This is a genomic window from Nonomuraea sp. NPDC002799, assembly GCF_053592075.1.
Map to the genome: position 1 here is coordinate 1 of NZ_JBSFVA010000036.1, position 55,682 is coordinate 55,682.

The 55,682-nt window shown below is 68.7% G+C and carries 56 protein-coding genes (1 of these 56 running past the window's edge); 29 read left to right on the top strand and 27 right to left on the bottom strand.

The annotated features are described in order from the left end of the window. From ACWD0F_RS41435 to ACWD0F_RS41460, 6 genes are all read right to left on the bottom strand, one after another. The coding region (locus tag ACWD0F_RS41435; protein WP_449886823.1) for a helix-turn-helix domain-containing protein at positions 1 to 436 on the bottom strand (436 nt) is incomplete at its 3' end. Positions 437 to 674: 238 nt separating this feature from the next. Next, positions 675 to 1,199, bottom strand: coding sequence for a hypothetical protein (locus tag ACWD0F_RS41440; RefSeq protein ID WP_449886826.1), 525 nt, complete (start codon positions 1,197 to 1,199; stop codon positions 675 to 677). A gap of 266 nt (positions 1,200 to 1,465) precedes the next feature. Continuing rightward, positions 1,466 to 2,023 (bottom strand): DUF559 domain-containing protein, encoded by a 558-nt coding sequence (locus ACWD0F_RS41445; RefSeq protein WP_449886828.1) that lies wholly within the window; start codon positions 2,021 to 2,023, stop codon positions 1,466 to 1,468. Between the two features lie 481 nt (positions 2,024 to 2,504). Continuing rightward, complete coding sequence (locus tag ACWD0F_RS41450; protein WP_449886831.1) at positions 2,505 to 2,915, bottom strand: DUF2000 family protein; 411 nt, start codon at positions 2,913 to 2,915, stop codon at positions 2,505 to 2,507. A gap of 176 nt (positions 2,916 to 3,091) precedes the next feature. Then, the gene (locus ACWD0F_RS41455; protein WP_449886834.1) at positions 3,092 to 3,931 is read right to left on the bottom strand and encodes an SRPBCC domain-containing protein; all 840 of its coding nucleotides are present in this window, start codon (positions 3,929 to 3,931) and stop codon (positions 3,092 to 3,094) included. Positions 3,932 to 3,950: 19 nt separating this feature from the next. Continuing rightward, the gene (locus ACWD0F_RS41460) at positions 3,951 to 4,556 is read right to left on the bottom strand and encodes a helix-turn-helix domain-containing protein (protein WP_449886837.1); all 606 of its coding nucleotides are present in this window, start codon (positions 4,554 to 4,556) and stop codon (positions 3,951 to 3,953) included. Between the two features lie 51 nt (positions 4,557 to 4,607). On the opposite strand from ACWD0F_RS41460, the gene ACWD0F_RS41465 reads away from it, so the two are divergent. Further along, complete coding sequence (locus ACWD0F_RS41465; RefSeq protein WP_449886839.1) at positions 4,608 to 5,432, top strand: AraC family transcriptional regulator; 825 nt, start codon at positions 4,608 to 4,610, stop codon at positions 5,430 to 5,432. A gap of 201 nt (positions 5,433 to 5,633) precedes the next feature. On the opposite strand, the gene ACWD0F_RS41470 is transcribed toward ACWD0F_RS41465, so the two are convergent. After that, positions 5,634 to 6,677, bottom strand: coding sequence for a GDP-mannose 4,6-dehydratase (locus tag ACWD0F_RS41470; RefSeq protein WP_449886842.1), 1,044 nt, complete (start codon positions 6,675 to 6,677; stop codon positions 5,634 to 5,636). Between the two features lie 300 nt (positions 6,678 to 6,977). Between ACWD0F_RS41470 and ACWD0F_RS41475 the strand changes: the two genes are divergently transcribed. From ACWD0F_RS41475 to ACWD0F_RS41490, 4 genes are read left to right on the top strand one after another with little or no spacing between them, the layout of a single operon-like run. Continuing rightward, on the top strand, positions 6,978 to 8,219 hold the full coding sequence (locus ACWD0F_RS41475; protein WP_449886844.1) for a glycosyltransferase family 4 protein: 1,242 nt from the start codon (positions 6,978 to 6,980) through the stop codon (positions 8,217 to 8,219). A 19-nt stretch (positions 8,220 to 8,238) separates the two neighbouring features. Next, a complete protein-coding gene (locus ACWD0F_RS41480; protein WP_449886846.1) occupies positions 8,239 to 8,949 on the top strand; it encodes a class I SAM-dependent methyltransferase in 711 nt (236 codons plus the stop codon). Continuing rightward, a complete protein-coding gene (locus tag ACWD0F_RS41485; RefSeq protein ID WP_449886849.1) occupies positions 8,946 to 10,034 on the top strand; it encodes a prenyltransferase in 1,089 nt (362 codons plus the stop codon). The genes ACWD0F_RS41480 and ACWD0F_RS41485 overlap by 4 nt, the downstream gene beginning before the upstream one ends. Positions 10,035 to 10,090: 56 nt before the next feature. After that, positions 10,091 to 11,149: a DUF1702 family protein gene (locus ACWD0F_RS41490; RefSeq protein WP_449886852.1), complete on the top strand. Its 1,059-nt coding sequence runs from the start codon at positions 10,091 to 10,093 to the stop codon at positions 11,147 to 11,149. Positions 11,150 to 11,193: 44 nt separating this feature from the next. Here ACWD0F_RS41490 and ACWD0F_RS41495 read toward each other — a convergent pair whose 3' ends face one another. Then, positions 11,194 to 11,823 carry a class I SAM-dependent methyltransferase gene (locus tag ACWD0F_RS41495; RefSeq protein WP_449887077.1) on the bottom strand — a complete coding sequence of 210 codons (630 nt, stop codon included), beginning with the start codon at positions 11,821 to 11,823 and terminating at the stop codon, positions 11,194 to 11,196. Between the two features lie 86 nt (positions 11,824 to 11,909). Here ACWD0F_RS41495 and ACWD0F_RS41500 point away from each other — a divergent pair, with 86 nt between their 5' ends. The 4 genes from ACWD0F_RS41500 to ACWD0F_RS41515 all read left to right on the top strand — a co-directional run bounded on the left by ACWD0F_RS41500 (position 11,910) and on the right by ACWD0F_RS41515 (position 14,063). After that, positions 11,910 to 12,362 (top strand): pyridoxamine 5'-phosphate oxidase family protein, encoded by a 453-nt coding sequence (locus ACWD0F_RS41500; RefSeq protein ID WP_449886854.1) that lies wholly within the window; start codon positions 11,910 to 11,912, stop codon positions 12,360 to 12,362. Beyond that, the gene (locus ACWD0F_RS41505) at positions 12,359 to 12,550 is read left to right on the top strand and encodes a ferredoxin (RefSeq protein ID WP_449886858.1); all 192 of its coding nucleotides are present in this window, start codon (positions 12,359 to 12,361) and stop codon (positions 12,548 to 12,550) included. Before ACWD0F_RS41500 ends, ACWD0F_RS41505 begins: the two co-directional genes overlap by 4 nt. Before the next feature lie 23 nt (positions 12,551 to 12,573). Continuing rightward, positions 12,574 to 13,662: a Zn-dependent alcohol dehydrogenase gene (locus tag ACWD0F_RS41510; RefSeq protein WP_449886861.1), complete on the top strand. Its 1,089-nt coding sequence runs from the start codon at positions 12,574 to 12,576 to the stop codon at positions 13,660 to 13,662. Between the two features lie 167 nt (positions 13,663 to 13,829). Next, positions 13,830 to 14,063 carry a hypothetical protein gene (locus ACWD0F_RS41515; protein WP_449886863.1) on the top strand — a complete coding sequence of 78 codons (234 nt, stop codon included), beginning with the start codon at positions 13,830 to 13,832 and terminating at the stop codon, positions 14,061 to 14,063. 48 nt (positions 14,064 to 14,111) lie between these two features. On the opposite strand, the gene ACWD0F_RS41520 is transcribed toward ACWD0F_RS41515, so the two are convergent. The 8 genes from ACWD0F_RS41520 to ACWD0F_RS41555 all read right to left on the bottom strand — a co-directional run bounded on the left by ACWD0F_RS41520 (position 14,112) and on the right by ACWD0F_RS41555 (position 23,215). After that, on the bottom strand, positions 14,112 to 15,113 hold the full coding sequence (locus ACWD0F_RS41520) for a sugar phosphate isomerase/epimerase family protein (RefSeq protein ID WP_449886866.1): 1,002 nt from the start codon (positions 15,111 to 15,113) through the stop codon (positions 14,112 to 14,114). A 3-nt stretch (positions 15,114 to 15,116) separates the two neighbouring features. Beyond that, the gene (locus ACWD0F_RS41525; protein WP_449886869.1) at positions 15,117 to 16,268 is read right to left on the bottom strand and encodes a Gfo/Idh/MocA family protein; all 1,152 of its coding nucleotides are present in this window, start codon (positions 16,266 to 16,268) and stop codon (positions 15,117 to 15,119) included. Positions 16,269 to 16,279: 11 nt separating this feature from the next. Next, positions 16,280 to 17,326 (bottom strand): substrate-binding domain-containing protein, encoded by a 1,047-nt coding sequence (locus tag ACWD0F_RS41530; RefSeq protein ID WP_449886871.1) that lies wholly within the window; start codon positions 17,324 to 17,326, stop codon positions 16,280 to 16,282. Continuing rightward, positions 17,323 to 18,282, bottom strand: a complete 960-nt coding sequence (locus ACWD0F_RS41535) for an ABC transporter permease (RefSeq protein ID WP_449886874.1) — start codon at positions 18,280 to 18,282, stop codon at positions 17,323 to 17,325. The genes ACWD0F_RS41530 and ACWD0F_RS41535 overlap by 4 nt, the downstream gene beginning before the upstream one ends. 65 nt (positions 18,283 to 18,347) lie before the next feature. Next, positions 18,348 to 19,832 (bottom strand): sugar ABC transporter ATP-binding protein, encoded by a 1,485-nt coding sequence (locus tag ACWD0F_RS41540; RefSeq protein WP_449886878.1) that lies wholly within the window; start codon positions 19,830 to 19,832, stop codon positions 18,348 to 18,350. A 12-nt stretch (positions 19,833 to 19,844) separates the two neighbouring features. After that, a complete protein-coding gene (locus ACWD0F_RS41545) occupies positions 19,845 to 21,002 on the bottom strand; it encodes an ROK family transcriptional regulator (protein ID WP_449886881.1) in 1,158 nt (385 codons plus the stop codon). 187 nt (positions 21,003 to 21,189) lie between these two features. Continuing rightward, positions 21,190 to 22,062 carry an SDR family oxidoreductase gene (locus ACWD0F_RS41550; protein WP_449886884.1) on the bottom strand — a complete coding sequence of 291 codons (873 nt, stop codon included), beginning with the start codon at positions 22,060 to 22,062 and terminating at the stop codon, positions 21,190 to 21,192. A 94-nt stretch (positions 22,063 to 22,156) separates the two neighbouring features. Continuing rightward, the gene (locus tag ACWD0F_RS41555) at positions 22,157 to 23,215 is read right to left on the bottom strand and encodes an MBL fold metallo-hydrolase (protein WP_449886887.1); all 1,059 of its coding nucleotides are present in this window, start codon (positions 23,213 to 23,215) and stop codon (positions 22,157 to 22,159) included. Positions 23,216 to 23,270: 55 nt separating this feature from the next. Between ACWD0F_RS41555 and ACWD0F_RS41560 the strand changes: the two genes are divergently transcribed. Then, positions 23,271 to 24,116, top strand: a complete 846-nt coding sequence (locus ACWD0F_RS41560; protein ID WP_449886890.1) for a glutathione S-transferase family protein — start codon at positions 23,271 to 23,273, stop codon at positions 24,114 to 24,116. Here ACWD0F_RS41560 and ACWD0F_RS41565 read toward each other — a convergent pair. Further along, entirely contained in the window at positions 24,064 to 25,347 is a 1,284-nt protein-coding gene (locus ACWD0F_RS41565) for an MFS transporter (RefSeq protein ID WP_449886894.1), read from the bottom strand. The genes ACWD0F_RS41560 and ACWD0F_RS41565 overlap by 53 nt on opposite strands. Further along, a complete protein-coding gene (locus ACWD0F_RS41570) occupies positions 25,344 to 25,910 on the bottom strand; it encodes a helix-turn-helix domain-containing protein (RefSeq protein ID WP_449886897.1) in 567 nt (188 codons plus the stop codon). The genes ACWD0F_RS41565 and ACWD0F_RS41570 overlap by 4 nt, the downstream gene beginning before the upstream one ends. A 74-nt stretch (positions 25,911 to 25,984) precedes the next feature. Between ACWD0F_RS41570 and ACWD0F_RS41575 the strand changes: the two genes are divergently transcribed. From ACWD0F_RS41575 to ACWD0F_RS41595, 5 genes are all read left to right on the top strand, one after another. Beyond that, on the top strand, positions 25,985 to 26,635 hold the full coding sequence (locus ACWD0F_RS41575; protein WP_449886899.1) for a B3/B4 domain-containing protein: 651 nt from the start codon (positions 25,985 to 25,987) through the stop codon (positions 26,633 to 26,635). A 204-nt stretch (positions 26,636 to 26,839) separates the two neighbouring features. Next, entirely contained in the window at positions 26,840 to 30,478 is a 3,639-nt protein-coding gene (locus tag ACWD0F_RS41580; RefSeq protein WP_449886902.1) for a multifunctional oxoglutarate decarboxylase/oxoglutarate dehydrogenase thiamine pyrophosphate-binding subunit/dihydrolipoyllysine-residue succinyltransferase subunit, read from the top strand. A 111-nt stretch (positions 30,479 to 30,589) separates the two neighbouring features. After that, on the top strand, positions 30,590 to 30,769 hold the full coding sequence (locus tag ACWD0F_RS41585) for a DUF6104 family protein (RefSeq protein ID WP_449886904.1): 180 nt from the start codon (positions 30,590 to 30,592) through the stop codon (positions 30,767 to 30,769). A gap of 211 nt (positions 30,770 to 30,980) precedes the next feature. Then, complete coding sequence (locus ACWD0F_RS41590) at positions 30,981 to 31,781, top strand: DUF4097 family beta strand repeat-containing protein (RefSeq protein WP_449886907.1); 801 nt, start codon at positions 30,981 to 30,983, stop codon at positions 31,779 to 31,781. Beyond that, on the top strand, positions 31,781 to 32,521 hold the full coding sequence (locus ACWD0F_RS41595; protein ID WP_449886909.1) for a helix-turn-helix transcriptional regulator: 741 nt from the start codon (positions 31,781 to 31,783) through the stop codon (positions 32,519 to 32,521). The genes ACWD0F_RS41590 and ACWD0F_RS41595 overlap by 1 nt, the downstream gene beginning before the upstream one ends. A gap of 112 nt (positions 32,522 to 32,633) precedes the next feature. Here the strand turns inward: ACWD0F_RS41595 and ACWD0F_RS41600 are convergent, their stop codons facing one another. The 6 genes from ACWD0F_RS41600 to ACWD0F_RS41625 all read right to left on the bottom strand — a co-directional run bounded on the left by ACWD0F_RS41600 (position 32,634) and on the right by ACWD0F_RS41625 (position 37,758). Then, positions 32,634 to 33,488, bottom strand: a complete 855-nt coding sequence (locus ACWD0F_RS41600) for an oxygenase MpaB family protein (protein WP_449886912.1) — start codon at positions 33,486 to 33,488, stop codon at positions 32,634 to 32,636. 72 nt (positions 33,489 to 33,560) lie between these two features. Then, positions 33,561 to 34,520 (bottom strand): zinc-binding dehydrogenase, encoded by a 960-nt coding sequence (locus ACWD0F_RS41605; protein WP_449886915.1) that lies wholly within the window; start codon positions 34,518 to 34,520, stop codon positions 33,561 to 33,563. Between the two features lie 102 nt (positions 34,521 to 34,622). Then, entirely contained in the window at positions 34,623 to 35,486 is an 864-nt protein-coding gene (locus ACWD0F_RS41610; protein WP_449886917.1) for a hypothetical protein, read from the bottom strand. Between the two features lie 46 nt (positions 35,487 to 35,532). Further along, positions 35,533 to 35,961, bottom strand: coding sequence for a TA system VapC family ribonuclease toxin (locus tag ACWD0F_RS41615; RefSeq protein ID WP_449886920.1), 429 nt, complete (start codon positions 35,959 to 35,961; stop codon positions 35,533 to 35,535). Further along, the gene (locus ACWD0F_RS41620; RefSeq protein ID WP_449886923.1) at positions 35,948 to 36,226 is read right to left on the bottom strand and encodes a hypothetical protein; all 279 of its coding nucleotides are present in this window, start codon (positions 36,224 to 36,226) and stop codon (positions 35,948 to 35,950) included. Before ACWD0F_RS41620 ends, ACWD0F_RS41615 begins: the two co-directional genes overlap by 14 nt. A 92-nt stretch (positions 36,227 to 36,318) precedes the next feature. Further along, entirely contained in the window at positions 36,319 to 37,758 is a 1,440-nt protein-coding gene (locus ACWD0F_RS41625; protein WP_449886926.1) for an acetyl-CoA synthetase, read from the bottom strand. A 292-nt stretch (positions 37,759 to 38,050) separates the two neighbouring features. Here ACWD0F_RS41625 and ACWD0F_RS41630 point away from each other — a divergent pair, with 292 nt between their 5' ends. The 7 genes from ACWD0F_RS41630 to ACWD0F_RS41660 all read left to right on the top strand — a co-directional run bounded on the left by ACWD0F_RS41630 (position 38,051) and on the right by ACWD0F_RS41660 (position 48,145). Continuing rightward, positions 38,051 to 39,172 (top strand): trypsin-like serine peptidase, encoded by a 1,122-nt coding sequence (locus tag ACWD0F_RS41630; protein WP_449886928.1) that lies wholly within the window; start codon positions 38,051 to 38,053, stop codon positions 39,170 to 39,172. Between the two features lie 338 nt (positions 39,173 to 39,510). After that, positions 39,511 to 40,668, top strand: coding sequence for a trypsin-like serine peptidase (locus ACWD0F_RS41635; protein WP_449886931.1), 1,158 nt, complete (start codon positions 39,511 to 39,513; stop codon positions 40,666 to 40,668). Positions 40,669 to 40,864: 196 nt separating this feature from the next. Beyond that, complete coding sequence (locus ACWD0F_RS41640) at positions 40,865 to 42,028, top strand: trypsin-like serine peptidase (RefSeq protein ID WP_449886933.1); 1,164 nt, start codon at positions 40,865 to 40,867, stop codon at positions 42,026 to 42,028. A 128-nt stretch (positions 42,029 to 42,156) separates the two neighbouring features. Next, a complete protein-coding gene (locus tag ACWD0F_RS41645) occupies positions 42,157 to 42,513 on the top strand; it encodes a transposase (RefSeq protein WP_449886935.1) in 357 nt (118 codons plus the stop codon). Positions 42,514 to 42,945: 432 nt separating this feature from the next. After that, positions 42,946 to 44,475 (top strand): trypsin-like serine peptidase, encoded by a 1,530-nt coding sequence (locus tag ACWD0F_RS41650; RefSeq protein ID WP_449886938.1) that lies wholly within the window; start codon positions 42,946 to 42,948, stop codon positions 44,473 to 44,475. A gap of 433 nt (positions 44,476 to 44,908) precedes the next feature. Then, on the top strand, positions 44,909 to 46,477 hold the full coding sequence (locus ACWD0F_RS41655) for a trypsin-like serine peptidase (protein WP_449886941.1): 1,569 nt from the start codon (positions 44,909 to 44,911) through the stop codon (positions 46,475 to 46,477). 171 nt (positions 46,478 to 46,648) lie between these two features. Then, positions 46,649 to 48,145: a hypothetical protein gene (locus tag ACWD0F_RS41660; protein WP_449886944.1), complete on the top strand. Its 1,497-nt coding sequence runs from the start codon at positions 46,649 to 46,651 to the stop codon at positions 48,143 to 48,145. 47 nt (positions 48,146 to 48,192) lie between these two features. Here the strand turns inward: ACWD0F_RS41660 and ACWD0F_RS41665 are convergent, their stop codons facing one another. Then, positions 48,193 to 49,551, bottom strand: coding sequence for a hypothetical protein (locus ACWD0F_RS41665; RefSeq protein WP_449886946.1), 1,359 nt, complete (start codon positions 49,549 to 49,551; stop codon positions 48,193 to 48,195). A 283-nt stretch (positions 49,552 to 49,834) separates the two neighbouring features. Then, on the bottom strand, positions 49,835 to 51,040 hold the full coding sequence (locus ACWD0F_RS41670) for an NAD(P)-dependent malic enzyme (protein WP_449886948.1): 1,206 nt from the start codon (positions 51,038 to 51,040) through the stop codon (positions 49,835 to 49,837). Positions 51,041 to 51,306: 266 nt separating this feature from the next. On the opposite strand from ACWD0F_RS41670, the gene ACWD0F_RS41675 reads away from it, so the two are divergent. From ACWD0F_RS41675 to ACWD0F_RS41690, 4 genes are read left to right on the top strand one after another with little or no spacing between them, the layout of a single operon-like run. Beyond that, a complete protein-coding gene (locus ACWD0F_RS41675) occupies positions 51,307 to 52,167 on the top strand; it encodes an ABC transporter substrate-binding protein (protein WP_449886951.1) in 861 nt (286 codons plus the stop codon). Between the two features lie 3 nt (positions 52,168 to 52,170). Next, positions 52,171 to 52,998, top strand: a complete 828-nt coding sequence (locus tag ACWD0F_RS41680) for an amino acid ABC transporter permease (protein WP_449886954.1) — start codon at positions 52,171 to 52,173, stop codon at positions 52,996 to 52,998. Beyond that, positions 52,995 to 53,738: an amino acid ABC transporter ATP-binding protein gene (locus ACWD0F_RS41685; RefSeq protein WP_449886956.1), complete on the top strand. Its 744-nt coding sequence runs from the start codon at positions 52,995 to 52,997 to the stop codon at positions 53,736 to 53,738. The genes ACWD0F_RS41680 and ACWD0F_RS41685 overlap by 4 nt, the downstream gene beginning before the upstream one ends. A 57-nt stretch (positions 53,739 to 53,795) precedes the next feature. After that, on the top strand, positions 53,796 to 54,224 hold the full coding sequence (locus tag ACWD0F_RS41690) for a CGNR zinc finger domain-containing protein (protein ID WP_449886959.1): 429 nt from the start codon (positions 53,796 to 53,798) through the stop codon (positions 54,222 to 54,224). A 25-nt stretch (positions 54,225 to 54,249) separates the two neighbouring features. On the opposite strand, the gene ACWD0F_RS41695 is transcribed toward ACWD0F_RS41690, so the two are convergent. Continuing rightward, entirely contained in the window at positions 54,250 to 54,615 is a 366-nt protein-coding gene (locus ACWD0F_RS41695) for a S24 family peptidase (RefSeq protein ID WP_449886962.1), read from the bottom strand. Positions 54,616 to 54,632: 17 nt separating this feature from the next. Between ACWD0F_RS41695 and sodN the strand changes: the two genes are divergently transcribed. From sodN to ACWD0F_RS41710, 3 genes are all read left to right on the top strand, one after another. After that, complete coding sequence (sodN, locus tag ACWD0F_RS41700) at positions 54,633 to 55,034, top strand: superoxide dismutase, Ni (protein ID WP_449886964.1); 402 nt, start codon at positions 54,633 to 54,635, stop codon at positions 55,032 to 55,034. Between the two features lie 176 nt (positions 55,035 to 55,210). Further along, positions 55,211 to 55,636, top strand: coding sequence for an anti-sigma factor (locus ACWD0F_RS41705; protein ID WP_449886966.1), 426 nt, complete (start codon positions 55,211 to 55,213; stop codon positions 55,634 to 55,636). Positions 55,637 to 55,653: 17 nt separating this feature from the next. Then, positions 55,654 to 55,682: the beginning of an RNA polymerase sigma factor SigF gene (locus ACWD0F_RS41710; RefSeq protein WP_186404427.1), read on the top strand. 751 nt of this gene lie beyond the right edge of the window; 29 of the gene's 780 nt are visible here — the first part of the coding sequence; the start codon lies at positions 55,654 to 55,656; its stop codon lies beyond the right edge, outside the window.

The window sequence follows — 55,682 nt, forward strand, 5'->3', positions numbered from 1 at the left end:
GCAGCAACTCGGCCGCCCGCACCGCGCACGCCGTCTTGCCCAGCCCCGCCTGCCCGTGCACCACCACCACCGGCGTAGGACCGTCTGCGGACGCCGCCCGTCCCAAACGGCACAGCAACTCCAGCTCCGCCGCCCGACCGACGAAGTCGCCGAGCCCGCGCGGCAGCTCATACAACCGCAGCGGCTCCGGCACCGGACCGCCCGGCCGCGGCCGGCCCGCCTTGGCGGCCTCGGCCAGCTCTGCCCCCTGCTCGTCATCGAGCCGCAACGCTTCGGCCAGCGCCTGGACCGTGCGCCGTTGCGGGCCACGGCTGACGCCGCGTTCCATGTCCCCGATGGCCCGCACACTCACCCCGGAGGCGTGCGACAACTCCTCGATCGTCAGCCCCACGGCCTGCCGCAAACTCCGCAGCAACGCGCCGAACGAGCTGACCATCCATCCTCCTCAACACCGCCGCACTCCGGCCCATCGGCGGCTCGATCCAAGATAGCGACAGGTCTGAGATCGGCGGCTGGGGGCTATCCGAGCTGTCCCCGGCACCGACTGAAGGATTGCGGCGGAGCCCGCTGGGAGCTATCCGGGCAGTCCCCGGCGCCGGCCATGATGGGTTGCGGCGGGGCCCGTCCGAAGATCCTTCATCGGGTGGGGTCGGCTCTCCCCTGCGGAAATGGGGCTAGCGACCGATCATGGTCGCGTCGGAGAGCGACTGCTTGAGCGCCTCCGGCGTGCCTATGACGACCGTCAGCCTCCCCTTGGTCATTTTGGCCGCCGCGTTCCCGTTAACGCGCGCCTTTCCCAGGTCCTTGGCCTCAACGGTGACGAACATCCTGGTGGGCGTGCACCACAGCGTCACCGTGCTCTCCGAGCTGACTCCGGCCATGGGTTCCTTTGGCCCGGCGAAACCCTCTTCTGCGGTGGTGACGTTTCCCTCGGACTTCGTCAGGTCTTCGCTCAGGTTGAAGGTGACGCTGGAGGAACCCTGATCGGCGAGCCCGCACACGCCCTTGCTGTGGATCCAGGCGGCCATGTCATACTTCGCGACCTGGATCCGCGCCAGCACCTTGTCCGCCCCGTCCGGCATCTCCGATCTGGATGCTGACTCCGGCAACGCCGCCAGTGGCCAGCGGCTCGGATCCTTGAGCAGCCAGTCCTTCGGCTCCTCCTTCGGCCCCTCCGCCGAACACGCCGCCAGCAGCATGGCCGCAAATATCGCGACTATTCCCCTCATCAGTAGATGATCATAGTGCGGAAAGCGTCTTCACGGACGGCACTCCCCCGCTGACGTTTCAGGGCGAAGCCCCACGGATCGATAACCCAGTGATCGATCACGCCCAGGCGCTTTCCTGACTCGAACCCCGGCCAGGCACGACTCGCCGAACCCGGCTCCAGGCTCGGCTCGCGGGGTCGGGTGCCGGGTGCCTATCTGTAGCGGGTGCGGCGGCGGGCTGCGCGGATGCGGCCTGCCTATCTGTAGCGGGTGCGGCGGCGGGCTGCGCGGATGCGGCGCAGGATGCGCATGGGCTCCTCCGGGCAGGGTCGCCAGCCGCGTTCGATCAAGGCGCTGGCCGCGTGGTGGAGAAGGTCGGCGATCTGGCCCGGGATGACGTCTCTGCGGACGGCGATCACCCGCCAGCCCCGTCGCCGGAGCTCTTCCCTGCGGTCGGTGTCGTGTTGCCGGTCGGTGGGTGAGGTGTGATGCTCCTGGCCGTCGTACTCGACTGCGACCTTGAACTCCTCCCAGCCCAGGTCCAGATAGACGGACCGGTCGCCGCCCAGCTCCACCTTGATCTGGGTGGCCGGCCTGGGGAGACCGCCCTCCACGAGGATGACCCGGAGCCGGCTCTCTCCTGGGGAGGCGGCTCCCCGGTCGGCCAGGCTGAGGGTGTCGCGCAGGCGCCAGGAATGGAGACGGCGGTGCCACAGGGCGTCCAGATCGACGCCTCTGCGGGCGAACTGGTCGAGGAGCGCCACGGCCTCCACCCGTGGGAGCCAGCGGGCGCAGTCGAGGGCTGTGCGTTCCATGGTGGTGATCCGGACGCCTCGGTGCTCAGTGACGTCTGCGCCGGGAAGAGGCGCGATGTAGGTGACGCAACCGGAGATCACCGAATAGCCGGGGGTTGTCAGCTCGACGGGCCAATCAGAGTCTCGGGGTGAGGGGACATCGAGACCCCAGATATGAGCTGCTGTCTGGCGGCAGACGACCGCCTGCGGGATCGCCCGGGTTATGCGGGCAGCACGATCGGCCAAGGATGAGGACAGGGTGGGTGGACGTCGTGCGGCCACCCAGGCCGCAGCATCGGCACCGTGCGGGGCGAGGGCTCGGTCAGGGCTCGGGAGGGGTTGGTTCATGGCCGTAAGGATGCTTCGGCGAGGCAGGGCGGGGGCGGGCCGAACGGGGTTCTGTGGATAGGGGCGGGATATCCACAGGGGAGTGCGTCCCCCTTTTCCAAGAGGTGCGCCATATGCGGCTTCTCCAAGAGGTGCGCCATATGCGATGCCGGGATCAGGGGTGCAGGGTGAGGCCCTTCAGGACCTTGTCGACGCCGTTCTTCGGCCCGTGCACCGCGACGCCCACCAATACCATCTCATCGGCTTCCACAGCCCGTACGGCCGCCCGGTTGTCCGCGTCGTGCCCCGTCTTGAACATCTCCTCGATGTAGACGGCGACGTCCATCTCCCGCCCCACCGCCTTCTCCCGGACGGTCCGCAACGCCTCCACGTCGCCCACGTAAACCAGCACAGGCTGACGGAACGTGGGCAGATACGTATTGCCGGACCCGTCCTCGTACGGCTCCCCGATGGTCTCGGGCACACCGCCCGCCACGGCGCCGGCCAGGAAGGCGGTGACGTTGAGCTGCTGCCATGCGACCAGATCGCCGCGCACGACGATGCCGATCTTAGTGTCGAAACGCATGGTCCCAGTCTCACCGGCCCGCCCCCGCCCGGTCTTGAACGCTCGTGCGCCGAATCAGCTCACCGGGGGTGCGCGGACCCCCGGATCCTGCACCGCCGGGTCAGCGCAGAAGGATTGGACCCGGATCGCGCACCGCCGGTCAGCGCAGAAAGATCGGACCCGGACCGCCCCGACGGTCAGGCCAGGAACATCGGACGCCAGTCCGGCACCTCGTGGTATCGCCGCAGCTCCGCCACCCCCGACAGGAACCCGCCCCACGCCGCGTAAGGAGGCCGCTCGGCGTCGAACCCGCTCTGCACCATCGTCAGCCGCGTCTTCCCGCCGGACCCCTCCAGCTCCCACGTGGCCACCCCCGGACCACCCCAGTCCAAGGTCAGCTTGGAGTCGGGCTCGAGTTCGAGCACCTTGGCAGGGCTGGGGTCGTTCGCGAGGCCGCCCATGGCGTAGCGCCCGCCGACGTACGGCTCGATCTCGATCGGGAAGCCGAACCACCGGGTCACCGCCTCCGATTCGATCAGCGAGCCGAACACCTCCGACGGCGGCGCGTCGATCGTGAACCGCGCCCGCAGCTCCGACGACGTGAAGTCGACCTTCTGCGTGAGCTCGCGGCCCTCGAAGTGCTCCGCCAGGTTGGCCAGTGCCGTGCACCAGTACGTCTGCAGCACCCCCCGGATGCTCTTGCCCGTGATGACGTCCTGGAAGTCGAAGTGCGTCTGGGAGAGCGTCACGATCGTCACCCCGTCCGCGTCCCCCGGCTCCAGCGCGAACTCGGTCGTCGTCTCCTCCCCGTCCAGCAGCCACGAGAACCGGACCGTCCGCTCATCGGCGTGCAGCAGCCGCTGATGCGGCGCGTCGCCCTCAGGGGTGGTGCTCCCCCAGAATCCGAACCGGTCGGGCAGCTCGACCTCAGCGTGGTCGGCGAGCCAGATCCGCAGCGTGGCGGGGTCGGTGAGGGCGTGACGCACCTCCTTCAACGGGGCCAGGACACGGGCTCGAATGATCATGGGCTCAGTCATGCTCTGGTTCTCCTTCGAATCACGAATCATTCTCGGAATCGCCTAAGGGGCCGGTCGGGGAGTCGTGAGAGGGGGCGTCGGAAGCCTTGGGGTAGCAGGCGACGGTCAGTTTGAACGCGTCGCCCTCCGCCCCGCCATACCGTGTGAAAAGACCCTGCAGCATGGTCTGCAGCTCGTTCAGGAACTCCTGCCGGTTCTCGGGACGCACGTGGATCTCCCCGGACAGACCGATCGACGGCAGCTCCGGCGCGGTCCTGTCGAGCGCCGCGATGTCGGCCTGCACGTCCTCCATGAGGTCCAGCAGGTAGCCCAGGCTGAACTCGTCGCGAGCCTTACGCAGCCCGATGCGGCCGACCAGCCGGGGCGACAACCAGTACGAGCGCGCTCCGGCCTGGTAGATGCCCTCGTGGATCCCGCGCACCTTGCGCTCGGCCACCAGGTCGACCAGCCCGGCCTCGACCAGCCGCTTGACGTGGTAGTAGACCCGTTGCGGCGTCTGCCCGAGCCGCTCGGCGACCTCGGAGCACGTGCGGGGCTCGGCCAGGTGCCGCAGCACCTCCACGCGCTGCGGCTTGAGCAGCGCCTCGGCCTGCTCGATCTCTTCCAGATACAGAACGTCTCTCATCGCAAAAACGATGCTTTACGTAAAATTCATTTTTGTCAATAGAATAGGTGGATGCAACAGGACTGGTCCCGCTACTGGCGGTCGCCCGACCGGCCGATCGAGGCCATGTACGCCCACTTCGAGCGGCACGTCTACCACCGCCACAGCCACGAGACCTACTCCTTCGGCGTGACGGAGACGGGCGCCCAGTCGTTCACGTGCCGCGGCTCGGCCCACACGAGCGCGGCGGGCATGGTCATGGCCTTCAACCCCGAGGACCCGCACGACGGCCATGCCACCGACGCGCTCGGCTTCACGTACCGGATGGTGCACATCGGTCAGGACCTGGTGTCCGACGCCCTGGCGGACGCGACGGGCCGCCACACGGGCCTGCCTCTCTTCGCGACCCCGGTCGTGCAAGATCGAGCCCTGGCCGACTCCCTCCAGGCCCTGCACGCCGCCCTCCTGGGCAACGCCACCGCCCTCCACCGCGACGAGCTCCTCACGGCCACGATCGCGGCGATAGCCGGCCGCGCGGGCACGACGCACCTCCGCGCACGCGGCGGCACGGGCAGGTCGAAAACGCTGGCCGACAGGGCCAGGCAGCTTCTCAACGACCGCCTGACGGACAACCTCACCATGGACGATCTGGCCGCCGCCACGGGCGCCAGCCGCTACACCGTCTACCGCGCCTTCCACACCGAGTACGGCCTGGCCCCCAGCGACTACCAGCGCCAGCTACGCCTCAGAACGGCCCGCACCCTGATCACCGCGGGCACCCCGATCGCCGAGGCGGCGACCACGTCGGGCTTCGCCGACCAAAGCCACCTGACCCGCTGGTTCACCCGCTATTTCGGCCTGACCCCAGCCGCCTACCGCAGCTCCGCACCGGCCTAGCTCCGCACCGGGCCAGGCCACACAGGAACAACTCGCGCGGAGCCGGCTCCGCACAGGGCTGACGAAGAAAACCACGGAGCAGGCCCAGAAGACGCTCCGTAACGGCGGCGCGCCACTGACCGGTCAGCGGCCGTTCCCCTGGACAGACGCGAGCCAGAGACGGCGCCTGGCCGTCCTTGGCACCGCGTAAAAGAGAAAAGGTTATGACCAGGTGTCGGGGTCGGGGTCGGGGCCGTCGGAGAGGAGGCGCAGGTCGGCGTCGACCATCATCGAGACGAGTTCGTCGAAGGAGACCTTCGGCTCCCACGCGAGCTGCGTACGCGCCTTCTTCGGATCCGCGCACAGCAGATCCACCTCGGCCGGCCGGTGCAACGCCTGGTCGGTCACCACGTACTGCTCCCAGTCCAGCCCCGCCGCCGTGAACGCCGCCTCCACCAGGTCCCGGACCGACTTCATCCGCCCCGTCCCGATCACGTAGTCCTCGGGGTTGCCGGCCCGCAACATGAGGTGCATCGCCTTGACGTAGTCCCCCGCGAACCCCCAGTCGCGGCGCGCCTCCATGTTGCCCAGCCGCAGCTCGGTGGCCAGCCCCAGCTTGATCCGCGCCACCCCGAGCGTGACCTTCCTGGTGACGAACTCGGTGCCGCGCCGCGGCGACTCGTGGTTGAACAGGATCCCCGACACCGCGAACATCCCGTACGACTCCCGGTAGTTCTGCGTGAGGAAGTGCCCGTACGCCTTGGCCACCCCGTACGGCGATCGCGGATGGAAGGCGGTGCTCTCGTTCTGCGGCGTCTCGCTGACCTGACCGAACATCTCGGAGGACGAAGCCTGATAAAAGCGGATCTGTCCGGAGGCGCCCAGCCCTCGCGACGTGCCCGCGCCCCCGCCCCGCGACGCGCCCGAGCACACCCGGATCGCTTCGAGCATGCGCAGCACGCCCATCCCGGTCACCTCGGCCGTGAGCTCGGCCTGCTCCCACGACATGGGCACGAACGAGATCGCCCCCAGGTTGTACACCTCGTCCGGCTGCACCCGCTCCACCGCGGAGATGAGCGACCCCTGGTCCAGCAGGTCGCCCCGCACGACCTGCACGTCGGACAGCAGCCGGCGCATCCGGGAGACCCGCGGGTTCGCCTGGCCGCGGACCAGGCCCCACACCTCATACCCTTCGCCGAGCAGATGCTCCGCCAAGTAGGAACCGTCCTGGCCGGTGATGCCGGTGATCAGAGCGCGCCTGGCCAAGGGTCCTCCAACTATCACGTATGTGCAGATTTCCGCTCCGTGCGGTGGTCCGCTGAACGCGACCTACCGCGCCGCATCCCTTTGGGACGGGAATGTACAGGTAAGCACCCCGATAGAGCAGCAGGACCCCTAGAACACGTTCCACCGAACCACGCTCGGTTACAGCAACGTCGCAGTTCGCACGGCCTGTGTTAGCCATTGTGAACCATTCCAGCCGACCTACCGAATGGTAGCCTTCACGGACTAAGGTCATCTTTCACGGTACATGCTCACCTCAGGGCCATACCGGCGGAGAAAGGGGTGTCCGTGCGGGAAACGCTGCGGATCGCGCTGCTGTCCTACCGCAGCAAACCCACGTGCGGTGGCCAGGGTGTCTACCTCCGCCATCTGAGCCGCGAGCTGGTCGCGCTCGGCCACCACGTCGAGGTGTTCTCCGGCCAGCCGTACCCCGAGCTGGACGAGGGCGTCATCCTCCGCGAGGTGCCCAGCCTCGACCTCTACCGCGACGAGGACCCGTTCAGAACCCCCAAGCTGCATGAATACCGCGACTGGATCGACTGGCTCGAAGTCGGGACGATGTGGACGGCCGGGTTCCCCGAGCCGCTGACGTTCACGCTGCGGGCCCACCGCGAGCTCAAGAAGCGGCTCGGCGACTTCGACGTCGTCCAGGACAACCAGACCCTCGGGTACGGCCTGCTCGGCATCCAGAAGCTCTTCCCCGTGGTCGGCACCATCCACCACCCCATCAGCGTGGACCGCCGCATCGAGCTCGAAGCCGCCAAGGGCGTCAAGAAGCTCACCATGCGCCGCTGGTACGGGTTCGTGAAGATGCAGTCCCGCGTCGCGCCCCGGCTGAACCCGATCCTGACCGTCAGCGAGTCGTCGCTGGGCGACATCCACCGTGACTTCAACGTCCCCCAGGCGAACATGCGGCTGATCCCGCTCGGGGTCGACACCCGTTACTTCCACCCGCGCCCGGACAAGCCCCGGCGCAAGGGCTCGATCGTGGCGGTGGCCAGCGCCGACTCCCCCATGAAGGGCGTCGCTACGCTGCTGCGCGCCGTGGCCAAGCTGGCCACCGAGCGCGACGTGCACCTCACCGTCGTGAGCAAGCCCACCCCTGGCGGCCCCACCGAGCAGCTCGTCCAGGAGTTGTCCCTCCAGGATCGGGTGCGTTTCGTGCACGGCATCTCCGACGACGAGCTCGGCGAGCTGATCGCCACCTCGGAGATCTCGGTCGTCCCCTCGCTCTACGAGGGCTTCTCACTGCCCGCCGTCGAGCACATGGCCTGCGGCACGCCCCTGGTGGCCAGCCGGACGGGCGCCCTGCCCGAGGTCGTCGGGGACGCCGCCGTCCAGGTGCCGCCCGGCGACGCCGAGGAGCTGGCCGCCGCGCTGCGCCGCCTGCAGGACTCCCCCGAGGAGCGCGAGCGGGTGGGCAAGGCCGGATACGACCGGGTCATGGAGCGCTACACCTGGAACGTCGTGGCCAAGAAGACCGTCGAGGCATACCGCGAGGCCATCGCGGCCCACAAGAGCTGATCATGAGGAGAAGCGACAAGTGCTGACCGTGGACTTCGCCCGGCTGCCCGTCGGCCCTGGCGTGCGCGTGCTCGATCTGGGCTGCGGCGGCGGCAGGCACGCCTTCGAGGTGCTGCGCCGGGGGGCGGAGGTGACCGCGTTCGACATGGACCAGTCGGAGCTGGACAGCGTGGCGGCCATGTTCGCGGCGATGGACAAGGGCGGCGAGGTGCCGCCGGGCGGCAGGGGCGAGACGGTCCAGGGTACGGCGCTCGGCATGCCGTTCGAGGACGGTCACTTCGACCGGGTCATCGCGGCCGAGGTGCTGGAGCACATCCCCGACGACATGGCGGCCATGCGGGAGATCTTCCGCGTGCTCAAGCCGGGCGGCACGGCCGCGATCACGGTGCCGAGCTTCTTCCCGGAGCGGATCTGCTGGGCGCTGGACGAGGACTACCACACCGCACCCGGCGGACATGTCCGGATTTATACGTTGGCTGAGCTGTCGGCGAAGCTGAAGTTCACCGGGTTCGAGATCGGCCCGCACCACCACGCCCACGGGCTGCACGCGCCCTACTGGTGGATCAAGTGCGCGGTGGGCGTCAACAACGACGACCATCCGGTCGCCAAGGCGTACCACGAGCTGCTGGTCTGGGACATCATGAAGCGTCCCGCCGCGACCAGGATCGCCGAAGCCGTGCTCAACCCGCTGATCGGCAAGAGCGTGGTCCTCTACGTCAGGAAGCCATGATCTCCCGCGAGGAGGTCGTACGCACGGCCGGGAGCATCGCGGCGATACAGCAGGACGACGGCGGGGTGCCGTGGCCGGAAGGGCACGTCGACGCCTGGAACCACATCGAGTGCCTGATGGCCATGACGGTCGCCGACCTGGCCGAGCCCGTCCGCCGCGGCTACGCGTGGCTGGCCCGCCACCAGCGCGCCGACGGCTCCTGGCCGATGAAGCTCGTCGACGGCGTGCCCACCGAGCCGGGCGGCGAGACGAACCACGCCGCCTACGTCGCCGCCGGAGTCTGGCACCACCATCTCGTCACCGGCGACCAGCGGTTCACCGAGGAGCGCTGGCCGATGGTCAAGGCCGCGCTCGACTACGTGGTGGGCCTCCAGACCGAGCGGGGCGAGATCGTCTGGGAGCGTGACGCGCAGGGCAGGCCGTCGGCGTACGCGCTGCTCACCGGCTGCTCCTCCATTCACCAGGGGCTGCGCTGCGGCGTGCTGCTCGCCGACCATCTGGGTGATCCGCAGCCGCACTGGGAGCTGGCCGCCGACCGGCTGGCGCACGTGCTGGCGGCGCATCCCGAGGCGTTCGCCGACAAGAGCCGCTTCTCGATGGACTGGTACTACCCGGTGCTCGGCGGGGCGGTGCGCGGGCGGCAGGCGTTCGAGCTGCTGGAACGCGAGTGGGCCACGTTCGTGGTGCCGGGGCTCGGCATCAGGTGCGTGTCCGACCAGCCCTGGGTGACCGGGGCCGAGACGTGCGAGCTGGTGCTGGCGCTCGACGCGCTCGGTGATCGGGCACGGGCCCTGACGCTCTTCGCCGACATGCAGCATCTGCGGCATGAGGACGGCTCGTACTGGACGGGCTGGCAGTTCGCCAACCGCAAGCACTTCCCGCACGAGCGCTCCGGCTACACCGCCGCCGCCGTCGTGCTGGCGGCCGACGCGCTGCTCGGGCTCTCGCCGGGCGGCGGGTTGTTCCGCGACCTGGCCGGGACGTCCGTGTCCGACCCGGAGAGCTGCGGGTGCGAGCAGGCGCAGTCCTTCACGGCGGGCGCCGGACCGCACGCGGCCGACGGCCGCCGTGACGACGGCATCTGACCGCACCCGCAAGGGCTTTTGCGGGTTCTTTGCCGGGGACATCCGGTGTGCCGCCGATGAATGGCGCATTGGGGTTACTAGCTTCGTGTCTGGCCGTACGAGGCGTCTTCGGGGGAAGCGTGGGCGACACGGGCACAACAACGTTCTTGGATCAGGTCAGGATCGAGCCGGCACTGTCCCGGGCCCGCGGACTGCGGAGGTTCCTGGTCAGGAATCCTCTGGAGTCCGATCTGGGGCGGCGGAGGTTCCGGCTGCGTGGCGGGCCATCTCGGACAGTATTCGCGGATGCTGAAAACTCGTATGTTTTCGGCTTCAACGCGGTGATGTCGCGAGAAGTTGAGAAAATTGAGGAAATTTCGCTAGAGCAGCGGCCTTACGGCTACGAGGGCGCGGCGTCCGCCGCCACCGTCCTCGACCTGCTCACCTTGACCCGGGGCCGGCGCCTTCATGAGCTACTGGCCGGCCCCGCCCAGCATCACCGGCACGCCGCCTACCTCGGAGCCGGCCGCGCGTACGCGCTGCTGCGCCTGCGGCCGCTCTGGGGGGCGCGGCGGGCGCATCCGCTGCTGCGGTGGCTGGCCGTGGACGGGTTCGGCTTCCAGTGGAGCCTGGCGCGGGCCGACCGCATGGTCGGCGAGCGCACCATGCCTGACCTGCTGACCAGGGCCCACTGCGCGGTCTTCGACCAGGGGCTCGGGCGGCTGCTGTGGTATCACGACTGCGCGTCTCCCGACGTCGGCGCCCGGATCGGCGGCTACCCGGCGACGCGGCGGGCCGACCTGTGGAGCGGCGTCGGGTTCGCGGCGACCTACACGGGCGGAGCCGAGAGCGACGAGTTGTGGTGGCTGACCGAGCGGGCCGGCGCCGACGGGTTCCGGGCCCACCTCGCCCAGGGGTGCGCGTTCGCGGTCGCCGCCCGGCTGCGGTCGGGGTGCCTGCCGGACCACGCGGCGCAGGCCGTACCGATCCTGGCGGGCGCCGAACCGGAGGACGCGGCCTCGTGGACGGACCGGGCGCTCATCGCGCTCGGGCACGAGGCGCACACGCACGAGGACTTCCAGCGCTGGCAGGCCCAGACCCGCCGCTCCTGGATCCGCCGCAACCGCGAACCCTGACCCGCCCGCACCCCGGCCCAGGCCGGGGTACGCCGCCAAAAACGTCAGATGCCCTGGCCGACGCGTTGGAGCACGCGGAGCGAGCCCTCGACCGACACCTCGCTGAACGCCCCCGACCGCAGCGCCCGCTGGTAGACCCGGTAGGGAGCCTGCCCGCCGTCGGCCGGATCGGGATAGATGTCGTGAAAGACCAGCGCCCCGCCCTCCATGACGTGCGGCGCCCACCCCTCGTAGTCGCGCGTCACCGGCTCCTCGGAGTGGCCGCCGTCGATGAACACCATCGCCAGCGGCGTGTGCCAGAGCCGGGCGACCCGCTCCGACCTGCCGACGATCGCGATGACCTCGTCCTCCAGCCCGGCGGCCGCGATCGTGGCGCGGAACGTCGGCAGCGAGTCCATCTTCCCGAACCGGTGGTCCACCAGCGACGGGTCATGATGGGCCCAGCCCGGCTGGATCTCCTCGGAGCCCCGGTGGTGATCCACGGTGATCACCACGGACCCGGCCTGCCTGGCCGCCGCGCCGAGGTAGATGGCGGACTTGCCGCAGTAGGTCCCGATCTCGCAGACGGGCCCCAGCTTGCCGTACTGACAGGCTGCTTCGAAGAGGGCCAGGCCCTCGTTGGGCGGCATGAATCCCTTGGCGTGCTTGGCCGCGTAAAGCAGCTCTGACGGCATCGTCATAGGGATGCACCCTAGCCGAACCGAATAACATTCCAGGGACCCCTTGCAGCGCTCTTCTGGAACCTGTTCTACTTGGCAGCGTGAATCAGCGCGCTCGCATCGCCATGTCGGACGAGGACGTCACCGCCTTCCTGGAGGACGCGCGCAAGCTGCAGCTGGCCACGATCAACGCCGACGGCACCCCCCACCTGGTGACGATGTTCTACGGGATGGACGCGGGACGGATCGCCTTCTGGACCTACGCCAAGGCGCAGAAGACCCGCAACCTGGCCCGCGATCCCCGGGTGAGCTGCCTCATCGAGACCGGCGACGACTACGGCGAGCTGCGCGGCGTCCTGCTGTACGGAACGGCCGAACGGGTGGACGAGCGCGATCGGGTCATGGCCATCGGCATGATGATCGCCCGCCGGATGACTCCTGGCGTGCCCGACGACCTGCTGCGCCCGTACGTGGAGAAGACCGGGCTGAAGCGGGTGGCGTACGTCGTGGAGCGCACCAAAGTGGTCTCATGGGATCACAGGAGGCTCTCATGAAGGTCAAGGTAGACGAGCTGGTCTGCGAGGCCAACGCCGTGTGCATGGGGCTCGCCCCCGAAGTGTTCGACGTGGACGACGACGACCAGCTCCACGTCCTGCTTCCCGAACCACCCCCCGAACTGCAGGACCGCGTCCGCCACGCCGTCCGGTCCTGCCCCAAAGCCGCCCTTTCCCTCGACGATTAGCCCCAGGCACGAGGAGGAACCCCATGCGCGCCGCGATCCTGCACGCCGTAGGCAACGACAAGCTCGACATCCGCGACGACGTCACCCTGGCCCCGGTCGGGCCGGGCGACGTCCGTGTGCGGATCAAAGCGACGGGCGTCTGCCACTCGGACCTGTCGGCCATGTCCGGCGTGCTGCCGCAACCCGTGCCGCTCGTCCCCGGCCACGAAGGCTCGGGCGAGGTGGTCGAGGTGGGCGAGCACGTCAGCTCCGTCAAACCCGGCGACCACGTGGTGATCAGCTGGCGCCCGGCCTGCCAGGAGTGCGACCTGTGCGTGGGCGGCCAGCCGTTCCTGTGCATGAAGTACGTGATCGAGGGCTTCACCAAGGGCAACTTCCGGTTCGGCGGCGACGGCGCGACGGCGTTCGGGATGGCGGGCTGCGGCACCTGGGCCGAGGAGGTCATCGTGCCCTGGCAGGGCGCGATCAAGATCGACGACGACGTGTCGTGGGAGGCGGCGGCCCTGATCGGCTGCGGCATCACCACCGGCGTCGGCGCCGCGATCAACACCGCGAAGGTACGCCCGGGCTCCACGGTCGCGGTGATCGGCTGCGGCGGCGTCGGCCTGTCGGTCATCCAGGGCGCCCGCGTCTCCGGCGCCAGGACGATCCTCGCGATCGACCCGCTGGAGTCCAAGCACGAGCTGGCCAGGAAGGTCGGGGCCACCCACGCGGTCACCCCCGAGCAGGTCCCCGACGCGCTGAACGAGATCACCGGCGGCGCCGGCTTCGACTACGGCTTCGAGGTGGTCGGCAAGGGCGCCACGATCCAGAGCGCCTGGGCGGTCACCCGGCAGGGCGGCGACGTCATCGTGGTCGGCGCGGGCGCGATGGACGACATGGTGTCGATCTCGGCGTTCAGCCTGCTGTTCGAGGGCAAGAACCTGCTCTCCAGCCTGTACGGCGAAGCCGACGTGCGCCACGACTTCCCCTACTTCGCCAAACTCCACAAGTCCGGCCAGCTCGACCTCGAATCGATGATCAGCTCCCGCATCCGCCTCGGCGATCTGAACGACGCCGTGGCGGCCCTGCGCGGCGGCGAGGTGCTGCGCCAGATCGTCCTCATGGACTGACGGCACGGGCGAAAGCATCCGGAAGAGCTCCTGGCGACGTCCCGCCAGGAGCTCTTCCTATGGCCCAGTCCTGGGAAAGGCACGCCCCGGCACCGGCGAGGTAACGCACCCGCACCTCTCTGCTCTGCTACAGCTAGTAGCAGTTTCAATACAGAAAGGAATCTACGGTGCGCCGATTCGGACCCATCCTCGCCGCCACCGCGATCGGAGCCACGGCCCTGTTCGCCGTTCCGGCTCTCGCGGAGACGAGCTCCTCGACCGCCGCCCAGCAGCAGGCCGTCGCCGTCAACGATCACGACCACTGGAAGCCGTTCAACATCCTCGAGTGGGCGCTCACCCACGAGGACCGCTACTACTGGGACCTGAGGGACGAGCGGGCACACGACCGCGACGACTACTGACGTGCGGCCCAGGCGCCGGGACACTCACCCGGCGCCTGGAGCGCCCTCCTAGGTGGTGGAGAAGGCCGCGTCGAAGGCCGTCGCCGGCGGGGTGATGGAGTTGAGCCGCCGGATGTAGCCCAGCGCCTCTTTGGCCCCGTCCAGCCGGTCCATCCCCGCGTCCTCCCACTCGATCGAGATCGGCCCTTCGTAGCCGATCGAGTTGAGCGCCCTGAAGCAGTCCTCCCACGGCACGTCGCCCCGGCCCGTCGAGACGAAGTCCCAGCCGCGCCGCATGTCGGCCCACGGCAGGTGCGACGACAGGCGGCCCTTGCGGCCGTCGCCGACGCGCATGCGCGTGTCCTTGCAGTCGACGTGGTAGATCCGGTCCTTGAAGTCGAGGATGAAGCCCACCGGGTCGAGGTCCTGCCAGACCATGTGCGAGGGGTCCCAGTTGAGGCCGAACGCGGGACGGTGGCCGATCGCCTCCAGCGTCCTGACCGTCGTGTAGTAGTCGTAGGCGATCTCGCTCGGATGGACCTCGTGGGCGAAGCGGACCCCGGCCTCGTCGAAGACGTCGAGGATGGGGTTCCAGCGGTCGGCGAAGTCCTGGTAGCCGGCCTCCACCATGGCGGCGGGCACCGGCGGGAACATCGCGACCGTGTGCCAGATGGAGGAGCCGGTGAAGCCCACCACCGTGTCCACGCCCAGCAGCGCGGCGGCCCGCGCGGTGTCCTTCATGTCCTCGGCGGCGGCCCGGCGCACCGACTCGGGGTCGCCCGAGCCCCAGACGCGGGCCGGCAGGATGGCCTTGTGGCGCTCGTCGATGAGGTCGCAGACCGCCTGGCCGACGAGGTGGTTGGAGATGGTCCACACCTTCAGGCCGTGCTTGTCGAGCTGCTCGCGCTTCTGCTCGACGTATGACGGGTCGGCCACCGCCTGGGCCACGTCGAAGTGGTCACCGGAGCAGGCGATCTCCAGGCCGTCGTAGCCCCACTCGGCCGCCAGCCGGCACACCTCCTCGAACGGCAGGTCCGCCCACTGTCCCGTGAACAGCGTGACTGGTCGCATGCGTCAATCCTCCACGTTCGTGTAGCGGCTGCCCTCAGCCGCGCTGCGCTCGACCGCCTCCAGCACCCGCTGCACCCGCAGCCCGTCGGCGAACGACGGCGACGGGTCGGCCCCGGTGGCGACCGCCTCCAGGAAGTCCTTGATCTCGTGGGTGAAGGTGTGCTCGTAGCCGAGCCCGTGCCCCGGCGGCCACCAGGCGCCCACGTAGGGGTGGTCGGGCTCGGTGACCAGGATCCGCTCGAAGCCGCCCCCGTGGACGCTGAGCCACAACTCGTTCATGGCCTCGAAGTCGAAGGAGAGGCTGCCGAGCGAGCCGTTGATCTCGATGCGCATCGCGTTCTTGCGCCCGCTGGCGAAGCGGGTGGCCTCGAAGGAGGCCACCCCGCCGCCGGACAGCCGGCCGATGAACAGCGCGGCGTCGTCCACGGTGACCGTGCCCCTGGCCGCCGAGCCGGTCGCGCCCAGCCCGGCCGACTCGGTCGCCAGCGGGCGCTCCTTGATGAACGTCTCCGTCAGCGCCGAGACCCCGACCACCTTCTCGCCGGTGATGAACTGCGCCGCGTCCACGATGTGCGAGCCGATGTCACCGAGCGCGCCGGCCCCCGCCTTGTCCTTCTGCAACCGCCAGACCAGCGGGAACTCCGGGTCGACGATCCAGTCCTGCAAGTAGGCGGCGCGCACGTGCCTGATCTCGCCGAGCCGGCCCTCCTCGACGTAGCGGCGGGCGAGCGCGATCGCGGGCACCCGCCGGTAGTTGAAGGCGACCATGCTCTTGCCCGGCGCCGCGGCGGCCGCCGCCACCATGGCCTCGGCCTCGGCGACGGTGTTGGCCAGCGGCTTCTCACAGAGCACGTGCTTGCCGGCCTCCAGCGCGGCGATGGCGATCTCGGCATGGGAGTCGCCCGGCGTGCAGATGTCCACGATCTGCACGTCGTCACGCTTGATCAGCTCACGCCAGTCCGTCTCGACGCCCGCCCAGCCGAGCTGCGCGGCGGCGGCCTCGGTGCGCTCCTTCGACCGGCCGGCGAGCACCGCCATGCGCGGCGCCAGCGGCAGGTCGAAGAAGGCCCCCACGCTGCGCCAGGCCTGGGAGTGGACACGGCCCATGAAGGCGTAGCCGACCATGCCCACGCCGATGCTCGTGATGTCTGACATGCAACCCCCGATCAGGATTCGAAGCCGAGCGCCAGGTACTTCTCGACGTTCTCCTTGGTAATGGTCTCGGACGCGAGCGTGATGGACTGGGGAACCTGGTTTTCCACCAGATCACTCATGCCCTTCCCCTGGGCTATCAGACGCGCGAGCTTGATGGCGGAGGAGGCCATCGTGGGGCTGTAGGTGACCGTGGCCTGCAGCACCGAAGTGCCCGACTGGATCTCCTTCATCGCGTTCAGCGACCCGGCCCCGCCGACCATGATGAACTCGTTGCGGTTCGCCTCCTTGATCGCGGCGAGCACGCCCACGCCCTGGTCGTCGTCGTGGTTCCAGAGCGCGTCGATCTTCTTGTGCGCCTGGAGCAGCGACGTGGCCACCTGGTTGCCGGTCTCGACGGTGAACTTGGCGTCCTGCTTGGCCGTGACGCTGAACCCGTAGGTCTTCAGCGCGTCCGCGAACCCCTTGCTGCGGTCCTGCGTCAGCGGCAGCGTGGCGATGCCCTGGATCTCGACGATCACGGGGCTGGCGACGCCCTTGTCCTTGAGCTGCTTGCCGATGAAGTGACCGGCCGCGACGCCCATGCCGTAGTTGTCGCCGCCGATCCAGGTCCGGTAGGCCAGCTTGTCGGGGAAGACGCGGTCGAGGTTGATGACCGGGATGCCGGCGGCGGTGGCCTGCAACGCGATCTGGTTGAGCTGCTGGCCGTCGTTCGGCAGGATCACCAGGGCGCTCACCTTGGCCGCGATGAGTGACTCGACCGCCGAGATCTGCTGGTTGATGTCGTTCGTCGGCTCGACGGACCTGAACTCGACGTCGGCGAACTGCTTGGCGGCGGCCTCGGCGTTCTTGGCGATGGCCGCGATCCACCCGTGGTCGGCGGCCGGCGCCGAGAAGCCGATCACGACCTTCTGGCCGGCCTGGTCGTTGCCGCTCGCCGCCGGGGCGGGGGCGGCCGCCGCGCTGGTGGGCGCGGCAGCGGGCTCGTTGCTGGTGCAGCCGGCCGCTAAGAGGACGGCTCCGCCGACGAGGAATCCCCTGCGCGCGACGTTCTCGCTCATGGTGCTCTCTCCTTCAAGTTCCGCCGCTGGAGAAGGACCGCGACGACGATGATCAGACCCTTGGCGATCAACTGATCGCTGGTGTTCAGCCCGTTGAGAATGAACAGGTTGGTGATGAGCGTGAAGATCAGCAGACCCAGGATCGAGCCCACGATCGTGCCCCGGCCCCCGGTGAGCAGCGTGCCGCCGATGATGACGGCGGCGATGGCGTCGAGTTCGTACAGGTCGCCGTGGGTGGACGAGCCCGTGGTCGTGCGCGCCATGATCAGCACGGCCGCGATGCCGCAGCAGAGCCCGGACAGGGCGTAGAGCAACATCGTGTGCCTGCGCACGTCGATTCCGGCGAGCCTGGCCGCCTCGGGGTTGCCCCCGACCGCGTACGTCCGCCGCCCGAACGTCGTGCGGTTGAGCAGGATCCACCCCAGCACCACGACCAGGGCGAAGATGTAGACCAGCAGCGGGATGCCGAGCAGCCGGGTGGTCGACAGGTCGACGATGGTGGCGTTCTCGGCCTGGATGAGCTGCGTCTTGCGGTCGGACATGCGCTGCGCCAGCCCGCGGGCGGCGACGAGCATGGCCAGCGTGGCGATGAACGGCACCAGCCGCCCGTAGGAGATGAGCAGCCCGTTGACCAGCCCGGCCCCGGCGCCGACGAGGACCGCGCAGATCACCATCACCACCGGCCCGTACGACTGCGTGGCCAGCGTCGTCGCCCAGACCGAGGCCAGCGCCATGACCGCGCCCACCGACAGGTCGATGCCACCGCCGATGATCACGAACGTGGCCCCGACCGTGATCACGCCGATCGTGGCCGCCAGCGACAGGATGCTGACCAGGTTGGAGGTGGTGAGGAAGTTGTCCGGCCTGGTGAACATGCCGACGAGCACCAGGATCGCGAGCGCCCCCAGCAGGCCGAGATGGCGCATCTCGGAGATGCCCGAACCGAGGCCGCGCATCGGCCCCGGCCCTCTCGCGGCCGCATCCCCGGTGGGCGGATCCGCGTGTCTTGTGGGCTCGCTCATCACGCCGCCCTCCCATTCATGATCATGTCCAGTACGCGATGTTCGTCCAGCTCCGTGGCCGCGCCCTCGTGAATGACGGCCCCCTCGCGCAGCACCAGCACCCGGTCGGCCAGCCCGAGCACCTCCGGCACCTCGCTGGAGACCAGCAGCACGCCGATGCCCCGCTCGGCCAGGTCGTGGATCACCGCGTACAGCTCGGCCCTGGCGCCCACGTCCACGCCCCTGGTCGGCTCGTCGAGCAGGAGCAGCTTGCGCCCGCCGAGCAGCCAGCGGGCCAGCACGGCCTTCTGCTGGTTGCCGCCCGACAACGTCCTGATCGGGCGCTCGGTGTCGGGCGGGCGGATGTCGAGCAGCTCCGACAACCGCCTGGCCTCCTCCCGCTCCCGCTTGCGGTCGATCCAGCCGAACCTGGCGAACTCCGTCAGGGTCCCCAGCGTGATGTTCGCGGTGACGCTCTGGTCGAGGAGCAGCGCCTGGGCCTTGCGCTCCTCGGGGGCCAGGCCCATGCCCTGCCGGACGGTGCCGACGACGCCCCTGCGGACGGGCCGGCCGTCGAGCAGGACGCGGCCGGTGGCGGGGCGCGCTCCGTAGACCGCCTCCAGGATCTCCGAGCGCCCCGAGCCGACGAGGCCGGCCAGCCCGACGATCTCGCCCTCCCGCACGGAGAACGAGACGCCGGCGAAGACCCCCGGCGCGGTCAGGCCCTCGACGCGGAGCACCTCCTGGCCCGGCACGCGTTCGCCTCGGGGCGGGAAGACGTACTCGACGTTGCGGCCCGTCATGAGGGAGACGATCTGCGTCGTCGGCGTGTCTCGCGCCGGCAGACCCACGGCGACGGTACGTCCGTCCTTCAGCACGGTCACCCGGTCGCCGATCTCGCGGATCTCCTCCAGGCGGTGGGAGATGTAGACGACGGCCACACCCTGGGAGGTCAGCTCGCGGATGATCCGGAACAGGTTCGCGACCTCGTCGTGGGCGAGGGCGGCGGACGGCTCGTCCATGATGATCAGGCGGGCGTCGTGGGAGAGCGCGCGGGCCATCGAGACGACCTGCTTGGCCGCCGGCGACAACCGCCCGACCTCCGACGACGGGCGGATCTCCGGATGGCCCAGCCGCGTCAGCACCTCGCGGGCGGCGCGCCTGGCGGCGGCCCTGTTGACGAAGCCGAAGCGGGAGTGCTCGTGGCCGAGGAAGATGTTCTCGGCCACGCTGAGCCCGTCGACCAGGTCCAGCTCCTGGTAGATGGTGGCGAAGCCGAGCCTGATGGCGTCGATCGGGCTGCTGGGCCGCACCTGCGCGTCGTTGAAGACGATCGTGCCCTCGTCCGGCTGGTGGACCCCGGCCAGCACTTTGATCAGGGTCGACTTGCCGGCGCCGTTCTGGCCGAGCAGGCAGTGCACCTCCCCCGCCCGCACGTCGAGATCGACTCCGTCCAGCGCGCGCACGCCGGGGAACTGCTTGACGATGCCCTTCATGACCAGCATCGGAGATCCCTTTCAGGCGTTGACGATCCGGTTGATGTTGTCGGGTGAGAGGTAGTGCTCGATGGCGAGGATCCCCGCGCCCAGGGCGGCGGCGTTGATCCCCGTACGGCTCGGCGTGATCGACAGATGGTGCGTGGCCAGCGGGAGCGACCTGCGGTAGACCGTCTCCCTGATGCCGGCGAGCAGATGCTCGTGCACCCGCGACAGCGCGCCGCCGATGACGATGACCTCGGGGTTGAAGAAGTTGACCAGGCCGGCCAGCACCTCGCCGATGAGCCGACCCGCCTCTCTGACCAGCCGCAGCGCCTGGGTGTTGCCGGCCTGGACGAGCGCCACCACGTCGCCCCCCGACTCGGCCGCCAGGCCCAGCTCGGTCAGCCGCCGCGCGATGGCCGCCCCGCCGGCCACGGCCTCCAGACACGCGCTGTTGCCGCACCGGCAGCCGGCGTCCTCGTGGCCGCTGACCCTGATGTGCCCGATGTCGCCCGCCGAGCCCTGGGCGCCCCGGTGCAGCGTGCCTTCGGCCATGATGCCGCAGCCGATGCCCGTGCCGACCTTGACGAACAGCAGGTGCCTGATGCCGGGGAAGGCGTTGCGGTGCTCGCCGAGCGCCATCACGTTGACGTCGTTGTCGACCAGCACCGCCACGCCGCCGAAGTATTCGGGGATGGGGTAGTCGTTCCAGCCCGGCATGATCGGCGGGTTGTTCGGCCGTCCCGTGGCGAACTCCACCGGCCCCGGCACCCCGATGCCCAGCGCGCGCAGCGCCGCCCTGGGCCGCCCCGCCTCGCTGAGCAGCCGGTCGAGCCGCTCGTCCACGTGGGCCAGCACTTTGTCCGGCCCGTCGCCGATGAGCAGCTTGTCCTCGCACTCGGCCAGCACGTCGCCCGAGATGTCCATCAGCGCGACCCGGCAGTGCGTGGCGCCCAGGTCGACGCCCGCGAAGGCGTGCTCCTCGGTGTGCAGGCGCAACTGCCGGGGCGGCCGGCCGCCGGTGGACTCGCCGCTCTCGGTCTCCTCCACCAGGCCGCGCTCTATCAGCGCGTCCACGCGCTGGGAGATCGTGGACCTGGCCAGGCCCGTGAGCCTCGCGAGATCGGAACGGGTCGTCGCCGAGCCGGCGCTGATGAGCGTCAGCACGTCGCCGGCGGAGCCCGGCTGGGAGGTCATGCCGAGACAATAAGATCACCGATGCGGCAAATCAAGAGTGAGAATCGACCAAACTCCGCCAACTTCCGCCGAAGATCGAACAAAGCTAGCCTTCGTACGCACATTTCCGACATTTCGGTCTTTGTGGGGAAAGCAAAGAGCCGGCCTCCGCCATCGGCGGGGACCGGCTCCGGCCGGGACTACGGGATCAGAGCATGGCCTTCATCGAGTCGGCCGCCGTGAGCACGTACGGCTGCTCGGCCATGATGCTGTCCCAGTTGCCGGCGATGGCCTCCGGCGTGAGGTCGTCGGCCTTCCAGCCCGGCCCCTCGGCCACGAACACCCGCGCCACCCGGCCGCCGCCGACGCTGAAGACCTCGCCGCTCGCCTCGCACGAGTCGTGCACGAGATAGGCCACCAGCGCGCTGACCCGCTCCGGCGTGAACTTGGCCTCGAACTCGGCCGGCAGCAGCGCCTCCGTCATCCGGGTCCAGGCGATGGGCGCGATGGCGTTGGCCTTGATGCCGTTGCGCGCGCCCTCGATGCCGAGCGTCTTGGTCAGGCCGACCAGGCCCATCTTGGCGGTGGAGTAGTTGGCCTGGCCGAAGTTGCCGAACAGGCCCGCCGGGCTGGAGGTGTTGACGATGCGCCCGTAACCGGCCGCCTTCATGATCGGATAGGCGGCCTGGCTGACCAGGTAGGAGCCCCGCACGTGCACGGCGAGCACCCCGTCGAAGTCCTCGACCGTCATTTTGGCGAACGACTTGTCCCGCAGGATGCCCGCGTTGTTGACGACGATGTCGACCTTGCCGAACGCGTCGACGGCCGCCTGCACGATGCCCAGCGCGCCCTCGGGCGTGGCGACGTCGTCGACGTTGGCGACGGCCTCGCCGCCGTTCTTCGTGATCAGGTCCACCACGTCGGCGGCGGGCCCCGTGGAGGCGCCCGTGCCGTCGAGCGCGCCCCCGAGGTCGTTGACGACGACCTTGGCGCCCCGCTCGGCCAGCAGGAGAGCATGTGCCTTGCCGAGGCCGTGCCCGGCCCCCGTGACGATCGCGACCCTGTCATCGAACCGCAACATCGAACCTCCCACGCAGGAGAACAACATTCTAGTATGACTACGATATCCCGAGCGGGGACCGATGCGATGTAGCCCGAGCCGGGCTTGTGTGACGTCAGGCCGGGAACCACAGGTCGGGCTCGCCCGGCACCCGGCGCGCCCGCCCCTTGGCCTCCAGCCACGCCAGATGCGCCAGCGTCTCGTTGTTCGCCGAGCGCCGCATGAACGGCGGGATCGTCTCCCACGGCCGCGACCAGGTCAGCCGGGTCGCCACGTCCCAGCAGGCGACGCCGTCGGCCGTGCCGACGACCTGCTCGATCTCGGCCAGCCGCTCGTCGTGGTGGGCCATCACGTAGTCCACCCGCTCGGCCAGCTCCAGGAAGCGGTACTCGTGCGCGGGCAGCACCTCCTCGATGTCCAGCTTGCGCACGGCGGCCAGCGAGTCGAGGTAGTCGGCCAGCGGGTTGGGCCCGGACTGCGGATGCACGGCCACGAAGGGCGTGATCTTCGCCAGCACGTGGTCACCGGAGAGCAGCACCCGGCGCGAGGGCGAGACGAAGCACAGATGACCGGGCGAGTGGCCGGGGGTCCAGATGGCGCGCAGGTCCCACCCGGGCAGCTTGAGCTCCTCCCCGTCCTCCACCAGCCGGTCGGGCTTGGCCATCGAGACCATGTGCCTGATCATCATCGACGCGCCGGCCAGCTCGTCCAGCGTCAGCGGCGGCACCCCGCAGCGGACGAGCAGCGCGCGTTCCCGCTCGATCAGGGAGTCGATGGCGTCGTCGTCATAACGCTCGCGGACCAGGCGGGCGTCGGCCGGATGCAGCGCGATCCAGGCGCCCGACATCTCGCGGACGCGCCCGGCCAGGCCGTAGTGATCGGGATGGATGTGGGTGACCAGCACGCCCTTGACGTCGGTGATGGCGTAGCCGGCCACGCCGAGCCCGGCGACCAGCGCGTCGTACGCCTCGTCGGTGTTCCAGCCGGCATCGACGATCACCACGCCGTCGGGCAGTTCCAGGGCGTAGACCAGCACGTACCGCAGGGGGTTGACGGGGATCGGCACCGGGATCGACCACAACCCCGGGCGCACCCGCTCGACGTCGGGGATGGACCCGCCGATCCACGCCTCCCGCTGCGACAGACTGGCAGGGGTCACCACGAACTTCGTCATGACCTTAATTGTGCCCGAATGAAGTTCTAGAGCCGAATCATGTTCTACTAGGACCATGAAGCTGAGCCGCGAGATCTCAGACGATGGCCGCTTCGTCCGGCAGCCGAACCGCTTCACGGAACGACTCGGCCCCCCCGAGCCCGGCCGCTACCGGATCTACGCCTCCTACGCCTGCCCGTGGGCCCAGCGCGTGCTGATCGTCCGGGCCCTGCTGGGTCTGGAGGACATGCTGGACGTGACGATCGTCGACCCCATCCGCGACGAGAAGGGCTGGCGGATCCCCGGCGGCGACCCGGAATACCTGTCGGAGCTCTACCACGCGACCGACCCCGGCTACGCGGGCCGCTACACCGTCCCCTGCGTCTGGGACATCCGGGACAAGCGGATCATCACCAACGACTTCCCCCAGATCACCCTGGATCTGGAGACGTCATGGGGCACCGCCCCCAACCTCTATCCCGCACGCCTGCGCCCCGACATCGACATCATGAACGACCGCCTCTACCACGGCCTCAACAACGCGGTCTACGAGGCGGGCTTCTCCCGCGACCAGCAGGTGTACGAGGAGGCCGTGGCGCGCGTCTTCACCACGCTCGACTTCCTGGAGGTGCGGCTGGCCGAGTCGGCGTATCTCTTCGACACACTCACCGACAGTGACGTGCGCCTCTACACGACCCTGGCCCGCTTCGACTCGGTCTACCACGGGCACTTCAAGTGCTCGGTGCGGCGGCTGACCGACTATCCCGCGCTGTGGGCGTACGCCCGCAGGCTGCACGCCATCGCGGCCTTCGGCGAGACCACCGACTTCGACCAGATCAAGCGCCACTACTACCTCACCCAGACCAACATCAACCCGAGCCGGATCGTGCCGGTCGGGCCTGAGCTGGACTGGAGTCTTTAGCCGCGGGCATCCGCACGAACAGCAGGGCGGAGGCGAGCGCCACCACCGCCGCGCTCCCCCATGCCGCGGCGAGGCCCGCCTGCGCGGCCAGGGCGCCGAACGTCAGGTTCGCCAGCATCCCACCGGCCTGGAGCGAGAGCGAGCTGGTCGAGGTGACGGTGGTGCGCTCGGCGGCGGTGACCGCGCGGTGCGTCATCTCCAGGCAGAGCAGGCTGGTCACCGCGAGCCCGGCGAAGAGCACGACATAGGCGAGGGCGGCGCTCACCAGGCCCGCCGCGCCACCGACGCCGGACGTGGCGGCCAGCGACCCGACCGAGAGCGCGCAGACCACCACGCCCGCGATGGCGCCCCTGGCCGAGCCGCCCGCCAGCCTGGCCGCGCGGGGCGCGAGCGCGCTGCCCGCCGCGCTGCCCGCGAACCCCAGCGCCGCGACCACGGCGTAGGCCATGCTGCCGAGCTCGGCCGTGCCGGCCAGCTCGGCCAGCCGGCCGGGCGTGAGCAGCTCGATGGAGACCAGGACCACGCCGAAGCCGGCGGCGGCGAGCATCAGGCGGCGCAACATCGCGCCGCCCGCCGCCAGGCGCACGCCGGAGACGACGGTGGCGGGCACCTCGCGCAGCACGCCGGCCAGCGACCTGCTGACGTGCGCCGGCTCCGGCAGCGCGAACACCACCACGACCAGCATGACCACCCCGGCCAGCGCGCCCAGCAGCGGCGGGGCCGCCAGCGGGAACATCAGCTCCGCCGGCACCAGGAGCGGCACGCAGCCGCCGGCCAGCACGCCCACGCTCAGCGCCACGGACTCCATCGCGCCGCCCTTGGCCAGGCCGGGCCTGAGATCCGCGCCGGGGCCCTCGATCTCGTGCAGCGTGTCGACGTACCAGGAGGTGGCCGGGCCGCTCGACAACGCTCTGGCCACACCCTTGAACACGCCGGCGACCATGAACATCCATAACGTCGTGGACACACTCAGCAGCGCCAGCCCCGCCACGAGGAACGCCGCCGAGGCGGCCAGCACCATGCGCCGTCCCACGACGTCGGCCAGGCCGCCCGTGGGCAGCTCCAGGCTGACCGTGACGAGCGAGAACACCGTCATGGCCAGTCCGACCTCCGCCAGGCTGAGGCCCCGCTCGGTCATCAGCAGCACCATGCTCGCCACGGTGAGCCCGATGGGCAGCCAGGACAGGAAGCTGACCAGCATGTAGCGCCGCAGCGCGGACCGGGCGGTCATCGGTCCACCCCGCGCCCGACCGGGACGCCGCCCAGCCAGACGTTGACCCGTTTGCTCTCGGGGTCGCCCTCGTGGCGGCGGACGACCTCGCGCAACAACTCCGTGGCCTGTTCGACGAACTCGAGCAGCCCGGCGGGCGGCAGGTCCACCAGGTGGTCGCTCATGCCGGACACGTCCACCCACGCGCGGGGCCGTTCGCCGAGGTCGAACGCCTCCAGCAGGCGCCCGACCGACTCCACCTGCCGCAGGTGCATGATCCGCACGGCCTCGCGGCCCTCGCCGGTCGCCGCCATCTCGACGTTGTCCCAGGAGGTGTAGCGGTGGCGGGCCCGCCAGCGGCGCTCGCGGCCGTCGCTCCGCTCGTCGTCCTCCTCGATGAAGCCGTATTTGAACAGCTCCCGCAGGTGGTAGCTGGTCGAGCCGGAGCTCTCGCCCACGGTGCGGCCCAGCTCGCTGGCGGTGGCCGGGCCGTCGCTGCGCAGCAGGCCGAGCAGGCGCACGCGCAGCGGGTGGGCGACCACCTTGAGCACCTGGGGATCGCTGATCTTGTATTGGTACTCCATGATCTCACCGTAAACCGCAAAGGCTATTTTGCAAAGGGAATTTTGCGGTTGGTCCGGACTCATAAACTGAGCGGATGCTTGACGACATCTGGGTGGACGACGCCGTCCTCGAACTACGTCCGGACTTCGCGGTGCTGGTCATGACGGCGCACGGCCTGCGCAACGGGCCCACCGACGACCGCTCCAGGGCCTGGCTGGCCGCGGCCTCAGCCTCGGCCGAGGGGGTCCAGGCCGGCAAGATCGACGCCTGGAAGGACGCCTACCGCGCCTTCGGGGCCAAGCCGCAGCGGACCCGGCCCTCGGTCGACGCGCTGACCAGGCGGCTGCCGCTGCCGGAGATCAACCGGGCGGTGGACGCGTACAACTCGATCAGCGTGAAGCACGCGCTGCCGATCGGCGGCGAGGACCTCGATCGTTACGTCGGCCCGGCGCGGCTGGTCAGGGCGGCCGGCGACGAGGCGTCGGAGGAGGCGCTCGGGCAGCCCGAGCCCGGCGAGGTGATCTGGCGCGACGACACCGGGGTCACCTGCCGGCGCTGGAACTGGCGCCAGGTGGCGCGCACCCGGCTCACCGAGGAGACGACCAACGCGATCTTCCTGCTCGAACGGCTGGAGCCCACGTCACTGGAGGAGCTCAAGCAGGCGGGCGAGGAACTGGCGGACCTGCTGTCCGAGATATCCCCAGAGGTGCGAATCGCGAGCAGAGTGGTGTCTGGGGGGAAATAAACCTCTTGCCGAGGCGTTGATACCAAAGAGTAATAATCGCGGCACCACCTGGATTGACTAGGGAGACGTGACCTCTTCGCGCTGTCCTGAGAGGATCGTTCGAGGCGGCACGTCACCTGCGGCGCACGCTGCCGGTCCGGGCGAGTAGCCTTGGACAGGTTCTCTAACATCAACGCCGATCTGCGGAAGAGGGCGATTTCCGCCGTGTCGTCTGAGTCGTCGCGGACAAACCCACTGGCAAGCTTTGGTCAGAACGAATGGCTTGTCGACGAGCTGTACCAGAAGTACCTTCAAGATCCAGAGTCTGTCGACAAGGCCTGGTGGAACTTCTTCGCTGACTACAACCCGGATTATGGGCCGGGCCGAACCCCGGTGAGGGAGGCGGCGAACGGCACTGCGACCGTGCCCGCGCCCCCCCAGGCGCCGCCCAAGGCGCCACCGGCGGCCGAGAAGCCGAAGCAGCCGGCCACTCCGGTGCCCAAGGGCGCCGAAGAGGTCAAGCTGCGCGGTGCCGCGGCCCGCACCGCCGCCAACATGGACCTGTCGCTGACGGTCCCGACGGCGACCAGCGTGCGTGCCATCCCGGCCAAGCTGCTCATCGACAACCGCATCGTGATCAACAATCACCTCAAGCGGGGTCGCGGCGGAAAGATCTCCTTCACGCACCTGATCGGTTTCGCGATCGTCAAGGCGCTGAAGGCCCTGCCGGAGATGAATTACTCCTTCACCGAGGTCGACGGCAAGCCGACGCTGGTCAAGCCCGAGCACGTGGGCCTGGGTCTGGCGATCGACGTGCAGAAGAGCAACGGCGAGCGCCAGCTCCTCGTGCCCTCGATCAAGGGCGCCGAGGAGATGGACTTCCGGCAGTTCTGGGTCGCCTACGAAGACGTCGTCCGCAAGGCCCGCGCGGGCAAGCTGGGCGTCGACGACTTCACGAGCACCACGATCTCGCTGACCAACCCCGGCACCATCGGCACCGTGCACTCCGTGCCGCGGCTGATGCCCGGCCAGGGCACGATCATCGGCGTGGGCGCGATGGAATACCCGGCCGAATACCAGGGCGCGTCCCCCGACACGCTCTCGCGGCTGGCCGTCTCCAAGGTCATGACGCTGACCAGCACCTACGACCACCGGATCATTCAGGGCGCCCAGTCGGGCGACTTCCTGCGCCAGATCCACCGGTTGCTGCTCGGCGAGGACGGCTTCTACGACGAGATCTTCGAGGCGCTGCGGATCCCCTACGAGCCGGTTCGCTGGGTCCAGGACATCTCCGCCACGCACGACGACGACGTGGCGAAGTCCGCCCGCGTGATCGAGCTCATCCACGCCTACCGCGTGCGCGGCCACCTGATGGCCGAGACCGACCCGCTCGAATACAAGCAGCGTAAGCACCCCGACCTCGACATCCAGTCCCACGGCCTGACGTTGTGGGACCTGGAGCGCGAGTTCGCCACCGGCGGTTTCGGCGGCCGCCCGCTGATGAAGCTGCGCGACATCCTGGGCGTGCTGCGTGACTCCTACTGCCGCACCGTCGGCATCGAGTACATGCACATCCAGAACCCCGAAGAGCGGTCCTGGATCCAGACACGGGTCGAGAAGCCGCACAAGTCGCCCGAGCGCGACGAGCAGCTCAACATCCTGTCGCGGCTCAACACCGCCGAGGCGTTCGAGACGTTCCTGCAGACGAAGTTCGTCGGCCAGAAGCGCTTCTCGCTGGAGGGCGGCGAGTCCCTGATCCCGCTGCTCGACTCGGTGATCAGCGACGCCGCCGACGAGGGCCTCGACGAGGTCGTCATGGGCATGGCCCACCGCGGCCGGCTCAACGTGCTGGCCAACATCGTGGGCAAGTCCTACGCGCAGATCTTCGGCGAGTTCGAGGGCAACATCGACCCGCGCACCGCGCACGGCTCCGGTGACGTGAAATACCACCTCGGCGCGTCGGGCACGTTCACCGCGCCGAGCGGCAAGACCATCGGCGCGTCCGTGGTGGCCAACCCCTCCCACCTGGAGGCGGTCGACCCGGTCCTCGAAGGCGTCGTGCGCGCCAAGCAGGACCTCCTGGAGCGCGGCGAGGAGGGCTTCACCGTCCTGCCCGTGCTCATCCACGGCGACGCGGCCTTCGCCGGCCAGGGCGTCGTGGCGGAGACGCTCAACCTGTCGCAGTTGCGCGGCTACCGCACCGGCGGCACCGTGCACGTGGTGGTCAACAACCAGGTCGGCTTCACCACCTCGCCCGCCTCGTCCAGGTCCTCGGTCTACGCGACCGACGTGGCCCGGATGATCCAGGCACCGATCTTCCACGTCAACGGCGACGACCCCGAGGCCGTGGTCCGCGTGGGCGAGCTGGCCTACGAATACCGCCAGGCGTTCCGCAAGGACGTCGTCATCGACCTCATCTGCTACCGCCGACGCGGCCACAACGAGGGCGACAACCCCGCCTTCACCCAGCCGCTGATGTACGACCTGATCGACGCCAAGCGCTCGACCCGCAAGCTCTACACCGAGGCGCTGATCGGCCGTGGCGACATCACGGTCGAGGAGGCCGAGTCGGCGCTGCGCGACTATCAGGCCAAGCTGGAGCAGGCGTTCACCGAGACCCGCGAGGCGACCAAGAAGCCGCTTGAGGCGGGCGCGATGCGGGTGCCGCCGACCGAGGTCGTCAAGTGGTCGCACGACGACACGCCGACGGCGATCACCGACGAGACGCTCAAGCGCATCGTCGACACCCAGCTCAACCTGCCCGAGGGCTTCACGCCGCACCCGCGCCTGGCGCCGGTCCTGCAGCGTCGTGGCCAGATGGTCGAGCAGGACGCGATCGACTGGGCCATGGGCGAGACGCTGGCGTACGGCTCCCTGCTCATGGACGGCCACCCGGTGCGCCTGGTCGGCCAGGACTCCCGGCGCGGCACGTTCACGCAGCGCCACGCCGTCCTGGTGGACCGGATGACCGGCGCCGACCACACGCCGCTCAAGACCTTCAACCAGGGCACCACGAAGTTCTACGTCTACGACTCGCTGCTCAGCGAGTTCGCGGCGCTCGGCTTCGAGTACGGCTACAGCGTCGTGCGGCCGGACGCCCTGGTGGCCTGGGAGGCGCAGTTCGGCGACTTCGTCAACGGCGCCCAGACGATCATCGACGAGTTCATCTCGTCGGGCGAGCAGAAGTGGGGTCAGAAGTCCTCGGTCGTGCTGCTGCTGCCGCACGGTTTCGAGGGTCAGGGCCCCGACCACTCCTCGGCCCGCATCGAGCGGTTCCTGCAGGTCTGCGCGCTCGACAACATGACGATCGCGCAGCCCACCACTCCGGCCAACTACTTCCACCTGCTGCGCTGGCAGGTGGAGTCGGAGCGGCACAAGCCGATGGTGGTCTTCACGCCGAAGTGGCTGCTGCGGCACAAGGCGGCCACGTCCAAGGCGTCCGACTTCACCTCGGGCACCTTCCAGCCGGTCCTCGGCGACCAGACGGTCGACCCCGGCAAGGTGACCAAGGTCGTGCTCTGCTCCGGCAAGGTCTACTACGAGCTGGCCGCGGGCCGCGACAAGTCGGGCCGCGACGACGTCGCCGTCGTCCGGGTGGAGCGCCTCTACCCGTTCCCGACCGACGAGCTGGCGGCGGAGTTGTCGCGCTACGGCTCGCAGGTGGAGCTGGTGTGGGCGCAGGACGAGCCGGTCAACATGGGGCCGTGGCCCTACCTGACGCTGAAGCTGGCCGAGGACCCGCAGACGCTGGGCGGCCGGTCTCTGCGGCGGGTGTCTCGCCGGCCCAACAGCTCACCGGCCTCGGGCTCGCACAACTCGCATGACACCGAGCTGGAGGAGATGCTCCAGCAGGTGTTCGCCTGACGCAGTTCCCCGAGACCCCCGGCTTCGGCCGGGGGTCTCGTGCTGTCCGCACGGGTAACACGGATCACTGGCTAGAGTCGGGCCGCACGGGCGCGATGAAGGGAGAGTTCGATGTACTTCACCGATCGGGGGATCGAGGAGCTGGTCGAGCGGCGCGGCGGCGAAGAGGTCAGCCTGCTGTGGCTGGGCGAACGGCTGCGTGAGTTCGTCGACCTCAACCCCGAGTTCGAGATCCCGATCGAGCGGCTCGCCACGTGGCTGGCCCGCCTCGACGACGACGAGGACGACTAGGTTCCTCCGGCTTGTCCGGCCCTTCGGCTGCCCGGTCCTTCAGCTGTTCGGCTCTCCGGCTGCTCGGTCGCCCCGGCGCGAGTCGCTCGCGCCGGTCCTCCTCGGTGACCACGGACACGTCTGACGGCGAACGCGATACATCTTGAGTTTTCCGCAGACGCGACATATCGTGTCAATGGACGGAGTGTTGTCGTCATGGAGGGCGGAGAACATGCAGCAGTGGACGATCGAGGGGCCTGAGCAGCTCACCTTCGGCCAAGTAGAGACGCTCGACGTTCGCATCGTCGCCGGGAGGCTGGCCGTCCTGGCCAGCGAGGGGCCGTCCACCCTGGAGGTCTCCGAAGTCGAGTCGGCCTCGCCGCTCCTGGTCACCTACGACGAGGACACCAGGACGCTCAGCGTCACCTACAAGGACCTGACCTGGGACGGCCTGCTCGGCTGGTTGCGCCGCGACCGGCGCAGGACCGTGTTGTCGATCGCCGTGCCGAAGACCTGCCGGGTCAACGCCGGCGTGGTGTCGGCGCCCGCCGTGGTGGCCGGGTTCGAGCGGGCCACGCACGTCAAGAGCGTGTCCGCGGAGATCGTGCTCGACGCGGTCAGCGGCGACGTGACGGCCAACACCGTCTCGGGCCCCGTCGAGAGCCGGGCGCTGGAGGGCGATCTGGCCTTCAAGAGCGTCTCGGGCGATCTGACCGTGGCCGACGGCACACCACGACGACTGAGGGCGAACACCATCTCCGGCCGCATCACGGCGGATCTGGTGCTCCGGCCGACGGGTCATGTGACGCTCAACAGCGTTTCCGGTGACATCCTGGTCAGGCTGCCCCAGGATGTGGAGGCGGACGTCAGCGCCAGGTCCACCTCAGGCAGGGTGGTCAGCGCGTTCAAGGAACTGTTCGAGGAGCGCGGTCCCGGCACGAAGACGATGACGGGACGGCTTGGCGGCGGCATGGCCTCACTCTCGGTGACCACGGTCTCCGGCGAGGTCACGCTGCTCAAGGGAGAGAAATAATGAGCCCTGTCTTCGGTCATGGCCGGCTCCGGCTGTACCTGCTCAAGTTGCTGGAGGAGAGCCCGCGCCACGGTTACGAGGTGATCCGGCTGCTCCAGGACCGTTTTCTCGGGGTCTACTCCCCCTCTCCCGGGACCATTTACCCGCGTCTGGCCCGCCTGGAGGAGGAGGGCCTGGTGACGCACGAGGTGGTCGAGGGCAAGAAGGTGTTCTCGATCACCGACAAGGGCCGCGACGAGCTGAGCTCCCGGATCGACGAGCTCGACGACCTGGAGCAGGAGATCTCCGCCTCCGTGCGCGACATCGCGCGCGAGGTCAAGGAGGACGTCCGCGACACGGTCAAGTCACTGCGCGACGAGCTGACCCGGATGGCCAAGGACGTTCGCACGGGTGCTCGCGAAGACGGCAGACGTTTCGGGGAGAAGCAGAAGGAAGATCTCAAGCGGCTCCGGGACCAGCAGAAGCAGCAGTGGAGCGAGCACGCCTTCCAGTGGCAGGGGGAGGGCGAGCGGCTCAGCAGGGAGTGGCGCAGGATCTGGTCGGAGGCATGGGCCACCCTCGGGGGCGCGCCGGACAACCGCGCGGAGCTGGACGCCGAGCTGGGCGAGCTGCTGGCCGACTTCATCGCCGAGGCCCGCGCGGAGGCCTCGCGGGCTCAGCTGACTCCGGAGAAACTGGTGGAGCTGCGTACGGCGCTGCAGGACGGAAGCCGCCGCATCCACGACATCCTCGAACGCTGACCCAGCGGGCCCGCCGCTACGGTGCGCAGCGGCGTGCCGCTACGCGGAGCCCAGATGCCGGCGCTACGCGGAGCGCAGCGGCTTGCCGCTATGCGGAGCGCAGGTGTGGGCACTACGCGGAGCGCAGATGCCGGCGCTCGGTGCGGCGGGACATGCGGGCCACCTTGCGGGCGTGGTAGGCGATGGGCATGTAACGCAGGCGTTCGGGCAGCCGCGGTGTCAGCATCGCCACCGCGTGCCCGAGCTGCCGCAACCGCCGCTCCTCCCGCGCCGTCCACCGCAACCCGAGCTTGGCCCGCACGGCGGCCGGCAGCGTGCCGACCGTCACGAAGTGGTTGAACTCCCCCGACCCCACCCCGACCGGCGTCCACAACCGGTGCAACGGCCTGGGCAATCCCGGCGGCGCGGGCGTGCCACGCATGACCGACAACACCTCCAGCGCCGTCGGATGCGGCTCCAGCCGGTCGGCCACCATCGCGTCGAAGTAACGCCAGAACGCCTCAAGGTCCGCCGGCATCTCCCGCTCCGGCACCTGCAGGATCGCGCCGAGCCGCCGCGACTCGGCATACAGCCGCCGCTGCTGCTCGACCGTGAACGGGGTGCCGAAATAGCGATTGAGCGTGATGAACCGCTCGAACAGCGTCAGGTGCACCCAGGCCCAGGCCGCACCGTTCAGGGCGTGGTAGGGCCTGCCGCGCTCGTCCACGCCGCTGATCGGCCGGTGCAGCTCTCTGAGCCGCCGGCCCTCCGCGGGACCGTCGTCGTAGACCCATTTCTGCACGGAGGCGAGCGTGCGGGTCAGCCGTCCCCACGGATCTTCCTTGTACGTCGAGTGCTCCGCGACGGCCGCGCCGACCGCCGGGTGCATGGTCTGCATGACCAGCGTGCTGCCGGCCACAAGCAGGTTGCGGTATTCGCCCGCGGTGTCCCAGTGCATCGAGCCTGGGCCGAAGGGCTCAACGTCCATGATGATGACCTTCCGGGTGATACAACCTCACTCTTCTTGTATCACCCGGCAGGCCACGTGGTAACCCTTCACTTATTCCACAGTGAAGACGATCTTCCCGAAGAGGTCGCTCTCCGCCATGGCGGCGAACCCGTCCCGCGCCTGCGCCAGCGGCAACGTCCTGTCGACCTCGGGCCGCAGGCCGGTCTGCTCCAGGAAGACCGCCAGCCGCTGAAGCTGGTCACGGGTCCCCATGGTCGAGCCGACGACGGACAACTGCAGGAAGAAGACCCGGTTCAGGTCGGCGGACGGAGCCGCGCCGCTGGTCGCCCCGCAGACGACGACCCGGCCGCCGGGCTTGAGCGACTTGAGCGAGTGGTCCCAGGTGGCCTGGCCGACGCTCTCCATGACCGCGTCCACCCGCTCGGGCAGCCGCGCGCCCGGCTCGAACACCTGGTCGGCGCCGAGCTGCCGGGCGCGTTCCCGCTTCTCCTCCGACCGGCTGGTCGCCCAGACCCGGTAGCCGCCGGCCCGGCCCAGCGCGATCAGCGCCGTGGCCACCCCGCCGCCGGCGCCCTGCACCAGCACGGTGGAGCCGGGCTGGAGCCCGGCCTTGTCGAACAACATCCGGTACGCGGTCAGCCAGGCCGTGGGCAGGCAGGCGGCGTGCTCGAAGCTGAGCCCGGCGGGCTTGGGCACCAGGTTGCGGCGCGGCACGGCCACGCGCTCGGCGAACGTGCCGTCGTAGGTCTCCGACAACAGCGTGCGCTTGGGATCGAGGGTCTCGTCGGCGCCCGAGCCGATCACGGCGTGCACGATGACCTCGTTGCCGTCCTCGTCCACCCCCGCGGCGTCGCAGCCGAGCACGATGGGCAGCCGGTCCTGCCTGATGCCGACGCCTTTGAGCGTCCACAGGTCGTGGTGGTTGAGCGCGGCCGCGCGCACGGAGACGGTCGTCCATCCGTCCGGCGCCTTCGGCTCCGGACGCTCACCGAGCGTCAGCCCGGCGAGGGGGTTGTCGGGGTCGGTCTGTGTGGCGGTTACGGCGAACATGGCCGCACCCTACTTCAGCGCCACCCCGATCTTCCGGTCCGCCGTCCCGCGACGCCCCACTGCCGCGCGTCACTTTCCTCCGGCCAGCCGTACCGCGGCGCCTCACTTCATCGTGACGCGGATGCCGTCGATGGCTCGCTCACGGAACGACCGCGACCCCGCGGCGACGATCAGCACCCCTTTCCTGCACACCGAGCCGGCCGACCGCGTCCGCCCGCCGACCAGCGACGGCAGTCGGGTGATCCGCTCGCACCCGGGCGTCGGCACCAGCGCCACCACCTCCCTCGCCCCACCGCCGAACCAGAGCTGCGGCCCCACCGGGCTTCCCTCCACGATCGTCCCCGGCCCGGCCAGCCGCACCGCCCCCTTGGCCGACAGCACGAGGTAACCGTCCTCGGTCACCTTCCCGGTCAGCCCGCGCGCGAGCGCCATCCGCTGGTCGAAGGTGAGCCCCTGTCCCCGGTCGTACATCGCCAGCCGCCAGTCGTCGAACGCGAACAGCAGCACCTGCGAGCCGCTCCCCGCCTGGCGCGGCCAGAGCGTCACATGGGGGGCGTAGTTCCTGATCGGCCGCCCGCCTCGGGTGATCTCGACCTCGTTGTACGGCGCGACGAACTGCCGGAAGATCTCATCCACCCACCCCCCTTGAAACGGCCGCGACCCCATGCCGTCGAGATCCAGCTCGGCCGGATAGCGCACCTCGGCCCGCGCCCCGTCCGGGAACACCACCCGGATCACCTCATCGCCCCCTTTGACCGTGGTGGGGGCGTGCAGGAGGTTGGGCGCGCCCTCGATCCTGGTCAGCGACCGGATCGGCTGGGGTGCGGACGGCGGCGGGGGTTCGGGGTCCCGGCTGAGCAGCAGGCCGACAACGGGAATCGCCAGGAGCGCCAAGACCACCGACAACCCGATCCAGCGGCGGCGGCCACGCTCGCCCGCCTCGATGACGTCGAACTGATTCGCCACGACGTTCCTAGCCGAGTAGTGCCGGCTTGCGCCCTCAGCCTCCAGTTCAGTTGAGCGGCGACCGCCAGCGCAAGCCCTCGAACCGGGCGAAGTCCTTGTCGCAGGTCACAAATTCACAACCGTGCTCGATGGCGAGTGCGGCCAGATAGGCGTCGGGGATGAGATTGCCGGCTGCTCCGGCTTGCCGGCTCAGCCTGGTGAAGATCTCCCAGTGCCTCGACTCGCCGGCGATCACCGAAGCCTGCGGCTGGTTGCGGTAGATCTGCGCGAAGGTCAGCGCTCGTTCGAGTGGGTCGGGCTGGACATAGACGCGCCGGTTGGTCACCGTGCGGATGAACCCGTTGACCACGAAATCGCTCACGGCGTAGCTGGAGGCGCCGTTCACCATCTCCTCGACGAAGGCATGGCAGCGATGGTGATCAGCGGCCTCCTTCCGAAAGGCGTTGATGAGAACATTGACGTCAACGAGCAACATCGCGTATCGCCTCGATCCGCTCCTCGTCGTCGAGCTCGTCAACGATGTGCTCCAGCTTCTCGCCGGCGTCGAGCCGCTGCTGGACCCACGGCTGGAAGCCGGACATGGCTGTAGAGGTGATCAGCTCCACGCGGGGCCGCCCGGCCGCCTCCGTGGTGCGGGTCAGCAGTTGCCTCAAGGCATCCTCCATCACTGAGTTGAGACTGCGTCCGCTCCGTGCCGCGTACGCCTTCGCCTCGTTGAGGAGTGTTTCGTCGATGCGCACCGTTGTCCTCCGCATGACTCCAGCGTCCGCCGCTGACATAAAAATGTCAACACAGAGAGTAGTGGGCCACGTACTCTCTTTGCATGTTGACCTCACCAAGAGGCCACATTGATCTTGCCGTCGGTCGTCAGCCGCACCCGTTCCCCCACCAGTTCCCGCGACTCGGCGTCAGCCAGCAGCTCCGTCCGGTCCACCACCGCGTGCGCCCGCCCCCCGCCGGGCAGATCCACCACCAGAATCCCGTTTTCAGCAGCGCCGTCCCGCCCGTGCGCCACGGTGTAGCCCGCCACCCTGGCGTCCCCCTCATAGGTCGCCGCGATCGCCCCGCCCTCGGCCGTGAACACCGGCTCCGCACTCCCCAGAACGCCCCCGGGCTCGCTCGACCACACCGCGTAGGTGTGTTTCGTCAGATGCATCCCGACCCCGCTCACCAGCCCGTGCCCCGACTGCGCCCGCAGCAGCCCCGCCATCGTGGCCGTCGAATGCAGCACGTAGTCGCTGGCCGGCCCGCCCGCGTACGGCAGCCCGCCGGTCACCGTCAGCCCGCGCCGGTCCAGCGGATCGAGGCCGAGCGCGTCGCACGCCTGCCGCAACGCGATGGCGAAGCAGCTGTACAGATCGAGCGCGTCCATGTCGCCGAGCCCCAGCCCCGCGCGCAGGAAGGCGGCCTCCGCCGCGGCGGCGACGGCCTGTGAGGAGCCCAGGGAGGGCCGCGCCGCCACCTCCCAGGTGTCCTCCGCGTACGCCCACCCCCGCAGGTAGACGCGCCCCGACGCGGGCACCCCGAGCTGGTCGGCCAGCCGGGTGCTGGCCAGGACGACGGCCGCCGCCTGGTCCACCTCCATCACGGCCACCGTGTTCCTGGTGTAGGGCCAGCCGACATAGTGGCCGCCCCGCACGAGCTCCTCGGGGGTGCGCGCGGTGCGGCGCCACGCGTACGGGTTCGCGGCGGCCACCTCGGTCATCGGCGCCATCATCCGGCCCCGGTCGAGCATCTCCTCCTCGACCGTCAGCCCGAGCGCCGCCCGCCGCGCGGTCTCCATGATCGCGTAGGTGTGCACCGGCAGGAACAACCCGTGCGCCAGCTCGGCTGGATGCGGCGGGCGCTCCCAGCCGTAGGGCGGTTTGGGATCGGCGGCGTGGCTCCACGGCACGTGCTCGCCGGCTTTCCGGTACGCCCGGCGGGTGGCCAGCGCCTCGGCCCCCGTGACCAGGGCGGAGTCGAGCTCCCCCGCCGCGATCCCGGCCGCCGCCGCGCCGATGAGCAGTTGCGGAGCCGTGCCGCTCACCTTGGAGTACGCCTGGTGCCGGGGCGCGGCCCCAAGGCGCTCGGCGAGGCGGCCGACCGGGGAGTCGTACTGCCAGGAGTCGGTGTAGACGATCTGGATCGAGTCGAGCCGGCGCACGGGCAGCCGGGCGTCGTCGGCCGCCGCCCGCGCGACCTCCTCCCAGAGATCGAGCGGCTCGGGGCCGGGCTGCTCACGAACCGTGCGCTGCGCGATGCCGATGAGACAGGGGGTGCGAGGGTCCATGAAGCCATCTAACCAGAACAAGATTCGGTTGATAAGAAGTGGCTTCTGATAATCAGCGTTACCGCTGTTGCCCAAGAAAGGGAAGGCTTCCCAAAACCGGCTCCGACCTGCATGGATGCCTACTACGAATACATGCGATTTCGCTATTTTCATCACGGAATGGAACCGGCTCATGCTTTTTCACGTCGTTTCCTGGCCGCCGCCGAGTGCCATTCATTAACGTTCCATCGTTTCCCCGGCTCATCGGGGCGCCGTACCCCGCTCTGGGCCGCCGGGAGCTGAGAGGAGCTCCATGTACTCCCGAGCAAGACGCATCGCGATCCCCCTCGCCGGTCTGGTGGCCATCGGACTGTCCGCCGGCCTGCTCAGCGGCACGGCGGCGAGCGCGACCGCACCCCCAGACGTCGTCTCCAGGAACGCGGCCACCCCGGCCGAGCAGGCGGTCCGGTTCTGGACGCCGGACCGGGTCAGGCTGGCCACCGACTACGACGACGGCCTCGACCTGTCCTCCAAGGGCGTCAAGGGCAGCAACGACTCCCCCGACGGGCCGGCCGGCTCCGTTCCGCCGATCGGCCGGGAGAAGACGAAGGCGGCGAAGAGCAAGCAGGTCAACCTGCCCAGCACCGTCGGCCGGGTGTTCTTCACGCTGCCGAAGACCGACCCCCGCAACCCGAAGAACTGGCGCTACTGCTCGGCCGGTTCCCTGCAGGGCAAGTACCGCAACCTCGTGGCCACCTCGGCCCACTGCGTGTACGACACCAGGAGGAACACCTTCTACGACAACTGGATCTTCATCCCGTCGTACTGGGACGGCGACAGGGTCTGGGAGAGCAAGGCGCCCTACGGCATCTACGCCGCCAAGACCTTCAACGCGCACGACGACTTCGTGGTGAAGGAGGACTACGACTTCGACTACGCGTTCGTCAACGTCTACAACGGCATCAAGGTCTCGTGGGAGAAGGCCGGCGACCGCTGGAGGTGGACCGTCAAGAACGTCGGCCGGCTCGGTGACAACGTCGGCGGCCAGGGCTTCACCTGGAACCGGAGCACCAAGCTGAACGTCTTCTCCTTCGGCTACCCGGCGGGCGGGCACCCCGACGGCGACAAGCCGTACACCGGGCGCACGATGAAGTACTGCTACGGCACGACCAAGCCGATGCCCGAGGCCAAGAGGTACAACCTGCAGGAGCACATCGGCTTCAGGTGCTCCTTCACCGCCGGCGCGAGCGGCGGACCCCTCCTCTACGACTACAGGAGCGCGTCGCGCACCGGCTACCTGGTCGGCGTCAACAGCGTCGCGTGGGACACCGACGGCAACGACCGCTACGACCACATCTCGTCGCCGTACTTCAACACCGACACCGCGAAGGTCTATCAGGCCGCCGCCAACCGGTGGACCGGCAACATGCCGTGACGCGTCGGCACCCTCAGGCCCCGGTTCTCTATGGGATCGGGGCCTTCCCCCGTCACAGAATGGGCTCAGAGCGACGTGGCGTGCACCACTGGAGGGGCGGGCGAATGCGCACCGGGAATGGGATTGACGCACCGAGCCAACGGAGTCGCCACAGGCCATCTGACCTGGGATAACACCCAAAAACAATGATCATTTAGAGGCGCCCGAAGTGTGTGGCTGACGGTGTCCTTATAGTTCAGTGTGCACCCTTGATCAGGTAACGAATCTCTATCCGGGCTGCAATACAGTCTGTACATCTGGAAAAATCCACCCTTACGACCCCAAGAAAGGCAATTTCCATGATCCCCCGGGCGAGGCACGTGGTGGCGGCTGCGCTGTGCGGCGCGCTGCTGACGCTGTCCGTCTGTACGGGGATCGCGAACGCCGCCCCCACGGGCAAGGTGTACCCCGTCTCGCTGGCCAGGACCGTCGCCGACGTGAAGAAGGTCGCCGAGTACTGGAAGCCCGAGAAGCTCAAGCTGGCCGACACCTACACCCCCGCCACGCCGGGCACGCAGGCCTCCCCGAAGACCTCGTCCGCCGCGTCCGCCGCCGGCCCCGCGGCCCCCGCCGCGAAGACCGCACCGGCCACGTCCGCCGCCACCAAGAACGCCGCCACGACCACCGCGGCCAAGACCGCCGCCACGAAGAACGCCACCAGGAGCGCCCTGCCCGCGCTGCCGCTCAAGGGCGCCGTGGCCAGGACCACGGGCAAGGTCTTCTTCCGGTTCGGCGACCAGGAGTACTGGTGCTCCGCCAGCGCGGTCGCGGCCAAGAACCTGAGCGTCGTCGCCACGGCCGGGCACTGCGCGTACGACCCGCGGCAGGGCAGGGCGGCCCAGGACTGGATCTTCGTCCCCAACCCCGGGCCCAACGGCGAGACGCCTGACGGCATCTACGTGGGCGCCTCGATCAGCATGCACGAGGACTGGCCCGGCCGGAACGACTACGACTACGACTACGCGTTCGTGACCGTGCAGCGCGGGTTCAAGTGGACGGCCAAGTCCGGCGGCTACGTCATGGAGGACGTCGGCCGGCTCCAGGACAACGTGGGCGGCCAGGGGCTGGAGCTCAACAGGAGGCCGGCCACGTACACGGTGACGGCCTTCGGCTACCCGCAGGGCCCGCAGCCCGACACCTCGCGCCCGTTCGACGGCAAGACGTTGCGGATGTGCAAGGAGGGCGCCACGAGCTGGACCGTGGCCCCCAACCGCGACCTGCAGAAGGGCGTGCGGCTCCAGCCGTGCGACTTCACCTCGGGCGCCAGCGGCGGCCCCTGGCTGACCGGCTACGACCTGGAGCGCAGGCTCGGCAGTTTGAACGGCGTCAACAGCCTGAACTGGAACAGCGACGCGAAGGGCTGGTTCGACGGGGTGTCGTCGCCGTACTTCGACAACATCACCGGCGCGGTCTACCGGCGGGCCGCCGCACAGGCCGTCCTGCCGAATGTGACGTAAGTCATAGCAACCGGGCGATCACTGCAAGTGATCAGCACATCCTGTGTCACGACAAGGTCACGCGGCCCCTTGGAACGTTGACATGATCTACCTCAAATTTACGCGCCCTTGGTCAACCCTGTAGGTTCCGGGCTGTCCGTTTGCTGAGTTTCGGGGGTGCACGAGGCGCCTCATGTCAGCGCAACCTGGAGTTACCTTGAAGCGAATCCTTCTTCCCGCCGGCGGCGCCATCCTGGCGACCGGCCTGCTCGCCGCCGGCCTGTCCGGCACCGCACAGGCCGACGGGGACGTCTCCCACGACCCCATGGCCGGCAACACCTCCGAGGCCGCGTCCGTCGCCTCCTTCTGGCTCGCCTCGAACGGCGCCGCCCTGCGCTCCGCGACCCAGTACACGTGGGACTCGAAGGAGGTCCGTAAGGTCGTCTCCAAGGGTGGCTACACCCCTGACGGCAGCCCCGGCACCACCGCCCCGACCGGTGAGTCCAAGTCCACCGGCTCGGCCCAGAACGTGAACCTGCCCAAGACCATCGGCAAGGTCTTCTTCGTCGACGGCGGCGGCAAGTTCCGCTGGTGTTCGGCCACCTCCGTCCAGTCGAACTACCGCAACCTGGTCTCCACGGCCGGCCACTGCGTCTACGACACGGACAGCAACAAGGCGCTCCTGGACAACTGGGTCTTCGTGCCCGGCTACTACCAGGGCAAGGCTCCTTGGGGCATCTACGTCGGCAAGCAGGCCTTCACCCACTTCGACTTCGACACCTACGAGGACTACGACCGCGACTACGCGTTCGTCACCGTCTACAACGGCATCCTCTTCAACGGCGTCAAGAAGGTGGACCGCAAGGACTACGCGCGCTTCACCGGCCCGAAGCGCTCGTGGGGCGGCAGCTCCTACATCCTGCTGTCCAAGGACGCGGGCCGCCTCGGCGACAACGTCGGCGGCCAGGGCTTCGCCTGGAACCAGCCCACCGGCAAGTACGTCCGCACCTTCGGCTACCCGGCGGCCTCGCACCCCGACGGCAACAAGCCGTACAGCGGTGTCACGCCGAAGTACTGCTACGGCAAGACGACCTCCAAGGCCGTCGGCGCCTCCTGGCTGAAGATCGAGGAGCACATCGGCCTCAAGTGCGCCGTGACCCCCGGTTACGACGGTGGCCCGTGGCTGCTCAACTACAGCAACAGCAAGCGTCTCGGGTACGTGAACGGCACCAGCAGCACGTTCGCGGACCAGGACGGCAACGACCGCATCGACTACATCACCTCGCCGTACTTCGACGGCGAGACGGCCGCGGTCTACAACGCGGCCAAGAACGTCTGGTCCGGCAAGATCGTCGGCCCGAACGGTGAGCTGTACAAGTAGCCCTACCAGGGGAAGGCGGGGGTCTCGATTTTCGAGGCCCCCGCCTTTGCTTTGCCCCCTCGACCCCGCTCGTGAAGATCTTTCTTTAATCTGCTGACACAGAGTGTTTACCTTGTCACGATGAGCGCATGCGCCATGGTGATCTGACGAACGCCGAATGGAACCGGCTGGCGCCGCTCCTGCCCGCGGACTGCGCCGGCTCCGCCGCCTCCGCCGAGCGCGGCGTCCCGGCCGCCCATGGCGACCGCTCGGGCGGGCACAGGACCGTGATCAACGCCGTCCTCTACCAGGCTCGCACCGGGTCCCGCTGGCGACACCTCCCCGAGCGCTTCGGCTGCTGGGTGGACATCTACCGGCATGACCGCCTCTGGCATGCCGACGGCACCTGGCAGCGCCTCTTGACCGCCTTCCAGGCCGCCGGCGACCCGGCGTCCGCGAGCCTGCGCGCCCAGCTCGCCCTCGTGGTCGACCGTCGGAACGCCTGAAAGCGACGAATCGCCCGCGCTATCCCGCCGCAGAACACCCGCAAAACAGGGCCCAGTGGAAGAAATCTGTGAACTTCCGGCAGCATCCTGAAGATCACCTGTGAGCTTCAAGGCAATTTAGACGGAGCAGCCCCCCATCTGGTTCCTGTGATCTGAGTCACATCCCGAGGGGCCCTCGTTGTGACATCCGCGCAAACGGCACATTCGTCCCGTACGCCAAACCCCCGCCCTACCCTGCGCAAACGTGACTTCTTGATCACAGGCCGCAAAGGTCTCTGACAGGTAACAGCACGGTAACGGCGGTCAGGCCAACTTCCCGATGTCCCAAACCGGGTTCCACCTGCGCAGATCACCGCGCTATGTTCCTTGCCATCCCTTTACTGACGCATGGGACGCGTGTTGCGACCCACGACAGAGCAAGGAGCATTTCCCTTGAAGCGCATCCTCATCCCCGCCGGCGGAGCCATCCTGGCCACCGGTCTGCTGGCTGCCGGCCTCGCCGGCACCGCCTCCGCCGACAGCACTGTCGCCACCGACCAGATGGCGGCCAGCGCCGCCAACGCGAAGGCCATCGCGGACTTCTGGGCGGAGAACAACAGCGCTGCCCTGAAGGCGGCCAAGGAGTCGAACGTCTGGGACAAGGCTGACGTCGCCAAGCTGCAGAGCAAGGGTGGCGCCACCACGGACACCAAGCCCGGCGCCACCGCGCCGATCGGCGAAGAGAAGAAGACCGCCACCAAGGCGCAGAACGTCAACCTGCCGAAGACCATCGGCAAGGTGTTCTTCGTCAACAGCAAGGGCGAGAAGAAGTGGTGTTCCGCCACTTCGATCCAGTCGCAGTACCGCAACCTGGTCGCCACGGCCGGCCACTGCGTCTACGACACCGCCGGCAACACGGACGTCCTGTCCAAGTGGGTCTTCGTCCCCGGTTACTACCAGGGCAAGGCTCCTTGGGGCATCTACGTCGGCAAGACCGCCTACACCCACTACGACTTCGACGTGTACGAGGACTACGACCGCGACTACGCGTTCGTGACCGTGTACAACGGCGTGTCGCTCAGTGGCGGCACCTCCAAGCAGGTCTCCAAGGCCGACTTCGACAAGTACCAGGGCGTCAAGGACGCCAAGGACGTCGAGATCACCCGCGAGGAGTTCCGCAAGGGCAAGCTCGACCCCACCTCCACCGGGGCCTACTGGGTCAAGCGTGGCAGCAAGGCCGAGCCCACGGGCCCTGACTTCGAGGGCGCCGAGGTCGCGAAGGTCGAGACCACGAGCGACAAGTGGAAGGCCGCTCGGGCCGGCAAGGGCAACGGTTTCAAGTTCGGTGAGCCCATCACCGAGATCGTGACCACCGCCCAGGCCGACGCCTACAAGGCGAACGCCGCCAAGGACGCCGAGAAGTACCCCGCCGTGGTCGCCACTGACGCCCGGGGCAACTCGACGATCACGCACTACTACGTGCAGCAGTGGTACAAGCCTGGTTCTGACACCAAGTTCTACAAGACCGTCTTCTACATCATCGATGGCGCCGTCAAGGACGCGGGCCGTCTTGGTGACAACGTCGGCGGTCAGGGCTTCTCCTGGAACCAGCCCACCGGCAAGGCCATCCGCGTGTTCGGCTACCCGGCCGCTCCCCACCCCGACGGCAACAAGAACTACACCGGCGTGACTCCGAAGTGGTGCTACGGCAAGACCACCAAGAAGCTGGTCGGTTCGGCTGCCAAGAAGATCGAGGAGCACGTCGCGCTCAAGTGCGCGATGACCGAGGGCGCCGACGGTGGCCCGTGGCTGTACAACTACAGCAACAGCAAGCGTCTCGGCTACGTGAACGGTGTCACCAGCACCTTCAACGACCAGGACAGCAACGGCCGCGTGGACTACATCTCGTCGCCGTACTTCGACGGCGAGACCAACACCGTCTACAAGGCCGCCACGACCTCGTGGTCCGGCAAGATCGTCTAAGTAACGGATAGCGACCGGTCCTAGACCGTTTCGCACTACCGGTACTGCGAAGGGCTCGGCATCCGCCGGGCCCTTCTGCCGTTCCGGCTCGAATGTGAAGCCCTTTGGACGTACGGGACGCCCAGACGGTGCCATCAAGTCGATGTGATCTGCGTCACATTGCCCCGCCGGGCTGGATCAAGAGAGCGCCGCAGCCTCGCGGGCAACATTGACAACTTCCTTATGTTGATCAGGGCAAACACTCTCAAGGTCCGCGTTCATCGACTCCTGCGCATCAGCCGCCTAAACATCACAGAACGATCACGTCCGGCTTGTCGCATCTTTTCCTCTCAAAGCGGCTACCGGTTCTCAAGATCGACACTGTATGTTCCTGGCTATCCCTTTACTGACGAATGGGACGCAAGAGCGTTCCACGACAGCGCAAGGAGTTACCTTGAAGCGCATCCTCCTCCCCGCCGGTGGCGCCCTCCTGGCCACCGGTCTCCTGGCTGCCGGCCTCGCCGGCACCGCTCAGGCCGACGACACCGTCGCGTCTGACGCTCTGGTCAAGACTTCGGCGCAGGCCGCCGAGGTGCTGAACTTCTGGACCAAGTCCAACAACGCCGCCCTCCGTGGCGCCGTGGCGTTCAACCCGGACGCTCTCGAGGTCCAGAAGGTCTCCTCCGGTGGTGGCTACAGCGCGGACACCAAGCCGGGCTCGACCCTCCCCATCGGTGAGGAGAAGAAGGCCACCGTCAAGGTTCAGAACGTGAACCTGCCGAAGACCATCGGCAAGGTGTTCTTCGAAGGCCGTGACGGCAAGCTGTACTGGTGCTCCGGCACCTCCATCCAGTCGCAGTACCGCAACCTGGTCGCGACGGCTGGCCACTGCGTGTACGACATCGCCGGCAACGACGAGGTCGTTTCCCGCTGGGCGTTCGTCCCCGGTTACTACCAGGGCAAGGCTCCTTGGGGCATCTACGTGGGCAAGCAGGCCTTCACCCACTACGACTTCGACGTCTACGAGGACTTCGACCGCGACTACGCGTTCGTTACCGTCTACGACGGCATCGGCGGCGTGCTCAACAAGCCGAAGCAGGTCACCAAGGCGGAGTACAACGCCGCCACGGGCGAGAAGTTCGCCAAGGACGTTGAGGTCAGCCGGGACGAGTTCCGCAAGGGCCGCCTCGACCCGAAGACCTCCGAGTACTACTCGCGTGTCCCCGCCAAGAGCGACGAGGCCGCGGGCCCGGACTACCCCGGTGCCGAGGTCGTCAAGTCTGAGGTCACCGGCGAGGCTTACCGCATCGCGCGGACCGGCAAGGGTCAGGGCTTCAAGTTCGGCGAGCCCATCGTCGAGAACGTGACCTACAACGAGGCCGTTGCCTACCTGGTCAAGCAGGGCTGGAAGCCGGCCGAGGGTGAGAAGCCCGAGGTCAAGCCCATCCCCAACGCTGACGCCCCCGGGACCGTCAAGCTGGACAAGGTCGGCAACTCGACCATCACTCACTACTACGTTCAGACGTGGGTGAAGCCGGGTTCGGCCAAGAAGTACATCCGTACCGACTTCTTCGTCGTCGGCCACGAGGTCAAGAGCGTCGGTCGCCTCGGCGACAACGTTGGCGGCCAGGGCTTCTCGTGGAACCAGCCGACCGGCAAGTACGTCCGTACGTTCGGCTACCCCGCCGGCCCGCACCTGGACGGCAACAAGCCGTACACCGGTGTGACGCCGAAGTGGAGCTACGGCAAGACCGAGAAGAACGTTCTGCGCATCCCCTCGAAGAAGGTGGAAGAGCAGATCTCGCTGAAGGCTTCCGTGACCGCTGGCTACGATGGTGGCCCGTGGCTCGCGAACTACAGCAACAGCAAGCGTCTCGGCTACGTCAACGGTGTCACCAGCCTCATCGCTGACACCGATGGCAACAAGCGCTACGACAAGATCACGTCGCCGTACTTCGACGGCGAGACCAACACGATCTACAAGGCCGCTTCGGCCGCGTGGTCTGGCAAGCTCATCCCGTAGTTCGCTGCGGAAAGAGCGAAGACCTTGGTCATCGTTCAGTAGCACTACCAAAGGGCTCGGCATCTGCCGGGCCCTTTGGCCTTTCTGGGAAAAGTGGGAACCACCCTTACCAGAGTGACTGAAGGGTCGATAGGGTCCTTACATTCCTTTTTGACAACTGTGGAGCCTCCCGTGAAGCGCCTGCTCATCCCCCTCGCAGCCGTCGGCCTGAGCGCCGCCGTCTTCGCCTCCCCCGTCGCCGCCAAGCCGCACTGGGTGTCGGACGACCTGCTGCCCAAGCCTGCTGACGCCTACAGCGCCGCCCATTTCTGGCTTGGCGCCAACAGTGCGGCTCTGCGCAAGGCGACGCAGTACAACCTGGACGCCAAGGACGTGCCCAAGCTGGTGTCGTCCGGGAGCAAGACCGGTGTGACCGACGGCAAGCCCGGCTCCACCGCTCCGACCGGCACCACCAAGCAGCCCGCCAAGGTCGCGAACGTCAACCTGCCCAAGACCATCGGCAAGGTGTTCTTCCTCGACGGCAAGGGCGACTACCGCTGGTGCTCGGCCACCTCGATCCAGTCCAGGAACCGTAACCTGGTCGCCACCGCGGGCCACTGCGTCTACGAGAACGGCAAGGACGACGTTTTCGACAAGTGGGTGTTCGTCCCCGGCTACTACCAGGGCAAGGCCCCCTGGGGCGTCTACGCGGGCGCCTACGCCTTCACCACCTTCGACCTCGACACCTACGACGACTATGACGGCGACTTCGCCTTCGTCGCGGTGCACAACGGCTTCGGCCTGGCGGGCGAGAAGCAGGTGACGGCCAAGGAGTTCAAGGCGTGGGCCGGTGACAAGTGGGTCAAGCCCAAGGAGATCACCGCCGCCGAGTTCCTCAAGTGCCAGCTGAACCTCGGCGAGTGCTGGTCCGAGGGCGAGGACAAGCCCGCCGACCTGGTCGGCCCCGACTTCCCCGGCGCCGTGGTGGAGAAGGTGGAGGTCGGCTCGCTCGCGTACAAGGCGGCCAAGGTCGGCAAGGGCCAGGGCTACAAGTTCGGTGAGCCGGTCGTCGAGCAGGTCACCAAGACCGCGTACGACGCCTACAAGGGCCCCGGCCACAAGGACGACGCGGACAAGGCCGGCAACTACACCATCACCCACTACTACACGCAGAAGTGGGTCAAGCCCGGCACCACCCGCAAGTACTACGAGGGCCAGTTCATCATCGGCGTCGCCAAGGACACCGGCCGCCTCGGCGACACCGTCGGCGGCCAGGGCTTCTCCTGGAACCAGCCCCTCGGCCAGAGCGTGACGGCCTTCGGCTACCCGGCCGACCCGCACCCCGACGGCGACAAGCCCTACACGGGCGTGACGCCGAAGTTCTGCGCCGGCAAGACCGGGACCAAGAGCTACCAGGTCAACACCTTCAAGGTGGAGACGCACCAGGTGCTCAAGTGCTCGATGACCGGCGGCGCCGACGGCGGCCCCTGGCTCACGAAGTACAACAACAGCAAGCGCACCGGCTACGTCAACGGCGTGACCAGCCTGTTCCACGACAATGACGGCAACGGCCGGGTCGACTTCATCAGCGCGGCCATCTTCGACGGCGAGACCGCCGCCGTCTACGACAAGGCCAACTACGCGGTCACCAAGAAGATCGTCGGCCCTGCCGGCGAGCTGCTCGGCTAGGACACCGTGAAACGGCCCGGGTCATGCGGCCCGGGCCGTTTCCGTGTTCACACGGCGGTGAGTTCCCGCGTGCGCTCGCGCAGCACCATCACCGGGCGCTCGTTCTTGTACGGCTCCAGCCGCCTGCGCAGATCGGCGGCATAGGACCGGGACCGGGCCGACTGCAGCTCACTGGCCAGCATGAGGGCGCCGGCCGCGGCCGAGCACGCCTCTTCGAGCTCCCCGCACTGCAGCAGACCGGCGGCCAGCAGCGACAGGTTGAACATGCGCCCGCGGACGTAGCGCGAGTCCATGTCGAGCGAGCGCCGGGCCTTGCCGACGGCCTGCGCGCCGTCCCCGAGGTCCCGGAAGCAGTGGGCGAACTTGGCGGACAGATAGGCCTCGTCGAAGTAGCTGAGCCAGGTCGGCTCCTCGGCGGGCCTGCGGGTGTCGAAGGCGCGCTCCGCCTCGTTCAGGGCGGCCCCGCAGGAGCGGGCGTCGCCCAGGCCCGCCTGGGCGTGGGCCTCCAGGACGTGCGCGGAGGCCAGCAGGGTGTGGACGCCGGCGCGGCGGGCCGCCAGTTGCGCGGCCCTGGCCAGGTCGAGGGCGTGGGCCGGCTGGCCCATGTAGATGGCCTGGTGCGCCATGCCGGCCAGGATCTCGCCGCCCAGCGTGTGGTCGTCGGCGCCCCGCGCCAGGCGCAGGGCCTGGATCAGGTAGCGCTGGGCGAGGCCGTGCTGCTCCATGTCGTAGGCCATCCAGCCGGCCAGCCGGGTCAGCTCGGCGGCCGCCGCGGCGAGCTGCCGGCCGGTGGACTCGCCGTACAAGCCGTCCTTGAGCAGCGGGGAGACGGCGGAGTCGAGGTATTTGACGACGGACGAGCGCACCCGGCCGCTGCCGAAACGATTGTCGAGCTCACCGAAGGAGCGGGTGACCTCGTGGATGGCGGCGATGTCGGCGCGGCCCACCCGCCGCGTGCCCATGCCGCTCGGGCGTCCCTCAGGCGGGGACGTCAACCAGCGTATGGCTCCCACGGAGCCGGCTCCTATCGCGAACGTCGAGTCGATCAGGAACCTCCGTCTCTCCACGTCGGCCCGCCACAGCGCCGTCACGGTCGCGACCCCCTCCTGCCAGGTGTGCGTGAACTCCTGTCCGAGATCGAGGGGTGTGATGATCGCCGGCATGCCCAGGTCCCCGGCGGAGACCGGGCGGCCCAGCCTCAGCGCGAAGATCTCGGTGAGCAGGCACGGCACCGGGTCACGGGGCCGCTGGCCGGCGATCCAGCGCAACACTGAGCTGTGGTCGTACTTGAGGCCCGGCGTGCCACGTGCGGCTCCGAGATCGTTGAGGCGCCTGGCCAATCCCTTGTGGGAAAAACCCGCCTCCGCGATGAGCTGCTGCAGCAGTCGGTTAGGCTCGCGTTCCATCGCTCTCCTCGGCACAGGAGTCGGCGCCCACATCCTTACAGAGAGCTACTGTTATAGCACCTGGCGTAAAGGATTTATGGCAGTTCCCTAAGGTCACCGCTGCTCCATCCCGCACCCTCCGCCGGCCCTGCCGCTGGTCAGGCCGACGCCTTTCGCTCCTGGACGGGGAGTTCACCTACCCACGACAGAGCCAAGTAACCGGAAAGACCCGCCGACCTGGGGGTGCGGCGCCGGAAAAACCGGCGTGCGAGGGCCGGAAAAGGCCCCCGCACGCGGGAAGAGGTCAGATCCGGGCGACGCCGTCGGCCCTGGCCTGCGCGGCCACGGCGGCCGTCACGGCCGGCGCGACGCGCTCGTCGAACGGGCTCGGGATGACGTACGTCGCCGACACGGCGTCTCCGACGACGCCCGCCAGCGCGTGGGCGGCGGCCACCTTCATGTTCTCGGTGATGGCGGAGGCGCGCACGTCGAGAGCGCCGCGGAAGACCCCGGGGAAGGCCAGCACGTTGTTGATCTGGTTGGGGAAGTCGGAGCGCCCGGTGGCCACGACGCGCGCGTGCTTGGCGGCCACCTCGGGGTGCACCTCGGGCGTCGGGTTGGACAGGGCGAACACGATGGCCTCGGGCGCCATGGACGCGATGGCCTGCTCGGACACCGTCGAGCCGGAGAGCCCGATGAAGACGTCGGCGCCCGCCAGGGCCTCCTCCGTGGAGCCGGTGTGGCCGGCCCGGTTGGTGTCGCGGGCGAGCGCCTGCTTGATCGGGTTGAGGCCCTCGCGGCCCTCGTACATCATGCCCTTGGAGTCGGAGACGGCGATGTCGCCGATGCCGGCCTCCAGCAGGATGCGGGTGACGGCGACGCCGGACGCGCCCGCGCCCGCCACGACGACCCGCAGGTCGCCCAGCGGGCGGCCGGTCAGGCGGGCGGCGTTCTTGAGCGCGGCGAGGACCACGATCGCGGTGCCGTGCTGGTCGTCGTGGAAGACGGGGATGTCCAGCAGGTCGCGCAGCCGGTCTTCGACCTCGAAGCAGCGGGGGGCGCTGATGTCCTCCAGGTTGATGCCGCCGAACGAGGGGGCGAGGCGCAGGACGGTCTCGACCAGCGCGTCCACGTCGGTGCAGTCGAGGCAGATGGGGACGGCGTCGACGCCCGCGAACTCCTTGAACAGCAGCGCCTTGCCCTCCATGACGGGCATGGCGGCCGAGGGGCCGATGTCGCCCAGCCCGAGCACCGCGGTGCCGTCGGAGACGACCGCGACCACCCTGGAGACCCAGGTGTAGTCCTGGACCAGCGACGGGTTGTCGGCGATGGCGGTGCAGACCCGGGCCACCCCCGGTGTGTAGGCGAGGGCGAGATCGTCCGCGTCGCGGACGGGAACGGTCGAGCGGACCTCGAGCTTGCCACCGCGGTGCAGCGCGAAGGCGGGATCCAGGTCGAGATCGACGGAAGCAGAAGCGGGCGTGGCAGCCACAGCGACCCCTGTAGTCATCATCGGAAGCGGAAGAACCATCAGCGGACGAGCGCGAGCGGGCTGGCTTCGGTAGCTGCCAGGATCCCCTCGTCGGCCATCTCGGAGGGGGGTTACGGGGGTCACCCGTGACCCCATAGTGCCACATGCTGAGATGGTCTTCGGTATCGGAGCCGAAGCCGTTCCGTTGACGCATCGTTAAACGCGCGGTGACGGACCGCAGCTAAACCCCATTTAAACTGCACAAAAAGCAAGTTTCGTGGCATATCACTTCGAGGAGGCCGTCCATGGCCCTCAGCCTTAAGGGTCGCCGTGGCTACACCGCCGGTGCGCTCGCCCTGACCGCCGCTCTCACGCTGACCGCGTGCGGCAGCGACTCAGGCTCCGGCACCGGCTCCAGCACCACCAGTGCCGGCGCTTCGGCGGCGGCCGGCGCGCAGCTGGTGCAGCCCGGCAAGCTCACGGTCTGCACGAACATCCCCTATGAGCCGTTCCAGTTCAAGGACGACACGGGCAACATCGTCGGGTTCGACGTCGACATCGTCGACCTGGCCGCGAAGAAGCTGGGCGTGACCCAGAACATCGTGGACATCGACTTCGCGGTGATCAAGAGTGGCGCCGCCATGGCCGCGAAGAAGTGCGACGTGGCCGCCGCCGGCATGACGATCACCCCCGAGCGCCAGCAGAACATCGACTTCTCCGAGCCCTACTTCGACGCCACGCAGGCTCTGCTGGCCAAGAAGGGCACCGGAGCCAAGTCGCTGGAGGACGTCAAGGCCAAGGGCCTCAAGCTGGGTGCCCAGGCCAGCACCACGGGCCTCGACTACGTCAAGAAGAACGGCTTCGACCCGACCGAGTACGCCGACTCGTCCAAGGAACTGCTGGCCCTGCAGGCCGGCCAGGCCGACGTGGTCGTCCAGGACCTGCCCGTCGTCCTCACCTGGCTCAAGAAGCCGGAGGTCGCCGAGAAGTTCGAGCTGCTGGCCAGCCTGGACACCGGCGAGCAGTACGGCATCGGGCTGAAGAAGGGCGCCGACCCGGTCCTGCTCAAGACGATCAACGAGGAGATCGCCAAGGCCAAGTCGGACGGCACCTACGAGAAGATCTACGTGAAGTGGTTCGGCAAGAAGCCCGGCGAGCTGGGCTGATCCATGGCCGACCAGCCGAAGACGGCTGAGCCTGCACGCGCCAGGCTCAGCCCCCGGAAGAAGCAGCGGATCACCCGGAGCGTCCAGTACGTCGTCCTGGCGGCCCTGCTCGTCACCGTCGCCCTGTACGCGGACTGGGCGAGCCTCGCCCAGAACTTCGCCAAGCCGGACGTGGCGGCCCACGCGCTGCCCGACCTGTTCACCATCGCCCTGCGGAACACGATCGTCTACACGGTCGGCGGATTCGTCTGCGCGTTCGTGCTGGGCCTGGTGCTGGCCCTCATGCGGCTGTCCCAGGTGCGGCCGTACCGGTGGATCGCGACCATCTACATCGAGGTCTTCCGCGGCCTGCCGGCGCTGCTCATCTTCCTGATGATCACCTTCCTGCCGCTGGCGCTGCCCGGGTTCGAGGTGCCCTTCGGCACCTACGGCCAGGGCATCCTCGGGCTCGGCCTGGTCGGCGCGGCCTATCAGGCGGAGGTGTTCCGGGCCGGCCTGCAGGCGGTGCCCAAGGGGCAGACGGAGGCGGCCAGGTCACTGGGCATGTCCGCCACCCGCGCCCAGGTCACCGTGGTGATCCCGCAGGCCATCCGCATGGTCATCCCGCCGACCACCAACCAGTTCGTGTCCCTGCTCAAGGACTCCTCGCTGGTGTTGTTCCTCGGTGTCTCAGGCGAGTACGTCGAGCTGGCCAAGTTCGGCAACGACCTGGCCTCCCAGTACGCCAACGCCACGCCCATCATGGTCGCCGGCGTGACGTACCTGATCGTCACGATCCCGCTGGGATACCTCGCGTCCCGGCTGGAAGGACGCAAGGGGAGGAACCGATGACGCACGCCATCGAGCTCAGAGACCTGCACAAGCACTTCGGCAAGAACGAGGTGCTCAAGGGCATCGACATGACGGTCGACCCGGGCCAGGTGGTCTGCGTCATCGGCCCGTCGGGCTCCGGCAAGTCCACGTTGCTGCGCTGCGTGAACCTGCTGGAGGAGCCCACCAAGGGCAAGGTGTTCGTGCAGGGGTCGGAGGTCACCGACCCCGACGTGGACATCGACGCCGTCCGGCGCCGCATCGGCATGGTCTTCCAGCAGTTCAACCTGTTCCCGCACATGACCGCGCTGCAGAACGTGATGATCGCCCAGCAGCGGGTGCTGAAGCGGAGCAGGAAGGAAGCCGAGATCGTGGCCAGGGAGAACCTGGCCAAGGTGGGCGTCGGCGACAAGTGCGACGCCCTGCCGGGGCAGCTCTCCGGCGGGCAGCAGCAGCGCGTCGCGATCGCCAGGGCCCTGGCGATGAACCCGGACCTCATGCTGTTCGACGAGCCCACCTCGGCGCTGGACCCCGAGCTGGTCGGCGACGTGCTGACCGTCATGCGCAAGCTGGCCGAGGAGGGGATGACCATGCTGGTGGTCACCCACGAGATGGGCTTCGCGCGGGAGGTGGCCGACCGCGTGGTGTTCATGGACGGCGGCGTGGTCGTCGAGGACGGCGTGCCGGCGCAGGTGATCGGCGATCCTCAGCACGAGCGCACCCAGGCGTTCCTGCGCCGGGTGCTGCACCCCGGGGAGTGACCGCGGAGCGGCCCGGCGGGACGTCCCGCCGGGCCGTCTTTGATGTAATACTCACTCATGGACCTGACCTCTTACGCAGAGTGGGCGGTCCGGCTGGTCAACGATCCGGACCCGCCGCCCGAGCTCAGCCCGCTGCGCGCGGAGCTGGCCGCCGTGTTCGACGCGGCCGGTGACGAGGAGGCCGCGGTGCGGCGGCTCAACGCCCTGCTCGTGCGCCATCCCGTACGCCCCCAGCTCTCCGATCACGACGGCCAGCACTGGCATCTTCACCTGGCCGACGACACCGGCGCCGCCGGCGCCGTGATGGGCCTGGCCGCGGTCGTCGCCGAGCTGGGCGCGGACCGGCTCGGGCGCTGCCAGGAGGCCCACTGCGCGCGGGCCTTCCTCGACACCTCCTCCAACCGCTCCCGCCGCTACTGCTCCCCCCGCTGCGCCACCCGCGCCAACGTGGCCGCCTACCGCGCCCGCCGCAGAACCGGCCCCTGACGGCCCTGACAGCGAGGCCCGGCGCTCAACGCCGGCGCAGCAGCGGCCAGTAACGCAGCACGACCCGGCCGACGATGTCGGTGACCGGGCCGAAGTCCCAGCTGTCGCGCCGCCCGCTGGCCCGCTGGTTGTCGCTCTCCAGCCACCAGCCGTCCGCCCCGTGCCACTGCGCCCGTTTCACGATGAGCCGGCCCGGATCCTCGGGAAGCCTGGCCACGACGAGGTCGCCCGGGTGCACGCTGGCCCCCCGGCGCACGAGGAGCCAGTCCCCCGGCACCAGCGCGGGACGCATCGAATCGCCCTCGACACGCACTCTCATGGGCTGTGACCCCCTACTCCGCAGGCGTTCGGACCCGAGTAAGGTCGGTTGTGGACCAAGCTGATTCAGCATCAAGGAAGGACCTTCTGATGCTCGCACGACTGCTACGACCCAAGCATGTCGCTTCCGCACACTGTGACCTGCCCTGCGGGGTCTACGACCCCGCTCAGGCCCGCATCGAGGCGGAGTCCGTCAAGGCGATCATGGAAAAGTACGAGACCAGCGACGACCCGGTGTTCCGCACCCGTGCGCTGATCATCAAGGAGCAGCGCGCCGAGTTGGTCAAGCACCACCTGTGGGTGCTCTGGACCGACTACTTCAAGCCGCCGCACCTGGAGCAGTACCCGCAGCTCCACCAGCTCTTCTGGGAGGCCACGAAGCTCGCGGGCGCCGCGGCCGCCAAGGGCACCGTCGACGGCGGCAAGGCCGACCAGCTGCTGGCCAAGATCGACGAAATCTCCAAGATCTTCTGGGAGACCAAGGCCGCCTAAAACGGCACTTAAGGCTCTGTGCGGTCTCAGACCGTGCAGAGCCTTTTCCGTTAGTGGCGCGTCTGTATCGTCCAACCACCGCTCAGGGGCGGTAAGTTGCAGTTGGCGTCGGATACGGTGGGCCGTGTCGGGCGGCCCGCCGCACGTAACGGTCCCGTACGTACGCAAGGAGGAACGTGACCGAGGAAACCGAGACGCGCGCGGACGGCGTGGCGGGCATCCGTGACGTGGTGAGCATCAGGCTCCCCGCCGCGAGTGCCTACCTGTCCGTGCTGCGTACGGCCACCGCCGGACTGGCGGCGCGGCTGGACTTCACGCTGGACGAGATCGAGGATCTGCGGATCGCGGTCGACGAGGCGTGCGCCATGCTGCTGAGCGAGGCGGTGCCGGGCACCGACCTGACCGCCGAGTTCGAGCTGACCGGGCAGGAGATGCAGGTCAGAGTCGAGGTCGCGACCGTCGGCAGCTCGGCCCCCAAGCGTGACGACTTCGCCTGGATGGTGCTCACCGCGTTGGCCGACGACGTCGACGCGGTGACCGACTCCTCCGATCGCATGGCGATCGTCCTGCGTAAGCGCCGAGGCGCAGCGAGGCCGGCGTGACGGAAAGGACTGGAGCCATGGCCACCAGCGAACACGCGGTGCCCGA

Bases quoted from the DNA above. Each gene is read 5' to 3' on its own strand.
- ACWD0F_RS41505 (WP_449886858.1), top strand. From the start codon at position 12,359: ATGAAGGTCAAGGTAGACGAGCTGGTCTGCGAGGCCAACGCCGTGTGC.
- ACWD0F_RS41675 (WP_449886951.1), top strand. From the start codon at position 51,307: ATGGCCCTCAGCCTTAAGGGTCGCCGTGGCTACACCGCCGGTGCGCTC.
- ACWD0F_RS41495 (WP_449887077.1), bottom strand. From the start codon at position 11,823: ATGCCGTCAGAGCTGCTTTACGCGGCCAAGCACGCCAAGGGATTCATG.
- ACWD0F_RS41530 (WP_449886871.1), bottom strand. From the start codon at position 17,326: ATGAGCGAGAACGTCGCGCGCAGGGGATTCCTCGTCGGCGGAGCCGTC.
- ACWD0F_RS41590 (WP_449886907.1), top strand. From the start codon at position 30,981: ATGCAGCAGTGGACGATCGAGGGGCCTGAGCAGCTCACCTTCGGCCAA.
- ACWD0F_RS41605 (WP_449886915.1), bottom strand. From the start codon at position 34,520: ATGTTCGCCGTAACCGCCACACAGACCGACCCCGACAACCCCCTCGCC.
- ACWD0F_RS41595 (WP_449886909.1), top strand. From the start codon at position 31,781: ATGAGCCCTGTCTTCGGTCATGGCCGGCTCCGGCTGTACCTGCTCAAG.
- ACWD0F_RS41695 (WP_449886962.1), bottom strand. From the start codon at position 54,615: ATGCTGAATCAGCTTGGTCCACAACCGACCTTACTCGGGTCCGAACGC.
- ACWD0F_RS41570 (WP_449886897.1), bottom strand. From the start codon at position 25,910: ATGGAGTACCAATACAAGATCAGCGATCCCCAGGTGCTCAAGGTGGTC.
- ACWD0F_RS41560 (WP_449886890.1), top strand. From the start codon at position 23,271: ATGAAGCTGAGCCGCGAGATCTCAGACGATGGCCGCTTCGTCCGGCAG.
- sodN (WP_449886964.1), top strand. From the start codon at position 54,633: ATGCTCGCACGACTGCTACGACCCAAGCATGTCGCTTCCGCACACTGT.
- ACWD0F_RS41440 (WP_449886826.1), bottom strand. From the start codon at position 1,199: ATGCTGCTGGCGGCGTGTTCGGCGGAGGGGCCGAAGGAGGAGCCGAAG.
- ACWD0F_RS41625 (WP_449886926.1), bottom strand. From the start codon at position 37,758: ATGGACCCTCGCACCCCCTGTCTCATCGGCATCGCGCAGCGCACGGTT.
- ACWD0F_RS41465 (WP_449886839.1), top strand. From the start codon at position 4,608: ATGCAACAGGACTGGTCCCGCTACTGGCGGTCGCCCGACCGGCCGATC.
- ACWD0F_RS41665 (WP_449886946.1), bottom strand. From the start codon at position 49,551: ATGGAACGCGAGCCTAACCGACTGCTGCAGCAGCTCATCGCGGAGGCG.
- ACWD0F_RS41540 (WP_449886878.1), bottom strand. From the start codon at position 19,832: ATGCTGGTCATGAAGGGCATCGTCAAGCAGTTCCCCGGCGTGCGCGCG.
- ACWD0F_RS41545 (WP_449886881.1), bottom strand. From the start codon at position 21,002: ATGACCTCCCAGCCGGGCTCCGCCGGCGACGTGCTGACGCTCATCAGC.
- ACWD0F_RS41510 (WP_449886861.1), top strand. From the start codon at position 12,574: ATGCGCGCCGCGATCCTGCACGCCGTAGGCAACGACAAGCTCGACATC.
- ACWD0F_RS41635 (WP_449886931.1), top strand. From the start codon at position 39,511: ATGATCCCCCGGGCGAGGCACGTGGTGGCGGCTGCGCTGTGCGGCGCG.
- ACWD0F_RS41615 (WP_449886920.1), bottom strand. From the start codon at position 35,961: ATGTTGCTCGTTGACGTCAATGTTCTCATCAACGCCTTTCGGAAGGAG.
- ACWD0F_RS41600 (WP_449886912.1), bottom strand. From the start codon at position 33,488: ATGGACGTTGAGCCCTTCGGCCCAGGCTCGATGCACTGGGACACCGCG.
- ACWD0F_RS41645 (WP_449886935.1), top strand. From the start codon at position 42,157: ATGCGCCATGGTGATCTGACGAACGCCGAATGGAACCGGCTGGCGCCG.
- ACWD0F_RS41535 (WP_449886874.1), bottom strand. From the start codon at position 18,282: ATGCGCGGCCTCGGTTCGGGCATCTCCGAGATGCGCCATCTCGGCCTG.
- ACWD0F_RS41555 (WP_449886887.1), bottom strand. From the start codon at position 23,215: ATGACGAAGTTCGTGGTGACCCCTGCCAGTCTGTCGCAGCGGGAGGCG.
- ACWD0F_RS41445 (WP_449886828.1), bottom strand. From the start codon at position 2,023: ATGGAACGCACAGCCCTCGACTGCGCCCGCTGGCTCCCACGGGTGGAG.
- ACWD0F_RS41575 (WP_449886899.1), top strand. From the start codon at position 25,985: ATGCTTGACGACATCTGGGTGGACGACGCCGTCCTCGAACTACGTCCG.
- ACWD0F_RS41565 (WP_449886894.1), bottom strand. From the start codon at position 25,347: ATGACCGCCCGGTCCGCGCTGCGGCGCTACATGCTGGTCAGCTTCCTG.
- ACWD0F_RS41680 (WP_449886954.1), top strand. From the start codon at position 52,171: ATGGCCGACCAGCCGAAGACGGCTGAGCCTGCACGCGCCAGGCTCAGC.
- ACWD0F_RS41690 (WP_449886959.1), top strand. From the start codon at position 53,796: ATGGACCTGACCTCTTACGCAGAGTGGGCGGTCCGGCTGGTCAACGAT.
- ACWD0F_RS41485 (WP_449886849.1), top strand. From the start codon at position 8,946: ATGATCTCCCGCGAGGAGGTCGTACGCACGGCCGGGAGCATCGCGGCG.
- ACWD0F_RS41585 (WP_449886904.1), top strand. From the start codon at position 30,590: ATGTACTTCACCGATCGGGGGATCGAGGAGCTGGTCGAGCGGCGCGGC.
- ACWD0F_RS41490 (WP_449886852.1), top strand. From the start codon at position 10,091: ATGAATGGCGCATTGGGGTTACTAGCTTCGTGTCTGGCCGTACGAGGC.
- ACWD0F_RS41520 (WP_449886866.1), bottom strand. From the start codon at position 15,113: ATGCGACCAGTCACGCTGTTCACGGGACAGTGGGCGGACCTGCCGTTC.
- ACWD0F_RS41550 (WP_449886884.1), bottom strand. From the start codon at position 22,062: ATGTTGCGGTTCGATGACAGGGTCGCGATCGTCACGGGGGCCGGGCAC.
- ACWD0F_RS41460 (WP_449886837.1), bottom strand. From the start codon at position 4,556: ATGAGAGACGTTCTGTATCTGGAAGAGATCGAGCAGGCCGAGGCGCTG.
- ACWD0F_RS41455 (WP_449886834.1), bottom strand. From the start codon at position 3,931: ATGACTGAGCCCATGATCATTCGAGCCCGTGTCCTGGCCCCGTTGAAG.
- ACWD0F_RS41525 (WP_449886869.1), bottom strand. From the start codon at position 16,268: ATGTCAGACATCACGAGCATCGGCGTGGGCATGGTCGGCTACGCCTTC.
- ACWD0F_RS41685 (WP_449886956.1), top strand. From the start codon at position 52,995: ATGACGCACGCCATCGAGCTCAGAGACCTGCACAAGCACTTCGGCAAG.
- ACWD0F_RS41670 (WP_449886948.1), bottom strand. From the start codon at position 51,040: ATGACTACAGGGGTCGCTGTGGCTGCCACGCCCGCTTCTGCTTCCGTC.
- ACWD0F_RS41630 (WP_449886928.1), top strand. From the start codon at position 38,051: ATGTACTCCCGAGCAAGACGCATCGCGATCCCCCTCGCCGGTCTGGTG.
- ACWD0F_RS41450 (WP_449886831.1), bottom strand. From the start codon at position 2,915: ATGCGTTTCGACACTAAGATCGGCATCGTCGTGCGCGGCGATCTGGTC.